Annotated in this window: 54 protein-coding genes (1 of these 54 running past the window's edge); 29 read left to right on the top strand and 25 right to left on the bottom strand. The window is 58.0% G+C overall.

Going from position 1 to position 57671, the window contains the following annotated elements:
* The 8 genes from BFV97_RS06720 to bcoG all read right to left on the bottom strand — a co-directional run.
* Window positions 1-675, bottom strand: partial view of an ABC transporter permease gene (locus BFV97_RS06720; RefSeq protein ID WP_069299588.1) — the 5' portion only. The gene continues 138 nt to the left of window position 1, outside the view; the window shows 675 of its 813 coding nt (coding positions 1-675); its start codon is at window positions 673-675; its stop codon lies beyond the left edge, outside the window.
* Window positions 672-1628 carry an ABC transporter permease gene (locus BFV97_RS06715; RefSeq protein WP_069299587.1) on the bottom strand — a complete coding sequence of 319 codons (957 nt, stop codon included), beginning with the start codon at window positions 1626-1628 and terminating at the stop codon, window positions 672-674. Before BFV97_RS06715 ends, BFV97_RS06720 begins: the two co-directional genes overlap by 4 nt.
* A gap of 17 nt (window positions 1629-1645) precedes the next feature.
* A complete protein-coding gene (locus tag BFV97_RS06710) occupies window positions 1646-3232 on the bottom strand; it encodes an ABC transporter substrate-binding protein (RefSeq protein ID WP_069299901.1) in 1587 nt (528 codons plus the stop codon).
* 271 nt (window positions 3233-3503) lie between these two features.
* Window positions 3504-5486: a CocE/NonD family hydrolase gene (locus BFV97_RS06705; protein ID WP_216635951.1), complete on the bottom strand. Its 1983-nt coding sequence runs from the start codon at window positions 5484-5486 to the stop codon at window positions 3504-3506.
* A gap of 98 nt (window positions 5487-5584) precedes the next feature.
* Window positions 5585-7042 (bottom strand): carnitine 3-dehydrogenase, encoded by a 1458-nt coding sequence (locus BFV97_RS06700; RefSeq protein ID WP_069299585.1) that lies wholly within the window; start codon window positions 7040-7042, stop codon window positions 5585-5587.
* Window positions 7043-7153: 111 nt separating this feature from the next.
* Complete coding sequence (locus tag BFV97_RS06695) at window positions 7154-7351, bottom strand: hypothetical protein (protein WP_069299584.1); 198 nt, start codon at window positions 7349-7351, stop codon at window positions 7154-7156.
* A 60-nt stretch (window positions 7352-7411) separates the two neighbouring features.
* Window positions 7412-7909 (bottom strand): hypothetical protein, encoded by a 498-nt coding sequence (locus BFV97_RS06690; protein ID WP_157888278.1) that lies wholly within the window; start codon window positions 7907-7909, stop codon window positions 7412-7414.
* Window positions 7910-7917: 8 nt separating this feature from the next.
* Window positions 7918-8829 (bottom strand): 3-dehydrocarnitine:acetyl-CoA trimethylamine transferase BcoG, encoded by a 912-nt coding sequence (bcoG, locus tag BFV97_RS06685; protein ID WP_069299582.1) that lies wholly within the window; start codon window positions 8827-8829, stop codon window positions 7918-7920.
* A gap of 77 nt (window positions 8830-8906) precedes the next feature.
* Between bcoG and BFV97_RS06680 the strand changes: the two genes are divergently transcribed.
* Together BFV97_RS06680 and BFV97_RS06675 are read left to right on the top strand one after the other, a co-directional pair.
* Window positions 8907-9899, top strand: a complete 993-nt coding sequence (locus BFV97_RS06680; protein WP_083225545.1) for a GlxA family transcriptional regulator — start codon at window positions 8907-8909, stop codon at window positions 9897-9899.
* Between the two features lie 119 nt (window positions 9900-10018).
* Window positions 10019-10903, top strand: coding sequence for a DMT family transporter (locus tag BFV97_RS06675; RefSeq protein ID WP_069299581.1), 885 nt, complete (start codon window positions 10019-10021; stop codon window positions 10901-10903).
* 31 nt (window positions 10904-10934) lie between these two features.
* Here the strand turns inward: BFV97_RS06675 and BFV97_RS06670 are convergent, their stop codons facing one another.
* Window positions 10935-11981 carry an aldo/keto reductase gene (locus tag BFV97_RS06670; protein ID WP_069299580.1) on the bottom strand — a complete coding sequence of 349 codons (1047 nt, stop codon included), beginning with the start codon at window positions 11979-11981 and terminating at the stop codon, window positions 10935-10937.
* Between the two features lie 106 nt (window positions 11982-12087).
* On the opposite strand from BFV97_RS06670, the gene BFV97_RS06665 reads away from it, so the two are divergent.
* The 8 genes from BFV97_RS06665 (at window position 12088) to BFV97_RS06630 (ending at window position 19454) form a co-directional block, all read left to right on the top strand.
* Window positions 12088-12714 carry an ImuA family protein gene (locus BFV97_RS06665; RefSeq protein WP_069299579.1) on the top strand — a complete coding sequence of 209 codons (627 nt, stop codon included), beginning with the start codon at window positions 12088-12090 and terminating at the stop codon, window positions 12712-12714.
* 56 nt (window positions 12715-12770) lie between these two features.
* A complete protein-coding gene (locus BFV97_RS06660; RefSeq protein WP_108721648.1) occupies window positions 12771-13259 on the top strand; it encodes a GNAT family N-acetyltransferase in 489 nt (162 codons plus the stop codon).
* A 34-nt stretch (window positions 13260-13293) separates the two neighbouring features.
* Window positions 13294-13977 carry a molecular chaperone DjiA gene (locus BFV97_RS06655; protein WP_069299578.1) on the top strand — a complete coding sequence of 228 codons (684 nt, stop codon included), beginning with the start codon at window positions 13294-13296 and terminating at the stop codon, window positions 13975-13977.
* A 16-nt stretch (window positions 13978-13993) separates the two neighbouring features.
* Window positions 13994-15037 (top strand): endonuclease/exonuclease/phosphatase family protein, encoded by a 1044-nt coding sequence (locus BFV97_RS06650; protein WP_069299577.1) that lies wholly within the window; start codon window positions 13994-13996, stop codon window positions 15035-15037.
* 31 nt (window positions 15038-15068) lie between these two features.
* Entirely contained in the window at window positions 15069-15419 is a 351-nt protein-coding gene (locus tag BFV97_RS06645) for a hypothetical protein (RefSeq protein WP_069299576.1), read from the top strand.
* Window positions 15420-15443: 24 nt separating this feature from the next.
* Window positions 15444-15950 (top strand): YkgJ family cysteine cluster protein, encoded by a 507-nt coding sequence (locus BFV97_RS06640; RefSeq protein ID WP_069299575.1) that lies wholly within the window; start codon window positions 15444-15446, stop codon window positions 15948-15950.
* A gap of 87 nt (window positions 15951-16037) precedes the next feature.
* Window positions 16038-17867: a M3 family oligoendopeptidase gene (locus tag BFV97_RS06635; RefSeq protein ID WP_069299574.1), complete on the top strand. Its 1830-nt coding sequence runs from the start codon at window positions 16038-16040 to the stop codon at window positions 17865-17867.
* 417 nt (window positions 17868-18284) lie between these two features.
* Window positions 18285-19454, top strand: coding sequence for a calcium-binding protein (locus BFV97_RS06630; RefSeq protein WP_069299573.1), 1170 nt, complete (start codon window positions 18285-18287; stop codon window positions 19452-19454).
* Window positions 19455-19581: 127 nt separating this feature from the next.
* Here BFV97_RS06630 and rpoH read toward each other — a convergent pair whose 3' ends face one another.
* Together rpoH and BFV97_RS06620 are read right to left on the bottom strand one after the other, a co-directional pair.
* Window positions 19582-20481, bottom strand: a complete 900-nt coding sequence (rpoH, locus tag BFV97_RS06625) for an RNA polymerase sigma factor RpoH (protein ID WP_069299572.1) — start codon at window positions 20479-20481, stop codon at window positions 19582-19584.
* 159 nt (window positions 20482-20640) lie between these two features.
* Entirely contained in the window at window positions 20641-21678 is a 1038-nt protein-coding gene (locus tag BFV97_RS06620; RefSeq protein WP_069299571.1) for an RluA family pseudouridine synthase, read from the bottom strand.
* On the opposite strand from BFV97_RS06620, the gene BFV97_RS06615 reads away from it, so the two are divergent.
* The 3 genes from BFV97_RS06615 to rpoD all read left to right on the top strand — a co-directional run bounded on the left by BFV97_RS06615 (window position 21677) and on the right by rpoD (window position 26154).
* The gene (locus tag BFV97_RS06615) at window positions 21677-21985 is read left to right on the top strand and encodes a DUF6476 family protein (protein WP_069299570.1); all 309 of its coding nucleotides are present in this window, start codon (window positions 21677-21679) and stop codon (window positions 21983-21985) included. The two genes, BFV97_RS06620 and BFV97_RS06615, sit on opposite strands and share 2 nt — an antisense overlap.
* A gap of 70 nt (window positions 21986-22055) precedes the next feature.
* A complete protein-coding gene (dnaG, locus tag BFV97_RS06610; protein WP_069299569.1) occupies window positions 22056-24035 on the top strand; it encodes a DNA primase in 1980 nt (659 codons plus the stop codon).
* A gap of 124 nt (window positions 24036-24159) precedes the next feature.
* Window positions 24160-26154 carry an RNA polymerase sigma factor RpoD gene (gene rpoD, locus BFV97_RS06605; protein ID WP_069299568.1) on the top strand — a complete coding sequence of 665 codons (1995 nt, stop codon included), beginning with the start codon at window positions 24160-24162 and terminating at the stop codon, window positions 26152-26154.
* A gap of 341 nt (window positions 26155-26495) precedes the next feature.
* On the opposite strand, the gene BFV97_RS06600 is transcribed toward rpoD, so the two are convergent.
* The 3 genes from BFV97_RS06600 to BFV97_RS06590 all read right to left on the bottom strand — a co-directional run bounded on the left by BFV97_RS06600 (window position 26496) and on the right by BFV97_RS06590 (window position 28649).
* Window positions 26496-27113 carry a DUF4157 domain-containing protein gene (locus BFV97_RS06600; RefSeq protein ID WP_245667642.1) on the bottom strand — a complete coding sequence of 206 codons (618 nt, stop codon included), beginning with the start codon at window positions 27111-27113 and terminating at the stop codon, window positions 26496-26498.
* A gap of 94 nt (window positions 27114-27207) precedes the next feature.
* The gene (locus BFV97_RS06595; RefSeq protein WP_069299566.1) at window positions 27208-28104 is read right to left on the bottom strand and encodes a hypothetical protein; all 897 of its coding nucleotides are present in this window, start codon (window positions 28102-28104) and stop codon (window positions 27208-27210) included.
* Window positions 28101-28649 carry a hypothetical protein gene (locus tag BFV97_RS06590; protein ID WP_069299565.1) on the bottom strand — a complete coding sequence of 183 codons (549 nt, stop codon included), beginning with the start codon at window positions 28647-28649 and terminating at the stop codon, window positions 28101-28103. The genes BFV97_RS06595 and BFV97_RS06590 overlap by 4 nt, the downstream gene beginning before the upstream one ends.
* A gap of 171 nt (window positions 28650-28820) precedes the next feature.
* Between BFV97_RS06590 and nrdR the strand changes: the two genes are divergently transcribed.
* Together nrdR and ribD are read left to right on the top strand one after the other, a co-directional pair.
* Window positions 28821-29294, top strand: coding sequence for a transcriptional regulator NrdR (gene nrdR / locus BFV97_RS06585; protein WP_069299564.1), 474 nt, complete (start codon window positions 28821-28823; stop codon window positions 29292-29294).
* Between the two features lie 26 nt (window positions 29295-29320).
* Entirely contained in the window at window positions 29321-30397 is a 1077-nt protein-coding gene (ribD, locus tag BFV97_RS06580) for a bifunctional diaminohydroxyphosphoribosylaminopyrimidine deaminase/5-amino-6-(5-phosphoribosylamino)uracil reductase RibD (RefSeq protein ID WP_069299563.1), read from the top strand.
* A 13-nt stretch (window positions 30398-30410) separates the two neighbouring features.
* Here ribD and BFV97_RS06575 read toward each other — a convergent pair whose 3' ends face one another.
* From BFV97_RS06575 to BFV97_RS06565, 3 genes are all read right to left on the bottom strand, one after another.
* Window positions 30411-32468 carry a capsular polysaccharide biosynthesis protein gene (locus BFV97_RS06575; protein ID WP_245667640.1) on the bottom strand — a complete coding sequence of 686 codons (2058 nt, stop codon included), beginning with the start codon at window positions 32466-32468 and terminating at the stop codon, window positions 30411-30413.
* 42 nt (window positions 32469-32510) lie between these two features.
* Window positions 32511-33605, bottom strand: a complete 1095-nt coding sequence (locus BFV97_RS06570; RefSeq protein WP_069299561.1) for a polysaccharide biosynthesis/export family protein — start codon at window positions 33603-33605, stop codon at window positions 32511-32513.
* 123 nt (window positions 33606-33728) lie between these two features.
* The gene (locus BFV97_RS06565) at window positions 33729-34985 is read right to left on the bottom strand and encodes a capsule biosynthesis protein (RefSeq protein ID WP_245667638.1); all 1257 of its coding nucleotides are present in this window, start codon (window positions 34983-34985) and stop codon (window positions 33729-33731) included.
* Window positions 34986-35269: 284 nt separating this feature from the next.
* On the opposite strand from BFV97_RS06565, the gene BFV97_RS06560 reads away from it, so the two are divergent.
* From BFV97_RS06560 to BFV97_RS06510, 11 genes are all read left to right on the top strand, one after another.
* On the top strand, window positions 35270-35875 hold the full coding sequence (locus BFV97_RS06560) for a riboflavin synthase (RefSeq protein ID WP_069299898.1): 606 nt from the start codon (window positions 35270-35272) through the stop codon (window positions 35873-35875).
* Between the two features lie 9 nt (window positions 35876-35884).
* Window positions 35885-36982, top strand: a complete 1098-nt coding sequence (gene ribB, locus BFV97_RS06555; protein WP_069299559.1) for a 3,4-dihydroxy-2-butanone-4-phosphate synthase — start codon at window positions 35885-35887, stop codon at window positions 36980-36982.
* Window positions 36983-36985: 3 nt separating this feature from the next.
* Window positions 36986-37540 (top strand): 6,7-dimethyl-8-ribityllumazine synthase, encoded by a 555-nt coding sequence (locus tag BFV97_RS06550; protein ID WP_069299558.1) that lies wholly within the window; start codon window positions 36986-36988, stop codon window positions 37538-37540.
* Window positions 37537-37998, top strand: a complete 462-nt coding sequence (gene nusB / locus BFV97_RS06545; RefSeq protein ID WP_069299557.1) for a transcription antitermination factor NusB — start codon at window positions 37537-37539, stop codon at window positions 37996-37998. Before BFV97_RS06550 ends, nusB begins: the two co-directional genes overlap by 4 nt.
* Window positions 37999-38102: 104 nt before the next feature.
* Window positions 38103-39317 carry an MFS transporter gene (locus tag BFV97_RS06540; protein ID WP_069299556.1) on the top strand — a complete coding sequence of 405 codons (1215 nt, stop codon included), beginning with the start codon at window positions 38103-38105 and terminating at the stop codon, window positions 39315-39317.
* Window positions 39318-39434: 117 nt separating this feature from the next.
* The gene (locus BFV97_RS06535; protein ID WP_069299555.1) at window positions 39435-40598 is read left to right on the top strand and encodes an alpha-hydroxy acid oxidase; all 1164 of its coding nucleotides are present in this window, start codon (window positions 39435-39437) and stop codon (window positions 40596-40598) included.
* A 498-nt stretch (window positions 40599-41096) separates the two neighbouring features.
* Entirely contained in the window at window positions 41097-41735 is a 639-nt protein-coding gene (locus BFV97_RS06530; protein WP_069299554.1) for a 50S ribosomal protein L25/general stress protein Ctc, read from the top strand.
* Between the two features lie 133 nt (window positions 41736-41868).
* Window positions 41869-42579, top strand: a complete 711-nt coding sequence (pth, locus tag BFV97_RS06525; protein ID WP_069299553.1) for an aminoacyl-tRNA hydrolase — start codon at window positions 41869-41871, stop codon at window positions 42577-42579.
* A gap of 122 nt (window positions 42580-42701) precedes the next feature.
* Window positions 42702-43262, top strand: a complete 561-nt coding sequence (locus BFV97_RS06520; protein ID WP_069299552.1) for a NifU family protein — start codon at window positions 42702-42704, stop codon at window positions 43260-43262.
* Entirely contained in the window at window positions 43252-43884 is a 633-nt protein-coding gene (tsaB, locus tag BFV97_RS06515; protein ID WP_069299551.1) for a tRNA (adenosine(37)-N6)-threonylcarbamoyltransferase complex dimerization subunit type 1 TsaB, read from the top strand. Before BFV97_RS06520 ends, tsaB begins: the two co-directional genes overlap by 11 nt.
* Window positions 43885-43895: 11 nt before the next feature.
* Complete coding sequence (locus BFV97_RS06510; protein WP_069299550.1) at window positions 43896-44291, top strand: GNAT family N-acetyltransferase; 396 nt, start codon at window positions 43896-43898, stop codon at window positions 44289-44291.
* On the opposite strand, the gene BFV97_RS06505 is transcribed toward BFV97_RS06510, so the two are convergent.
* Entirely contained in the window at window positions 44288-45025 is a 738-nt protein-coding gene (locus BFV97_RS06505; RefSeq protein WP_069299549.1) for an SDR family oxidoreductase, read from the bottom strand. The two genes, BFV97_RS06510 and BFV97_RS06505, sit on opposite strands and share 4 nt — an antisense overlap.
* Window positions 45026-45241: 216 nt before the next feature.
* On the opposite strand from BFV97_RS06505, the gene BFV97_RS06500 reads away from it, so the two are divergent.
* Window positions 45242-47125 carry an SLC13 family permease gene (locus BFV97_RS06500; RefSeq protein ID WP_069299548.1) on the top strand — a complete coding sequence of 628 codons (1884 nt, stop codon included), beginning with the start codon at window positions 45242-45244 and terminating at the stop codon, window positions 47123-47125.
* A 93-nt stretch (window positions 47126-47218) separates the two neighbouring features.
* Here the strand turns inward: BFV97_RS06500 and BFV97_RS06495 are convergent, their stop codons facing one another.
* From BFV97_RS06495 to BFV97_RS06470, 7 genes are all read right to left on the bottom strand, one after another.
* Window positions 47219-48775 (bottom strand): ATP-dependent DNA helicase, encoded by a 1557-nt coding sequence (locus BFV97_RS06495; protein ID WP_245667634.1) that lies wholly within the window; start codon window positions 48773-48775, stop codon window positions 47219-47221.
* A 31-nt stretch (window positions 48776-48806) separates the two neighbouring features.
* Entirely contained in the window at window positions 48807-49475 is a 669-nt protein-coding gene (locus BFV97_RS06490; protein ID WP_069299546.1) for an acyl-homoserine-lactone synthase, read from the bottom strand.
* 171 nt (window positions 49476-49646) lie between these two features.
* Window positions 49647-50360 carry a helix-turn-helix transcriptional regulator gene (locus BFV97_RS06485; protein ID WP_069299545.1) on the bottom strand — a complete coding sequence of 238 codons (714 nt, stop codon included), beginning with the start codon at window positions 50358-50360 and terminating at the stop codon, window positions 49647-49649.
* The gene (locus BFV97_RS18700; RefSeq protein WP_157888277.1) at window positions 50314-50517 is read right to left on the bottom strand and encodes a hypothetical protein; all 204 of its coding nucleotides are present in this window, start codon (window positions 50515-50517) and stop codon (window positions 50314-50316) included. Before BFV97_RS18700 ends, BFV97_RS06485 begins: the two co-directional genes overlap by 47 nt.
* Window positions 50518-50737: 220 nt before the next feature.
* Window positions 50738-52021, bottom strand: coding sequence for a crotonyl-CoA carboxylase/reductase (gene ccrA, locus BFV97_RS06480; protein ID WP_069299544.1), 1284 nt, complete (start codon window positions 52019-52021; stop codon window positions 50738-50740).
* Between the two features lie 230 nt (window positions 52022-52251).
* A complete protein-coding gene (locus BFV97_RS06475; RefSeq protein WP_069299543.1) occupies window positions 52252-53169 on the bottom strand; it encodes a manganese-dependent inorganic pyrophosphatase in 918 nt (305 codons plus the stop codon).
* Between the two features lie 94 nt (window positions 53170-53263).
* Window positions 53264-54643 carry a 1-acyl-sn-glycerol-3-phosphate acyltransferase gene (locus BFV97_RS06470; protein ID WP_069299542.1) on the bottom strand — a complete coding sequence of 460 codons (1380 nt, stop codon included), beginning with the start codon at window positions 54641-54643 and terminating at the stop codon, window positions 53264-53266.
* 208 nt (window positions 54644-54851) lie between these two features.
* On the opposite strand from BFV97_RS06470, the gene BFV97_RS06465 reads away from it, so the two are divergent.
* Window positions 54852-56816, top strand: a complete 1965-nt coding sequence (locus tag BFV97_RS06465; RefSeq protein WP_069299541.1) for a protein meaA — start codon at window positions 54852-54854, stop codon at window positions 56814-56816.
* Between the two features lie 265 nt (window positions 56817-57081).
* On the top strand, window positions 57082-57671 hold a 590-nt coding region (locus tag BFV97_RS18620), incomplete at its 3' end, for a tyrosine-type recombinase/integrase (protein ID WP_245667633.1).

The following is a 57671-nucleotide window of genomic DNA, read 5'->3' as shown; positions in this document are numbered from 1 at the left end:
CTCCTTCACGATACCGCCCCAGTCAGCCGCCGGAGGTTGCACCCCAAGACCAAGGAACGACAGAGTCGAAACAAACAGAACCATAAAGATGAACCGCAGACCCATTTCCGCCACCAGAGGCGACAGGGCGTTGGGCAGGATTTCACGGAAGATGATCCACGAACGTCCCTCGCCGCGCAGTTTCGCAGCCTCTACATAGTCCATCACATTGATGTCCACAGCTACGGCGCGGGCCAGTCGATAAACCCGCGTGCTGTCCAGCAATCCCATAACGAGGATCAGCACAGTCACAGTCACCGGCATGACCGACAGAACCACCAAAGCGAAGATCAACGAGGGGATCGACATCAGCAAATCCACCAGACGGGACAAAAGCTGGTCCACCCAGCCCCCGATCACCGCCGCCAACAGGCCAAGCACAGAGCCGGTGGTAAAAGACAGGATCGTGGCTGCGGTTGCAATCCAGATCGTCGTCCGCCCGCCATAGATCATCCGTGTCAGCAGGTCACGGCCGATACTGTCCGTTCCCAGCCAATGGGTTGAACTCGCCGGTTCCCAAACGTCCCCGACAGCCTCGGTCATGCCATAAGGGGCAAGCCACGGCGCAAAAATTGCGATGAAAAAGTATAGACCGGTGAAAAACAGACCGATCATGGCACTGATAGGAATTCTCATTTCGGATGCCTCAGTCTTGGATTTGCCAAAATGGAAACGATGTCAGCGATCATGTTCAGACCGATATAGACAGCGGCAAAGATCAGACCGCAGGCCTGTACCACTGGCACATCCCGTTTGGCCACGTGATCCACCAGATACTGCCCCATGCCGGGATAGACAAAGACCACTTCCACAACCACAACGCCCACCACCAGATAGGCAAGGTTCAGCATGACCACATTCACAATCGGCGCAATCGCATTGGGAAACGCGTGTTTGCGGATGATGTTGAACATGGACAGGCCCTTCAGCTCTGCTGTTTCGATGTATGCAGATTGCATCACGTTCAGGATCGCCGCCCGTGTCATCCGCATCATATGGGCCAGCACCACAAGGGTCAGCACAGTCACCGGCAGGGCAATTGCGCTCAGCTTTTCGCCAAGGGACATGCTGTCATAGATGGTCGAAACCGATGTAAACCAGCCGAGCTTCACCGAGATGAAATACATCAGAACGTAACCGATCAGGAACTCGGGGATGGAAATAGAGGTCAGTGTGACTGCCGAAATGAACTTGTCCGGCCAGCGGTTCTGATACCGCACAGCCAGCAGACCCAGAAAGATCGCCAGCGGCACAGAGATCAAAGCCGCCCAAAACGCCAGAAACAAGGTGTTTTTCAAACGCGCCCCAAGGCTTTCGGCGATATCCCTGCCATTGGTCAGAGCCGTTCCGAGATCCCCCTGTAGCGCACCGAACAACCAGTCAAAGTAACGGGTCAACGGCGGTTCGTTCAAACCCAGCTCTGCGCGCAGGTTTGCAAGGGATTCAGGCGTTGCGGATTGTCCCAGAATGGATTGTGCCACGTCGCCGGGCAAAATCTGGGTACCGATGAAGATCATTGCCGACGCTGCGAGCAATAAAAGGAGGCTCAGCGCGATGCGCTGAACCAGAAGTTTCAAAATGGGGTGCATGAGCTGTTCAAACCTGCTTATGCAAACCAGGTACGAACAGGTGCAAAGCCGTTGGACAGCTCTGCGTTCGGATCAAGCACGTAACCCGCAACCTTGTCGCTGACCGCATCAACAAAATCGTTGAACATCGGGCAGATCAGGCCGCCATTGTCCCGCAGGATATTGGCCATCTGGCTGTAGATTGCCTTGCGCTTGCCTTCGTCCAGCTCTGCTTTGGCTTTGTTCAGCAGGGCATCGAACTCGGGGTTCTTGAAGCGTGTGTCATTCCAGTCCGCTGTAGACAGATAGGCTGTGGAATACATCTGGTCCTGCACCGGACGGCCACCCCAGTAGGATGCACAGAACGGCTGTTTGTTCCAGACCTCGGACCAGTAACCGTCGTTCGGCTCACGCTTGATTTCCAGCGGAATACCCGCCGCACGTGCGCTTTCCTGAAACAAGGCACCCGCGTCAACTGCACCCGGGAAGGCACCATCTGCAACCCGCAGAACAATCGGAGACCCGTCATGGCCGGATTTGGCGTAATGCTCTTTGGCTTTTTCGATGTTATGCTTGCGCTGCGGGATCGTTTCGTCAAACAGCGGATAGGCCGCGTTGATCGGCAGGTCGTTCCCGATTGTGCCATAGCCGCGCAGGATCTTGTCCACCATCTCTTCGCGGTTGATCGCATATTTCAGCGCCATACGCAGTTCGTTATTGTCAAACGGCGCTGTATCGCAGTGCATGATGAACACATAGTGGCCACGGCCCGCAACGTTCTTGATGGACACACCGGGGGCGCGGTCGATCAGCTTGGCGACTTTGGGCTCTACCTTGTTGATCAGATGCACCTGACCGGATTGCAGCGCCGCTGTCCGTGCTGTCGCATCGTTGATCACAAGGATTTCGGAACTGTCATAGTTCACCACATCCCCGCCCCAGTAGTTCGGGTTCTTTTTGAACACATGGCGCACGCCCGGTTCGTCAACTTCCACGATGTAAGGACCCGTGCCTACACCATTGCCGGGGTTTTCAAACCCGCCGTCCGGCTGGATCACAAGGTGATAATCCGCCAGCAGGTAAGGCAAATCCGCATTCGGGCTGTTCAGGGTGATGGCAAAATTGTCGCCGTCCACTTTCATGGACTCGATACCCTTCATAATCCCCAGCGCACCGGATTTGGACTCTTCGTTAGAGTGCCGCTCCATTGTGCGCATCACGTCATTGGCGTCCATTGTCTTGCCGTTGTGAAATTCAACATCCTTACGGATCTTGAAGGTCCAGACCTTTGCGTCGTCGCTGGCTTCGATGTTTTCGGCCAGACGCGGTGTCAGTTCGCCGTTCTCGGACACACCGACCAGTGTTTCACCGAAATGGCGCAGGTTGCCGAACGGCACTTGCGATGCGGTAGAGGCCGGATCAAGCGTGTTGGTGCTTTCACCACCGCCCATCCCCTGAACCAGATGGCCACCCTTGTTCGGGCCGGCCGCCTTTACGGCATCCGCCAGCAAAGAGTTCGCTGCAACAGCGGACACACCCAAGGCGCCTGCCCGTCCGAGAAAATCCCGGCGAGACACTGTTTTGCGCGCAACCCGTGCTGCAAGATGCTTGAGTTCATTGTTCATCATATTTTCTCCCTAAGTAGCAGATTCTTCATTTTTGTAACTTATGACACAGAGCGTGCGGTGGATCACCCCCCGAACGCAAGCTTTTCTTTACTTTAACCCCTTGTCACCGCTCACTTTTGCACCATAACGACCGATGCGCTCGCTACACCCGACCGTTTGAATGCGTTTCGCGACAATTTGCACGCTCTCGCGGGTTCTGACGATGCGGATTGATAAAGGATGCGATTACCTTGCGCCGCAACGCAGGCTGGGGTCCAATCAAATTCCTTTACATCCGCGGCACCATCACACGCCAGTCTTTCCGGAAAACCTCCGTTTCAACCTCCTGCGCCTCTTCAAAGGCCCGCAATTCTGCCGTCAGAAGGAAACCCGCGTCCACCGTTTCCATTTGCAAAACCGAATGGACCGAAACCCGCCAGTCGCCCCGCCCGTAACTGCGTTCCCACGCAAAACGGGCAGAGGCCGTGGACGGATCAAACCGTGCGACCGAAAAAACTTCATGCACCTTCTCACGGGTTTCAAGTCCGGTCTCGGGATTACGGACAAGCCCGTTTTCCCCGAGGATTTCATGCAGGACGCGCTGATCCTCGATCCGGATGTCCTTATGTTCCGCGCGGGGCGTCACCTGCTCCAGCGGCAGCGGCGTGGCGGATTTCGGTCCATCAAAAGCAATCGGGACACCCTCGCCCGCCAGATGGGGCAGTTCAACACAGCCCCCCGAGACACCCAGCGTCACAGCTTCTGCTTCCGGCCAGACAAATGGAAAATACGATGGCGAAAGGGCAATCCGCAAACGGTGGCCTTCGGGCAGGTGATAGGCTGCCTGATCCAGCAGCACCTGCACCTCAACGGTTTCATCCCGTGGCATATCCACCATCACAGCCGCCCCGTCCCGCTGACGCAGGTTCAAAAAGCCGTGGGCGATCAGCGCAGAGCTGCCGTCCGGGCGCAAATCGTTCAACCGCACCGCAATCTGCGCACGGGGACGATCACTTGACAGCGCCAGCTTGACCCTGGCGCGCCCGACAATATCCATTCCATGCTCCAGCGGATCACTGTCAAAACACATGGACAAAGCGTCATCCCCGCTCTGGTCATCGGGCAACTCCCCCGGCCCGAAGCCGAAGGGAAAATACTCGCCCGTGCCACGCCCGCAGGCCAGATCAGTGGCCACCGTGCGGGATACAGGCCCGTCTGCACCGGCAAGGCGGGTGCCGTTCAGATAAAACCGCGTCATCCCCGCGCCGCGCGGTTGCTCCAGCCCGACCCAACGGCCCGCGCGATGGGTAAACGACGTTTGCGGCGCAACACTATCCATCACATAACAGCGATAGGCAGGATCCGCCTCAACGCCACGGTCAATCCCTTTAAGCCAGTGATCCCACCAGCGCAGCATCTCGTCAAGAAAGTCGATCTGCGGGCCGGGCACCGCAAAATGGGGGTATTTGTGGTTCCAAGGGCCAGCGATCCCTTTTACCGGCGCTGTCAGATTGTCCACCAGATGCCCCATCGTGTTGCGATAGCCGTCATGCCAGCCGCCCACCGTCAGAACCGCCGCCTTAATGGCGCTGTAATCCTCGCAGACCGACCCGTGCGCCCAATAGTCCGAGCGCACCTGCTCTGTTACCCAGCGCTCTGCCGGAAACGGCGTATGCTCCAGACGGTTTAGCCATATATCGCGCCAGTCCTCGCCCACAAGTTCGGGATCGGGCGGAGTGGAAAACCACGACAGAACCGTCGCCGCCCAGCCGGGATTTTCCCCCAGCATGATGCCGCCTTTGTAATGGATGTCATCCGCAAACCGGTCGGTTGTGGAACACAGCGTCACCACAGCCTTCAACGGCTCCGGCGCCCGTGCTGCAATCTGCAACCCGTTGAAACCACCCCAGGAAATACCCATCATGCCAACCGCACCGGAACACCAGTCCTGCGCCGCCAGCCAGTTCACAACCTCTACCCCGTCCGAAAGCTCCTGCTCGGAATACTCATCATCAAACAGCCCGTCACTCTCACCGCAGCCCCGCGTGTCGACACGCACGCAAACATAACCCCGCGCGGCCATGTAAGGATGGGTCAGCGCATCCCGCGCCGCCGTGCCGTCCCGTTTGCGATAGGGCAGATACTCCAGAATAACCGGCACCGGCCCGCAGCCTACAGGCCGCCAGACACGCGCCGATAGGGTCATCCCGTTCGACAGAGGTATCCGCAAATTGGCCTCTTCCTCAACTCTGTAGATCGTCTCGCTAGGCACGAATGCTCCTGTTTCCATTTTCTAAAAAATATCCCGCCGGGGGTCAGGGGGATGCGGAATCCCCCTGCTCTGTCCTTTTCAATCTGTCGCAAAGGCCGTCAGCGGCCCTGCCCGACAAACCGCCCCATACCTTCGGGAACCGGCAGGGCTTCATGCGCCTTGGCAATCGCCACCAACTTTTCCTCGATATGGGGTGCAGGTGGTGCGGCCTTGCGGGTTTCAAGGGAGACATGGATCAGCATATGCTCCCCCGTCGCCAGCAAACGTCCGTCGCTTGCCCGCATAAAGTGGAACAGGTGCATCTTTTTGCCCGCACCTAACACCACTTGCGTATCCACGGTGATCTCGGCACCCGCGCTCACCTCGTCGATGTGGCGGATGTGGGTTTCTGCCGTGAAATAACTCCCGCCCGAGGCAATGTATTCCGCGTCACAACCGACAATTTCCATCATCCGGTCGGTGGCATCCCCGAACGCCTGCAAATACCGCGCTTCGTTCATGTGGCCGTTGTAATCCAGCCAGTCGAGCGGCACCGTCCGCGACACGGTCCGCACCAGCCCCGACAGGTCCGGCTCTCCCAGCGCGGCTTTCTTTTCCGCATCGTAATTCGCCAGCACAGCGCCCGCACCCCAGTTCTGCGCCTTAAGCGCCCGCATCATCGACACAAGGTTGGTGTCGCGGATACGCTCCAGCTCGCGGATGGAATACATCCCCGACTGCGCATCCGATTGATCGGCAATCTTTTTAACAAGCGTCTCATCCAGTTCCGGCGTGTCCATCAAATGGGACAGCGGCCAGTCCATCGTTGGCCCGAACTGGCCGATAAAATGCAACATTCCTGCTTCCCCACCGGCAATGCGGTAGGTTTCAAACAGCCCCATCTGCGCCCAGCGCAGGCCGAAACCGTAACGGATCGCATCATCCAGTACCTCCGTCGTGCACACCCCGTCATTGACCAGCCAAAGCCCCTCGCGCCAGACGGATTCCAACAGACGGTCCGCAATATGGCCAAGGATTTCCTTTTCGATCTTCAGCGGCTTCATCCCGATAGAGCTTAAGATCTCCATACAGGTTTCAACAGCTTCGGGCGCTGCGGTTGAACCACCAACCACTTCGACCAGCGGCAGCAGGTAGACCGGATTGAACGGGTGACACACCATGATCCGGCTTTTGTCCTGCTGCTCGCCCGACAGTTCTGTAGGGGTAAAGCTGGACGTGGACGACCCGATGATGGCCTCCTTGTCACAGGCCGCCGTGATGGCAGTGAACGTCTGGTGCTTGATGTCCATCCGCTCCGGCACGCTTTCCTGAATGTAGCGCGCCCCTGCTACGGCCTCCGCGATGGTGCTGTGAAAACTGATGGTGCCTTCCGCTGGCATGGTGTGATCCGACAGGCTTGGCAGGGCGCGACGGGCGTTGTCCATAACCTCACCAATCTTGCGTTCCGCTTCGGGATCGGGATCGAACACTTGCACATCCCACCCGTTCAGCAGGAACCGCGCGGCCCAAGCCCCGCCAATGACACCGCCACCAATAATTGCCGCTACATTCGTCATGTTTTACCTATATCGTTACTTGTTCAGCTTCGCCTGCCCTGCGGGTTTGCCCCGCAAAGCCGTATTCTTGATGACAGGTTCCCGTAGCGGCGCATCCGGCTGACAGCGCGCTTAAGGAAGCTCGATCGTTTCGCCATTGGGCATATAGCCCGGGCAAAGATTGTAGTTCAGATTGCCGGCCCGCGCGGTTTCCTCTGCGATTTCGCGGCAATATTCAAAGTCGAGCGACTGGTGGTTGCTCTGGTCCGACACAGGACCGTTACAAGCAGCGGTTAATCCCGCAAGGGCAATAAGAAGCGGCGTTTTCATGGGTAATCCTCGGATTTTGAAAGGTTTCTCTTTCCCCGCATCATACGCTGCTCCCCGCTGTCATTCCACCCGCAACCGCGCCACGTCAAAGCCGTTATGCTCTAGCGCGGACACGGCTGCTGCGATCCGGTCGCTGCCACCCGTGGCCTTGCGATCCACGATAAACGCTGCACTGCCGTCCCGCGTTGACAGGGCCGCCGTGCGAAATCCTTCATCCACCCAAAGCACGACCATCTGCCGCACAGAGCCGGAAAACCCACCGTAATTAAGCGTGAAGACAGCCGGTTGATCCGCGCTTACCTGTGCAACGCGGGGACCACCCCCGGCGGCATCCTCTTCGATCCAGCGCCCTGCGTCGAACCGGAAACCGGAAATGCGCCAGTCCCCGCCGAAATCGGCCCGCGTGACCCAATCCCCTGCAAACCGTCCCGCGTCATAACGGGAGGTCGCGGACATCATCACACGGTCATCACGGATCGCCCCGCCCTCTGGCGGGGCCCCCCGATCACAGGAGGCCAGCACCCCGAGCAGTGCCGCACAAAGTGCAAGCCGCCGCACCCGCAAGATTACGCCGGATCCCGTTTGGTCAGGCCGAGCTTCTCGCGCACGGCCTCTGGTCCCATGACCTTGGCACCCATCCGCTCGATGATGCCAACCGCGTTTTCCACAAGCATTTCATTGGTAGCAAGGTTGCCGCGCCCCAACATCAGGTTGTCTTCCAGACCGACCCGCACATTGCCGCCCGCCAGCACTGCGGCGGCGACGAAAGGCTGCTGGTGACGGCCCAGCGCAAAGGCGGACCAGTTCCAGTCATCCGGCACGTTGTTCACCATCGCCATGAATGTGTTCAGATCGTCCGGCGCGCCCCAAGGCACCCCCATGCACAGTTGCACCAGCGCAGGGCTGTCCAACACGCCTTCTTTCACCAGTTGTTTGGCAAACCACAGGTGGCCGGTGTCAAAGGCCTCGATTTCCGGCTTCACGCCGCAATCCGTCATCATCTGCCCCATCGCACGCAGCATGCCCGGCGTATTGGTCATCACGTAATCGGCTTCGGCAAAGTTCATCGTGCCGCAATCCAGCGTGCAGATTTCGGGGCGGCAGTCCAGAATATGGGCCATACGCTCGGTCGCACCGACCATATCGGTGCCTGCCTCATTGATTTGCATCGGGTTTTCCACATCGCCAAAAACGATGTCGCCGCCCATGCCAGCGGTCAGGTTCAGAACCACGTCTACATCTGCGGCGCGGATACGCTCTGTCAGTTCGCGGTAAAGATGCCCGTCACGGCGCGGCGCGCCGGTTTCGGGGTCGCGCACATGACAGTGCACCACCGCAGCGCCAGCTTTGGCCGCCGCAATCGCACTATTGGCGATCTGTTCGGGAGAACGGGGCACATGGGGACTGCGATCCTGTGTTCCGCCGCCACCCGTGACAGCACAGGTGATAAAGACGTCGGTGTTCATTTCCAAAGGCATGGCGCTCTCCAAATTCAGGACTTTTTTGCAGTCTCCCACCCCTTGCGAGGGGCCGCTTCACAATTTACGAAACAAACTTGACCAAAAGCGCAAAAATTCCGGACCTGTCCCAGATGCCAAAACAACCGATCAAGCGACCGTTTCATTGCCGTGCATTGGTGATGCCCCATAGCAATATGCTCTGCCTTGCGGCGGTGCTCGACCCGTTGCGCGCGGCCAATCGCGCGGCGGGGGCACAGGTTTATACCTGGGACATTGCTACCCCCTTTGATGCGCCGGTAGAGCTGACAACCGGCCTGACGGTGCCAGCCAATCCCGCAGCATCCCTGCCAGCACCTGATATGCTGGCACTGATTGCAGGGTTCAATATCGCCAGCCAGAGCACAGCCGAAATGCAGCGCAGGCTCTTGCCCGCGATCCACCATGCTCCGCTGGCCTGTGGCATTGACGGGGGCGGAGAAATCCTCGCCCGTTGTGGAGTGTTACATGGACATCGCGCCACAACCCATTGGGAGGACTTGGAAAAACTGGAAACAAACTTTCCGGACATTACCGTTGTGCGCGACCGTTTTGTGCAATCGGGCAAGTTCATCACCACCGGCGGCGCCAGCCCGTGCATCGACATGATGCTACATCTGATCCAGCGGCATCACGGGCGCAGTCTGGCAGAAAGCGTGATGCGCACCTTTCTTTACGATCCGGTATACGCAGGATCGGACCCCCAATCGCTGGTCTCTGTGTCGCGCTTGCAACGGCGCTCTCCGCCTGTGGCCCGCGCCCTGCATCTGATGGAGGACCACCTCGAAGACCCGATCCCCGTCAGCGAGATCGCGCGGCGCTGCGGTCTGTCGGTGCGCCGTCTGGAAATGCTGTTTCAGGCGGAAACCGGCAGCGGACCGGGGCAGACGTTTCGCGCCCTGCGGCTGGCCGAAGCCCGCCGTCTGGTGGTGGATACGCCGGACCCGCTGCAAAACATCGCCGTGCGCTGCGGGTTCAACTCTCTCCCCGCCTTTTCCCGTGCCTTCAGGGATGCTTTCGGCATGGCGCCCAGCTCCTTGCGAAAGCGATGATTGCCACGCCGCCTGATTGACAACTCCGCACAGAGTCGCCACCACAGCCCCATCACCGACGCCACCTCTGCCGTCACCGCGACGCCTGCCGCTATGGGCGGTTTGTTTTAGGAAATCCAATGACTTCACGCCCCCTGAACCTGTCTGCCAATGTTATCGGGGCGCTGTTCATGACCGCCGCAATGGGCGTATTCGCGGTTGAGGATGCATTGATCAAGGCCGCAGGCGCGATGATGCCTCTTGGACAGGTGATGATCCTGTTCGGCCTTGGTGGGGCGCTGGTCTTTGCCACGCTGACACGGATCCGCCGCGAGCCGCTGTTTACCGCTGACGTGGTCTCGCTGCCCATGCGTATTCGGGTCGGCTTTGAAATCACCGGACGGCTGTTCTACTTTCTTGCGATCACCCTGACGCCGCTGTCTGCTGCAACCGTGATCCTGCAAGCCACGCCGCTGGTGGTTGTGGCCAGTGCAGCGCTGGTGTTCGGGGAAACCGTGGGCTGGCGGCGCTGGGCGGCCATCATCATCGGGCTTGTGGGCGTGATCATCATCATTCGGCCCGGCAGTGACAGCTTTTCGGCCCTCTCCCTGCTGGCGGTAATCGGAATGCTGGGCTTTGCAGGCCGCGATCTGGCCAGCCGCGCCGCCCCTGCCAGCATCAGCACGGCACTGCTCGGGCTTTACGGGTTTCTCTCAGTCGTGGTGGCGGGCAGCCTGTTTGCACTTTGGGACGGAACGCCCTTTGTGTGGCTGGACCTGTGGGGTTGGCTGGTACTGTGCGCTGCGGTTATCGCCGGCGTTTTTGCTTACAGCTTCCTGATGAAAGCCATGCGCACCGGCGAGATTTCCGCCGTGACTCCGTTCCGCTATGCCCGCCTTTTGTTCGGTGTCGCCCTTGGCGTGATCCTGTTTGGAGAGAGCCTCAGCCCGACAATACTGCTAGGCTCCGGCCTGATTGTCTGTTCCGGCCTGTTTATCGTCTGGCGGGCAAAACAAGCGGCCTGAGCGTTCCCGCCCCAGCCGCCTGCGCTTTCATTCAATAGGGCATGGGGTTGGCCTTATGCACCGCATCAAGGTCTTGCAGAACCTCGTCTGACAGGTCCACATCCGCCGCACCAAGGGCAATATCAAGCTGCTCCATGCTGGTCGCCCCGAAGATGGCCGATCCCATAAAGGGCCGCGTGCGGCACCACGCCAGCGCCATTTGCACTGGATTCAGCCCGTGTTTCTGCGCCACCGCCAGATATTCCGCCACCGTGGGCAAAGTGCGCGGCGTCATCCGCCCGCCCAGATCGTTCACATAACTGCGGCGGGATTTTTCCGGCACCACATCGCCCTGATATTTTCCCGTCAGCAATCCCGCGGCCAGCGGCGAGAAAGACAGCAGGTCCACCTGCTCCTGATGGGCCATTTCGGCCATATCCGTATCAAACAGACGGCACATCAGGGAATATTCGTTCTGCACGGACACCACCCGCGGCAGGCCCATATCCTCGGCCATGCGCACCCAGCGCGCACAGCCCCATGCGCTCTCGTTGGATAAACCAAAGTGGCGGATTTTGCCCTGCTCTACCAGCTCTGCGATGGTCTCCAATACCTCTTGCATGTGGCGCAGGGTCTCGGCGCGGTCCTGTCCGCTCGGGTCATAGCTCCAGTTCTGGCGGAACATGTAAGACCCGCGATTGGGCCAGTGCAGCTGGTAAATGTCCACATAATCCGTTTGCAGACTGCGCAGGGAGTTTTCCAGCGCGGTGTGGATCGTCTTACGGCTGATCGGCGCCCCGTCGCGGACGTTTTTATAGCCGCTGCCCGATACTTTGGTGGCCAGCACAAAATCCCCGCGCCGCGCCTTGTTCGCCGCTATCCAGCTTCCGATGACACGCTCTGTGTCGCCTTGGGTCTCTTTGGACAGCGGGTTGGTGGGATACATCTCGGCGGTGTCGATGATGTTCACACCCCGCTCCAATGCGCGTTCAATCTGGGCGTGGCCTTCGGCTTCGCTGTTCTGGGTGCCCCATGTCATCGACCCGAGGGCCAGTTCGCTGAGTTTCAGGTCGGTCGTGCTAAGTTGGCGGTAACGCATTTCGGGCTGTCCTTTGTTCGGTTGCGCAGAAACATGGAGGGATTTTCTGTCTTGTCAACGCGGAAAGGGATTGAGAACAAATCAGGAACATAGTAATCTGCAGGCTATGAACGCTCTGACTCGCAAACCTTTGAAACCCGCCAGCACCCACCAGATCGCACAGGGCATCACCCTGCCCTATGACCGTGCCCATGAACTTTGCGGTCCGTCACGGCGCAGCCTTGCGCTGATGATCGCTAGCCGCAGTGACGCCCCTATCCTGTGGATCAAACCCGACTGGCATCCCGATGATCTGAACCCCCAAGGGGTTGTGCGGTTTCTTGATCCCGGACGTATTACCTTTGTCCGTCCCAAACGGGCCGAAGACATCCTGTGGTGTATGGAGGAAACCCTGCGGGCAGGTTGCGTTCCGCTGGTGGTCGCGGAATGTGACAGCCCTCCGGCCCTGACCCCGATCCGCCGCCTGCATCTGGCTGCCCAAAGCGGCGCGGAACTGGGCAAGATCAAAATCCTGCCGCTGCTGCTGACACCCGGCGATGGCGGCGCACAAGGCATCGAAACCCGCTGGCATATGGCCCCCCGCCACACCAAGGGCCAAAGCCGCTGGCTGCTGCAACGTCGCCGCGCCCGCATGGCGCCCCCTGCGGCTTGGGCGCTGGGCTGGGAAGAAAAGCAGGCGCAGGTCTATCCGGAAACCGCGCCGGATCTCGGGTCTGACATTGCCGCCGAATAAGCCCCTCTGAACCTGATCCCGCTTGACAGCCCCTCAAAGCCGCGCAACCGTTCTGCATGATTATTCGCCCTGCCACCGCGACCGACGCCGATGGGATTTGCGCCATCTGGAACCCGATTATCCGCGACACGCTGATCACCTTTACCACCGATGAGAAAACCCCCGAAGGCATTACCGCACTGCTGGACACCAACCGGCAGAACAACTGGCCGTTTCTGGTGGCAGAGCACGGGGCAGACCTGCTCGGATTTGCCAGTTACGGCCCGTTCCGCAGCGGTCCGGGATATGCCTATACGATGGAACATTCCATCAACCTCACCCCTGCCGCCCGTGGCAAGGGGACAGGACGCAAGCTGATGACAGCGCTTGAGGATCACGCGAAAGCCGCGCAAATCCACTCTCTCTTTGCCGGTGTCAGTGCTGCCAATCCTGCTGCAATCCGCTTTCACAGCGCCTGCGGCTTTGTAGCGGTCGCAACCCTGCCCGAGGCAGGGTATAAGTTCGGCAAATGGCTTGATCTGGTCCTGCTGCAAAAGCTGCTGTGACCGGATCAGGCAAACGCAGGAATAAGGACGGCCCATGTCAATCTGGACCCGCATCGCAGAGGCCCTTTCAGCCCTGACCAAAGGCGAAAGCCTTGCACAGGTGCTGGAAAAACTGCGCACCCCGCCCGACCGTTCGGTCGCCTTTACCATCGCTGTCATTGCGCTCGGGGCGAAGATGGCCAAAGCAGACGGTCTGGTCACAAAAGACGAGGTCGCCGCTTTCCGGCAGGTGTTCCAGATCTCCAAAACGGACGAACCCCAAGCCGCACGCGTCTTCAACCTCGCAAGGCAGGATGTGGCCGGATACGAAGCCTACGCCGGCACCATCGCCAGAATGTTCCGCAATGATCAGGACGTGCTGGAAAATCTGGTGGAGGGTCTGTTCTACATCGCTATGGCGGACGGCGAATACCACCCCGCCGAAAGCGAATTCATCCACGAGGTCGCCCGCATCTTCGGGCTAAGCGAGCGTTGTTTTGACAGCCTGCACAAACGCTTTGTCCCTGACGCCGCCCCTGACGCCTATGACGTGCTGGGTGTGACCCCCGAAACCCCGCTCGACGATATCCGCAAGGCATGGCGGGCCAAGGTGCGTGACACCCATCCCGACCGTCTGATGGCCCGCGGCCTGCCCGAAGAGGCCATAACCCTTGCCACCAAACACATGATCGCGGTGAATACGGCTTGGGAAACCCTGTCGGAACGGCACGCATCATGACGGGGCGGTCCCACTGATGCGCATTGCGACCTATAACGTCGAATGGTTCGCCAGTCTGTTTGACCAGAACAACCTTCTGATCAACGATGACAGTTGGTCCGGCCGCTATGATGTGACCAAGGCCCGACAGATCGCCGCTCTGGGCGAGGTGTTTCAACGGCTTGATGCAGACGGGATCATGGTGATCGAAGCGCCGAATACCGGCAACACCCAATCCACCACAGTTGCGCTGGAAAACTTTGCCGCCCATTTCAACCTGCGCCAGAACAAGGCGATCATCGGCTTTGCAAATGACACCCAACAGGAAATCGCCTTTCTCTATGATCCGCAAAAAATGCAGGTCGTCCACGACCCCCACGGCGAGGAAAGCAGCGCCGCAGGCTCTGACATGGCGCCCCGTTTTGACAGCGTGTTCAAAATTGATCTGGATGTGGACAGCCATCCCGACACGGTGACGTTTTCCAAACCGCCACTGGAACTGCTGGTCTCGCCAGAAGGTGCCCCGCCCCTGCGGTTGATCGGGGTCCACGCCAAATCCAAAGCCCCCCACGGCGCCAGAAACCACCAGCAGGAGGTGCGCATTTCCATTGCCAACCGGCGCAAGCAACTGGCCCAGTGCATCTGGTTGCGCCAGAGGGTGGAATACCACCTTGCCGCCGGAGACGATCTGCTGGTGCTGGGGGATTTCAACGACGGTCCGGGGCTGGACGAATACGAACGTCTGTTTGGCCAGTCCGGTGTAGAGGTGGTGCTGGGGGTGAACAAACCGTCCGACCAAACCCTGTTTGATCCCCATGCGCTGGCCAAACTGTCACCGCGCAGCCCCGCCCCCACCACAGCGCGGTTTTTCAACCACGTCACAAAAACCTATCTGAACGCCTTGCTGGATTATATCATGGTTTCACCGGATCTGCGCCGCAGGACGGCCCCCCGCTGGAAAATATGGCACCCGTTCGACACCCCCGAGTGTTTCCGCGACCGCGCGTTTTGTGATGCCCTGCTGACCGCCTCGGATCACTTTCCGGTGACGGTCGATCTGGATATTGCAGCCAAGGGCTGAACTTTCCGTTAAACTGTACTATATTGGGGGTATGAAACGTTTTGCCCCGCTTATTCTTGCCATCGCATTGGCCACACCTGTCATCGCACAGGAGGAAGAAGACTCGTCCGAACTGTTCAAACGGTTTGAGCAACTTTCCGATGATGCGCAGTCCATGCTGAAAGGCTGGGTAGAAGATCTCGGCCCGAAACTCGACGAACTTGGCCCCGCAATGGAAGACCTTGCAGATCGGCTGGGCGAGATGAGCACCTATCACGCGCCCGAGGTGCTGGAAAACGGCGACATCCTGATCCGCCGCAAAACCCCGCTCCCCCCGAAGGAGGTGCCTGTCGAGCCTCGCGAAATACCTTTGCCCAACCCGCAAAACTCCATAGAACTGTAACCACGGTTCAAATCGGGGGCAGTCATGGCCGAGGCGGAAATCTGGGATGAAGACCTGTGCAAAGCCTGCGGCGCCTGTTGTGACGGCAGCCTGTTTGTTCAGGCAAAACTGGCTGAAGGCGAGGAAATCCTGCCCGACATGGCCGAAGGCTTTGCCCGCAACGAACGGGGTTTCAGCCTGCCCTGCCCCTATTTCTGCGAGACCTGCACCGTCTATGACATCCGCCCGAAAATCTGCCGCACCTACGGCTGTGACCTGCTGGCAGCGGTGAAGGACGGCACAACCCCATACGCCGAAGCCCTGCAAGCCGTGGCGCGATTACGCGCAGCCCGCGCCGCCCTTGCCGTTCATCTGCCTTTGGCCGCCAGCAGCGTACCAGAGGCCGAACAGCAATTCGCCGCAGGGTATCGCACCTATCCCGATCTGGCGGCGTTTCAGGCGGATAACGCGCAAACCATCGCTGCAATCAAGGAAATGCAGGACGCCACACGTCCCTTCACCCACGGCAAAGACACCGCAATTTCCATGTAGGTGGTCACGGCTTTATCATCGCCCCTTTCACTTCGCCCCGTGACACCCTAAGTCTTTTGCAACGAAATCTTTACCGGAGCCTATTATATGTTCAGACCCACTGCCCCCGACCTGCCCAAAGACCACCGCGACGCTGCTGGCGGCGCTACACTCGGGGATTTGCCGGAATGGGATCTGACCCATCTTTACCCCAGCGAGGATAGCCCCGAACTGGCCAAAGATCTGGAGTTTCTGACACAGGAATGTGCAGCCTTTGCTGCCGATTACGAAGGCAAGCTCGCGGGGCTAAGTGCCGCTGAAATGCTGGAGTGCATCCAGCGCTACGAAAAAATTCAGTCCGTTTCAGGCCGGATCATGTCCTTTGCAGGGCTGCGCTATTATCAGGTCACAACCGATCCGGACCGCGCCAAATTTATCTCGGACATGCAGGGCAAGATCACTGATTTGTCCACCCCGCTGGTGTTCTTCTCGCTGGAAATGAATCGCATCCCTGATGAGGTTCTGGACGGCATGTTATCTGAAAACGCCGACCTGGCCCGTTACAAGCCGGTTCTGGACCGGATGCGGGCGATGAAACCCTATCAACTGTCTGACGAGCTGGAAAAATTCCTTCACGACCAGTCTGTTGTCGGTGCAACGGCTTGGAACCGTCTGTTTGACGAGACCTGCGCCGCGCTGGAATTTGATGTGGACGGTGAGAAGCTGAACCTCGAAGCCACCGCAAATCTCCTGTCGGACAGTGACCGCGCCACCCGTCAAAAAGCGGCGGAGGCTTTTGCAAAGACGCTGGGCGAGAATATCACCCTGTTTGCACGGATCACCAACACGCTCGCCAAGGAAAAAGAGGTAGAGGACCGCTGGCGCAATCTGCCAACCCCGCAAGCCTCGCGCCATCTGGCCAATGACGTGGAACCCGAAGTGGTTCAGGCCCTGCGCGATGCGGTCGTAGCCGCCTATCCGAAACTCTCGCACCGTTACTATGCGCTCAAGGCGAAATGGATGGGGCTGGAAAAGCTGGAAATGTGGGACCGCAACGCGCCCCTGCCCGGCTCGGACGAGGCCACGATCCACTGGGACGAAGCCCGCAAAACCGTCACCGAAGCCTACAGCGCCTTTTCCCCGAAAATGGCAGAACTGGCCGAACCGTTCTTTACACAGGGCTGGATCGACGCGGCCGTGAAACCCGGCAAGGCACCGGGCGCATTTGCCCATCCCACCGTGACGGACGCCCATCCTTACGTGATGCTGAATTACCTTGGCAAGCAACGCGATGTGATGACGCTGGCCCATGAGCTCGGCCATGGGGTGCATCAGGTTCTCGCCGCAGATCAGGGGGAAATGCTGTCCTCCACCCCGCTGACGCTGGCCGAAACCGCTTCTGTTTTCGGCGAAATGCTCACCTTCCGCAAACTGCTGGACGCGGCCCCCGATCAGGCCGCACGCAAACGTCTGCTTGCTGGCAAGGTGGAGGATATGATCAACACCGTGGTGCGCCAGATCGCGTTTTATGATTTTGAATGCAAACTCCACGCCGCCCGTGCCGAAGGCGAACTGACACCGGACCAAATCAACGAAATCTGGATGTCTGTTCAGGGCGAAAGCCTTGGTCCCGTGTTTAACTTCATGGACGGCTATGAGACCTTCTGGTCCTATATCCCCCATTTCATCCACTCCCCCTTCTATGTCTATGCCTATGCCTTTGGCGACGGTCTGGTGAACGCGCTTTATGCGGTCTACGAGGAAGGCGAGCCCGGCTTTGAGGATAAATACTTTGAGATGCTGCGCGCCGGTGGGTCCAAACACCACAAAGAGCTTCTGGCCCCCTTCGGGCTGGATGCCAGCGACCCGAAATTCTGGGACAAGGGTCTGTCGCTGATCAGTTCCATGATCGACGAACTGGAAGCGATGGAGGACTAAGTCCGCCCAAATTCCTCCCGAACAGATTGAATCCGGCGCCCGTTCCCGACAGGCGCCGGATTTTTTGCATTTCGCACAGGGCGGTGCGACCTAGTTCCCCGCAAAAAAGAGAATCAAAATGTTTCTACCATAGGTTTTGCAAATTCCGTCTCTCCGCGACCCGCCATATTCGCGCCGCAATCCCGGAACACGCCCCGAATTTCCGTTGCATTTCTGCCAAACCTTCGCCCCAAACCTGCCTGCAATCCTCCGACTGAGACCAAAAAGCCGCGTCAGGAGCGGCAAATGAGGCCATTTGGAGGCATCTCAATTTCACCACAAATTGCTTGTTAATCTCTTCTCAATTCGGTCGATGTGAATCAGTGATCAGGGCCGAAGGAAACACTTTTTGTGGAAACTAGGACGAGGAACACACAAATGACTATTTCAGGAACAGGCGGCGCAGACACCCTTGCTGGAACAAGCGGCGACGACATTATTGAAGGCCTGGGTGGCGCGGATAGCATTGAAGGTTTGGATGGTAACGATTCCATCTACGGCGGAGACGGCGCAGACGTGATCGACGCCGGCCTTGGTGCCGATTACATCGAAGGCGGCGCAGGCGCGGACGAGATTTCCGGCGACAATGGTGCTGACGAAGCTTACGGCGGCGGCGGTGACGACTTTATTGAGGGCGGTTCGGGCGCTGATGCGCTTTACGGCGGTGCCAATGCGGATATTCTTTACGGCGAAGACGGCAATGATTTGCTGGACGGTGGTGCCGGCGACGATAGCCTCTATGGCGGTCTGGACGACGATACGTTTTCAGGCAGCGCAGGGGACGATCATTACGAAGGCGGCGATGGAGACGACACATTCTTCTTTGGCACCGGTGTAGATTTCCATGATGGCGGCGATGGCTATGACACCATGTCATACGCAAATGCGACAGCCAGCGTGACGCTCAGCATGTTCTCCTCGTCCGGTTCTTCATCCGGCGTTGGCAAGGGCGACACATTCGCCAGTATTGAGGCCGTGATCGGCACCGAATTCGGTGACAACATCCGGGGATCTCAGGGTGCCGAGACTATCTACGGTGAAGATGGCAACGATGACATCGCTGGCATTGGTGGTGACGACGTTATCTACGGCGGCGGCGGCAGAGACGTTCTGAACGGCGACTTGGGTGATGACGTTCTTTATGGTGGCGCCGGCCGCGATAGGTTCCAGGATGACTGGGGTGACGATTTCTACTACGGTGGCGGTGGCAACGACAAAATCCAATTGCGCCGCGGGTCCGATACGGCTGATGGTGGCAACGGCAAGGATAAGTTCGACATCCTTGCAGGGACGCACAATTTAACCGGCGGGAACGGCAAGGATAAATTCAACTTCCACACCGATACGTTCGACATCACGATCACGGATTTCGAACATCGCACAGACAAGCTGAAGTTCTACAAAGTGTTTGAGGACTTCGCTGAAGCTAAAGACGCAATGACAGAAATCGGCAGCGACGTTCAAATCGAACTGGATGCCGCATTGGTCCTGATCGAAAACACCACGATCGACGATTTCGGTGCAAAAGACTTCAAATTCTTCGGCTAAGGCCAAGAAACTGTCGGGCGGTGCAAACCGCCCGGCACACTCATTTAAGATTTACGAGACAGCTAAACAAAGCTCCGCCCTGCCCTGAGCAGGGTTTTTTCTTGCCTGCCGGAAACACACTGTGGCGCTAATTCGCCTCCGCCATCATGCCTTTTTCTGCCGCCAGATCGCGCATTTTCTCCTGCAATTTTTCAAAAGCACGGACCTCAATCTGGCGGATACGTTCGCGGCTGACGCCGTATTCCACACTCAGATCTTCCAGCGTGGTCGGATTGTCCTGCAACTTGCGCTGCATCAGAATGTCTTTCTCACGGTCGTTCAGCACATCCATTGCTTCAACCATCAGCGCACGACGGGCCTTCAGTTCGTCGCTTTCCGCATAGCTGTCTGCCTGATCCGCAGTCTCATCCTGCAACCAGTCCTGCCATTCGGCCGCGCTGTCGCCTTCTTCCCCGCCAACCCGCGCGTTAAGCGAGGCATCGCCCCCCGACATGCGCCGGTTCATAGAGATCACTTCATCCTCGGTCACATTCAGGTCATTTGCGATCCGCTTGACGTTCTCAGGCCGCAAATCGCCCTCTTCCAGAGCACCAATCCGGTTCTTGGCCTTGCGCAGGTTGAAAAACAGCTTCTTTTGCGCGCTCGTCGTGCCCATCTTCACCAAGGACCAACTGCGCAGGATGTATTCCTGAATACTGGCGCGGATCCACCACATGGCATAGGTGGCCAAGCGAAAACCCTTGTCCGGCTCGAACCGTTTCACCGCCTGCATCAAACCCACATTCGCCTCGGAAATCACCTCTGCCGTGGGCAGCCCGTAACCCCGATAGCCCATCGCGATCTTCGCAGCGAGCCGCAGGTGGCTTGTCACCAGTTTATGGGCTGCCTCTGTGTCCTCATGGTCGATCCAGGCTTTGCCCAGCATGTATTCCTCATCCGGTTCCAACATCGGGAACTTGCGGATTTCCTGCATGTAACGGCTTAGACCCTGTTCGGGACTTGGTGCTGGAAGATTGGAATAACTCATGAATTCGGCTCCTTTTTTGGCCCAGACGGTAAAGGCCACAAATAAGCTAGGCACCGCCGGGACCGTTTTCAAGACAATGATCCGACAAACCTGACTGCATTAGTAGGATATTCGCGCCTCTTCAAGTAAAAGTGAAGAAGACGGGGCAGTCCAACCCGTTCAGCCGAGCTGGCGCAGCGCCTGATCTAGGGCTTGCAGGTCCGCAGGCAGCTCTGCTTCAAACTCAACGTAGCTCTCTGTCACCGGATGGACAAACCCCAGTTTTGCCGCATGGAGCGCCTGACGCGGAAACCCGCTGATCAAAGCTGCATCCTCGGAACCGAGCCCCGCCGTCTTCACCTTACGCCTTGTGCCATAAACCGGATCACCGATCAGCCCGTGACCGATATGGGATAGATGCACGCGGATCTGGTGGGTCCGGCCGGTTTCCAGCCAGCATTCGACCCGCGCCGCACGATCTGCGAAACTCTCGATCACAGAGGCACGGGTGATCGCATGCCGCCCCGAATTGGCAGCAACAGCCATCCGCTTGCGGTCGGTTTTGTGCCGCTCGATGTTGGTGGCCACCCGCAAAACGCCGCCCTGCTCGAAACTGACACCCGGCAACCCGCGCAACCGCGGGTCCGCCGCCGAGGGCACACCGATGCAAAAAGCCGTGTAGCGCCGGTTGATCGAATGGTCGGCAAATTGCGCCGCCAGCCCCTGATGGGCCACATCGCTCTTTGCGACCACCAGAATACCGCTGGTGTCTTTGTCGATCCGGTGCACGATACCGGGCCGCTTGGCCCCGCCGATCCCTGACAGGCTCTCCGCACAATGGTGCAGCAGCGCGTTCACCAGCGTGCCGTCTTCGGACCCCGGCGCCGGATGCACCACCATACCCGCAGGTTTGTTGACCACGATCAGATGATCATCCTCATAAACCACATCAATCGGAATATCCTGCGCCACGGTTTCCAGCGTCTCTGCCGCCGGAATCACAATCTGCCATTCCTCCTGCGGCTGACCTTGCGTCTTGAGCACCGTCACCGGCATACCGTCTGCCACACGGGACACAGCCCCCGCTTCGATCAATTTACTGATCCGCGAGCGGCTAAGGCTCTCTCCCTCTGGAACAACGCCAGCCAGTGCCTTATCAAGACGGGCAGGCGGCGTGTCGCCAAGGATCAGAACAAGGGTTTGCAACGTGTCAGACATGGATCAAAACGATTCCCAAATAGAGGAACCTGCAAATCTGCGGTTCCTGCGAAGACTGGTTACGATCCTGACCGCAACCATGATCCTCGGGCTTCTAGCCATCTTCGCGGTGCTTGTCATGCGTTTCTCGACAGACAGCCGCCCCGCCCTGCCCGACAGCATCGCCCTGCCCGACGGCACAAAAGCCACCGCCTTCACCCAAGCGGGCGACTGGTACGCGATTGTTACAGCGCAGGACACAATTCTGATCTATGATCGCACAACCGGAGACTTGCGCCAGACCGTTCGGATCGAATCCCGACCATGAGCCTCTTTTTGGTGCAAATATCCAAATTCCGCGCCTTGCCGCGCCCCCCTAACGACAGCATATTACAGCCATGAGCCTGCCAGACGGTTTCCTTGACGAATTGCGCACCCGATTGTCCATCGCACATGTGGTGGGCCGCAAAGTCACTTGGGACACGCGTAAATCCAATATCGGCAAAGGTGACTATTGGTCCCCCTGCCCCTTTCACCAGGAAAAAACCGCGTCTTTTCATGTGGATGACCGGAAGGGCTTTTACTATTGCTTTGGCTGTCATGCCAAGGGCGATGCGCTGACCTTTGTGCGCGAAACAGAAAACGTCGGCTTTATGGAGGCTGTGGAAATCCTCGCCCGTGAAGCGGGTATGCCGGTTCCAAAGCGCGATCCGGTCGCCCAGAAAGAAGCGGACCGCCGCACGGTTCTGGCCGACATTATGGAACAGGCGCTGCAATTCTACCGGATGCAGCTTAACACCGGACAGGCCACCGCCGCGCGGGAGTATCTGGAAAATCGCGGCATGCCACTGGCGATTCAGGAACGGTTCGAGATCGGCTTTGCCAGTGACACGCGCGCCGCCCTTTTCCAGCATCTGACCGGCAAGGGAATCAGCCCCGCCGATCTGGACGAGGCCGGGCTTTGCGTCAAACCGGATGACGGCGGCACCCCTTTTGACCGTTTTCGCGGCCGCATCATCTTTCCGATCCGCGATGCGCGGGGCCGCTGCATTGCCTTTGGCGGCCGTGCAATGGACCCGAACGCGCGGGCGAAATACCTCAACAGTCCCGAAACCCCGCTGTTTGACAAGGGTCGCAGCCTGTATAACCACGGTCCCGCCCGCGAAGCCGCAGGCAAAACCCAAAGCCTGATCGTCGCCGAGGGCTATATGGACGTGATTGCGCTGGCACAGGCAGGGTTCGATCACGCCGTTGCCCCCCTAGGCACCGCCATCACCGAACCGCAGTTGCAACTGATGTGGCGCATGTGCCCCGAGCCGATCATCGCCCTTGACGGTGACACCGCCGGCATCCGCGCCGCACGCCGCCTGATTGATCTGGCCCTGCCGCTTCTGGAGGCGGGAAAATCCCTGCGCTTTGTGGTGCTGCCCGAAGGTCAGGACCCTGACGATCTGCTCAAAGCAAGCGGACCCGCCGCGATGCAGGCCCTGCTCGACAAGGCGCAACCTATGGTCACGCTGCTTTGGGAGCGGGAAATAGAGGGTAAGGTCTTTGACAGCCCCGAACGCCGCGCAGCGCTGGATGCCAGCCTGCGCACCGCGCTCTATGCCATCAAAGACGCCTCCCTGCGAACCCATTACACCGCCGCTATCAAGGAACTGCGGGCCGATTTGTTCGCGCCGAAAAACCGCCCCGAGACGCCTTGGCAGCCCTCTTTTAACAAAGGTGGCAGGGGAAAGGGCAAATTCGGCTACCGCCCGCCCCAGACCGCTACGGCAGGCACCAAAACCTCGCTTCTGGCGCAGCAGGATTCCCCGTTTGAACCCTCCCGCCTGCGCGAATCCCTGATTCTCGCCGCTGCGATTCGCAATCCGGACGCGGCGCTGGAACGGGAAACCGCGCTGGAAAAATGCCCCATCGCCGCCCCCGATCTAATTAAAATTCAATCGGCACTCTTGGCATCGCTGCATTTGGACCTATCTGGGGAGGATGCATCGGGGACTCTGATCTCGGCAATGACAGGGCGGCTCGGCTTTGACCCGATGGCCCATCTGCTCTCGCTGCCCCCCGTGCGCATACACCCGCATCTGAAACCTGACACGGACCCCGAATTGATTGCACTGACCTTAAGCGAAGAACTCGCGAAACACGCTGCCAACAAGGGCGCTGAAGCAGAACTGCTGGAGGCTGAAAGGGATCTTGAAGGACTGGCCGACGAAGGGCTGACCTGGCGCATCCAGCAAGCCTCTGAAGCCCGCGCCGAAGCTGTAAAGGCCAGTGTGAACCCCGGTGCCGGACAGTCTGAGGATCGGGAGAATTTGTCACAACAGCTACAAAAACTGATCGATGATCAGGTTTGGGTAAAGAAAAAGCAGTAGAACCATTGCGAATCATTGATTCGTTCTATTGATTCGAAACCAGCAAAGCGATTCGCCGTATTCGGTTGATCACTCAGCCGAAATAGGCCAAAGGCCAACGGCACATGATATTTTGGAGGCTAACATGGCAGCGAAAGACAACGACGCGGCGAAAACCGACGATCCTGAAAACGCAGGCCCGATGAATGACATGAGCCAAGCCGCGGTCAAAAAGATGATCTCGGGTGCCCGTGCACGCGGTTACATTACCTACGACGAATTGAATCAGGTGCTGCCACCGGATCAGGTTTCCTCCGAACAAATCGAAGACGTGATGTCCATGCTGTCCGAAATGGGCATCAACATCATCGAAGAGGAAGAACTCGAAGACGACAGTTCCAAAGAAGTGGCCGTCGTTGACACCTCTGCCAAAGAGGTCGCTCTGGCGGAAACCGGCAAGGAAACACTGGACCGCACCGATGACCCTGTCCGCATGTATTTGCGGGAAATGGGCTCTGTCGAACTGCTGAGCCGCGAAGGTGAGATCGCCATCGCCAAGCGGATCGAAGCCGGCCGCAACACAATGATTGCCGGTCTGTGCGAAAGCCCCCTGACCTTTCAGGCCATTACCATCTGGCGCGAGGAACTTCTTGAAGAAGACATCCTGCTGCGCGATGTGATCGACCTTGAAACCACCTTTGGCAACACGATGGAAGAAGACGGCGAAGAAAGCGTCGTTGCCGGACTGAAACCGGCTGCCCCCGGCGCACCGGCCGCCCCCGCCGCTGCGGAGAAGACACCCGAAGTGGACGCGGACGGCAATCCGATCCACTCCGATGATGACGACGACGACGAGGACGAAGCCGCCAATATGTCGTTGGCAGCGATGGAAGCCGCGTTGAAGCCGCAAGTTCTGGAAACGCTTGAAAAGATCGCCCACGACTATGAGGCGCTGGCCGCGATGCAAGACGTGCGTATCTCTGCAACGCTGAACGAAGGCGAAAGCTATTCTGCCACCGAAGAGAGCGCCTATCAAAAGCTGCGTTCTTCTCTTGTTGAACAGGTCAACGCAATGCACCTGCACAACAACCGTATCGAAGCCCTGATCGACCAGCTTTACGGGATTAACCGTAAAATCATGTCGCTCGACTCGGGCATGGTCAAACTGGCCGACCAGTCCCGCATCAACCGCCGCGAATTTATCGACGCTTACCGCGGTCAGGAACTGGACCCGATGTGGCTCGACAATATTGCGGAACGGGACGGACGCGGCTGGAGCCAGTTCATCGAACGCTTCCGCGACAAGGCCGAAGACATCCGCAACGAAATGGCGCAAGTGGGCCAATACGTGGGTGTGGATATCACCGAATTCCGCCGGATCGTGAATCAGGTGCAAAAGGGTGAAAAAGAAGCCCGCCTTGCCAAGAAGGAAATGGTCGAGGCAAACCTGCGTCTGGTGATCTCGATCGCCAAGAAATACACCAACCGTGGCCTGCAATTCCTTGATCTTATTCAGGAAGGTAACATCGGTCTGATGAAGGCGGTGGATAAATTCGAATACCGTCGCGGCTATAAATTCTCCACCTACGCAACATGGTGGATCCGTCAGGCCATCACCCGTTCCATCGCGGATCAGGCGCGCACCATCCGTATTCCGGTCCATATGATCGAGACGATCAACAAACTGGTTCGCACCGGACGCCAGATGCTGCATGAGATCGGTCGCGAACCGACACCGGAAGAACTGGCTGAAAAGCTGCAAATGCCGCTTGAGAAAGTGCGCAAGGTGATGAAAATCGCCAAAGAACCGATCTCGCTGGAAACCCCGATCGGGGATGAGGAAGACAGCCAGCTTGGTGACTTTATTGAGGATAAGAACGCGATCCTGCCACTGGATTCCGCAATTCAAGGCAACCTGAAGGAAACCACGACACGGGTTCTCGCCTCCCTGACTCCGCGGGAAGAGCGGGTTCTGCGGATGCGGTTTGGTATCGGGATGAACACGGACCATACTCTCGAAGAAGTCGGCCAGCAGTTCAGCGTGACACGGGAACGGATTCGCCAGATCGAAGCCAAAGCCCTGCGCAAACTGAAACACCCAAGCCGCAGCCGCAAGTTGCGGAGTTTCTTGGATCAGTAAATACATGTTCAGGAACTGGCCGGATGATCCGGCCAGTTCCGCACAAAACGGTTATCCGTTATCAGTCAATTTAGGTTGAAAGCGGCAAAAGGCTTAGGCCTTTGGCAAGCGATCATCTTTCCAACAGTCCGTGTTGTCCAAAGATCTACACAGGCTTAGGTATTCTCCCGACAGGGCCGTGCACCGCTGCAATAGACAGCACCCGCTCCCTGTTGGCCGAGGTCTGTTCCCACGCACAAACCGAGGGAGAGATCACGCACCCTCCCCTTGACTGAGTTAAGCGTACGTCACACGCGTTCGGCGGCGTAGTTCCGACCCGTCAGCACCTGTACCAGACGCCCCTATCGGCAAATCCCCTTAATCTGCACATCTTTCCACCCCACGATAACCTCCCGCATGGGCAGTTTGTGCAGGGGGAAATGGGGGGCCAGCATATCGCGCAACCGGCTTGTGCGCGGCGCCTTTGAGTCCAGCACCGAGCAGCAGAGATATTCCTCAACAATACGGCCCTGTTGTTCATAGCCATAGGACAAAAAGTCCCCGCCGCTCTCCGGATCAATCAGATAGGGATCAGCCTTGGTCTGATGCTCTTGTGCGGCTTTCAACGGGTGATAACCTGTTTTCCTCCTGTTTTGCCATTGCCAGACATGGGTCAGCTCATGGGCCAGAAACATTGCCTGATAGAGATGCAGACGATCTGGATAGGCCGGCGTGTAGGACTTAAGATAATAATCCGGATTTACAAAGATTCGGTTAAAGAGGGTCACAGCCGAGGGCGCACCGGTGACAATTTCGGTTTTTGGCGGCGGATAGACCCGCTCTGTGCAGGTCAGTCTCGGGCGTTTGGGCGCGCGCAATGTGTAGGACCGGACCGGCGCGTTATCAATCAGACGCACCCGGTTCACATTCAGATCAGGGCCGTGAAACCGCGCTGCAAACGCCTTTTCACTGTCGGTCATGGGGCGCCCGCAGGCCGCCAGTAACAATAGGATCACAAGAAAGCGCATGGCCAGAGCATGGGGAGTTTGTCCAGCTAAAGCAACGGCTTTTCGGTTAACCGAAGATACCGGGGCGCAATCCCATCATTTCCATAATCAGCAGATAGGCAATTCCGATCACATACCACAGCCGCGCTTTTTTGGTCTGCGCATCCGTCATCGCATAGCCCAGAATAAGGTTCATCGACAGAAAAACATTTTCATTCCGCGTAGAGTAGATGATCAGCACAAACAGCAGCACCGCATAATGGGTCCAGATACCCAGCCGGGCCCGCAGCAGCACAAAAGCCTCAATAGCCACCTGCGAAAACAATGCCGCATAGGTCAAAACGATCGCCAAAAGCTGCACAAACGGCGGCACGGTCAGGGGCACAACGCTCCCCTCTCCGGGCGGCGTTGACAGCAACAGCTTTTGCCCCGTCAGGTTCTGTTGCACCACCTCCGGCCAGTTGGAATAAAACAGCGAAATCAGCGTTTTAAATATATACCCGTTGGCCAGATACCCGCCCACGAGAGCCCCGGTCATATAGTGGGGGGAGACAAGTTTCTGGATCAACGCCAATCCCATCAGGATGCTGATCAACAAAACCGCGGCCCGCGCCATAACCGCCGATGCCTGCGCCCCCGCTGCACAAGCGATCATCAGCGCGATGCCGATGTAGGTGATCATAAAGCCGTGGTTGGCAATGACGTAATAATTGGCCCAGACATTCAGGCCCAAGCCAAGCACAACGCAGAATAACAAGACCACACGCTGCTTCATCTGTCCCGTTGTCATCAACAGGATCAGCAGAAATGGAACCACCAGACGCGCCGCAAAAGGAATGTACTCCTTAGTGGTAAAGAAAACGAAAACGATGGCAGAAAAAAGGATCAGCAGCGTGCGAATATGCTCTTCGCTTACGAACCTTGCGACCGGCTGGATGATCAAACGCTCTCTGAACGGGGTCATTGGCCAGCCTCCCCGCCGCTGCGCTTGTAGACCAGATTGCGCGATACTGTCGCCTCTGTCTGGTTGAACCGATTTTCATAAACTTCCAGAGAAATCGTGGCCGGATTGAAAACCGTCCCGTCACTGGGGATCACCTCTTGGATCAGGGTTTCGGGCCAGCGCACACGGGCCAGTCGGGCAATCAACGGATCGCTGACACTGTCGCGCGGGTAAAAGCGCAGCCGCTCGGCACTGCGGGTCAGCCCTGCAAGATAGGCACCGCCCCGCACACCCGCCATGTCCCGCCATGTGGAAAACGCAGCCGTTTCCGGCCAAAGCTGGACCAGCGCCTCGCCCCCCTCTGCGCCGCGCAAACGCACCCAAACCCCACGATCTTCGGCGTGGGGTTCGGTATACATGCCAAAACCGCCCCCTTTCCACGCCAGAAGCGGCGTGGTTTTATGCAGATAAATCTGCCAGAGCACATTTCCCCCGACAACAAACGCCAGTATCGTCACCAGCCCGAAAGCCCGCTTCCCGATCCAGTCAACCAATCCATCCAGCATATAAAGTCCCTACCGTTTACAGGCGCGAAACTACCCGCATTCGATCAGCACGGTCAACCAAAGCAACACTAGATAGCGAAAGCAGCACAGTATCTTGGGGATGCGGATTTTTCCTACCCAAACCATTGAAGATTGCTATAGTCTGAGAAAACAAGATTGAGGTACAGGTTTATGAGATGTCCCTTTTGCGGCAATACCGACACACAGGTGAAGGACAGCCGTCCTGCCGAAGACCATGTGGCCATCCGGCGCCGGCGTTTCTGCCCGTCTTGCGGAGGGCGATTCACCACCTATGAACGGGTCCAGTTGCGCGATCTTGTGGTGGTCAAGAAAAATGGCAAACGCGAGGATTTTGATCGGGACAAGCTGGAACGCTCGATCCGGATGGCGATGCAAAAGCGTCCCGTGGATCCCGAACGGGTTGACCAGATGATTTCCGGCATTGTGCGCCGACTGGAAAGCATGGGCGAAAGCGATGTGGCTTCCGACCGGATCGGTGAGATCGTGATGGATACGCTGGCACGGATTGATACGGTTGCCTATGTGCGTTTCGCCAGTGTTTACAAGAACTTCCAAGCCGCGGACGACTTTGAAGATTTTGTCCAGCAGTTGCGCCCCCCGACCGCCCCGGACGAGGTAAAGTGACGCCAGCCCCAATGGATGCACGGTTTATGCAGATGGCCCTGACAATGGGCCAGCGGGGGTTGGGCAATGTCTGGCCGAACCCCGCCGTGGGCTGTGTTCTGGTCAAGGACAACCGCATCATTGCACGGGGCTGGACGCAACCCGGCGGCCGCCCCCATGCAGAGGTTCACGCCCTGACCCAAGCAGGCGATCTGGCGCAGGGCGCAACGGCCTACGTCACATTGGAACCCTGCGCCCATCACGGAAAAACCGGCCCCTGTGCAGAGGCGTTGGTTAAGGCGGGGATACGCCGCGTGGTCTGCGCAACGCAAGATCCTGACACCCGTGTATCGGGTAAAGGTTTCAAAATTCTTAAACAGGCTGGCATTGAGGTAACGTGTGACGTGCTCAAGGCGCAGGCGGATGCGGACCATATCGGATTTTTCAGTCGGATCACCAAGGATCGCCCCAGCATAACACTAAAGCTCGCCAGCAGTCTGGACGGGCGGATCGCAACGCGAACAGGTGACAGCAGGTGGATCACCGGACCGATGGCACGGCGGGCGGTGCATCTGATGCGGGCGCGCCATGATGCCATACTGGTGGGGCGGAACACTGTGGAACAGGATGATCCGGACCTGTCGGTTCGGGATCTCGGGCTGGCCCATCGCTCTCCCGTGCGGGTGGTGCTTGATAGTCGGCTTTCCCTGCCAGCTACGGGCCGGCTTGCCAGTACGGCGCGGGATATTCCGCTTTGGATTTGCCATACGAACGGGGCGGGCTCCACGCAAAAATGGACGGAGGCCGGCGCGGTTCCCCTTGCGTGTGCTGCCGCGCCCGATGGTCGGCTCGATCTGGCAGCGGTTCTTGAAACGCTTGCAAACCAAGGCATTACCCGCCTGTTTGTCGAAGGTGGCGGACAGGTCGCGGCCTCTTTGTTGCGGATTGGCGCAGTGGATGAACTGGCGCTGTTTTCCGCAGGTGTGGCGATCGGGGCGGACGGGCTGCCAAATCTGGGCGCGTTCGGGGTAGATGCGCTGAAGGATGCGCCGCGGTTCACCCGCACATCAGTTACAACGCTTGGCCCGGATGTGCTGACGCTTTGGGCGCCGCAACGGGACTGATCCGGACGCGCCGCTATCGCCACAAATGGGCGTAACTGGCAAACACGCCCTGCAGCTTTGCCAACAGCCTGATCCCGCCAGCCCCCCGCGTATTGACCCGTCCGTGAGTAAAACGCGACAGGATGGTTTCCACAGAGCAGACACCGCAACCTGCCCGCCCCCTGCCCGCAGGGTCCCAGTAGGTCGGGTAGTCGATCAGCGCCGCGTGAACCAGCCCTTCCAGCGGAACGGTCACAGTCCGGCGGGCCGGAACCTGCCCGAGATCTTCGGTCAGTCCCCAGCCTGCATAAAACGGCGCCCCAAAGCACACCACCTGTTTACCCCGCAAAAGCGCCTCAAACCCCGTCAGAGAGGTCATGGTCGCCACGCAATCCACCTGCCCCAACAATCGGGCAATATCCGCCTGTTCCACCAGCAGATCCGCCACATCGGCAAAACTGTCAATCGCCGCGCCGCCGTTGCGCAGTCCCGCCATTACATCAGGATGAGGTTTATAAAGGATGAAGCTGTCGGGAAATCTTTCGCGGGTCGCCCTGAGCAGATCAAGGTTGGTTCTGATATCGGTACAGCCTGTCAGGATTGACTGGTCGTCCTCTACCTGACCGGGCACCAGCACCAGATGACGGTCTTGCGACAACGCCGGCAGATCGCCCCCCGAAAGGTTGTATTTAGACAAGCCCAAAGCGTTAATACGCTCCACCAAATCCTGCGCCCGTTTACGCTTTTCCGCTGTTAAAGCAGCACTCTGCGCAATTAACCTTTCCAAGCGGCTCTCTCTGGTCGGATCGTAGTAAATCCCCAAATCGTCCAAGGCGAGTGAGACCGGCTCAACCAGTGCCGCGCCAAGCCCGCTGGAGCGTAGGAACCCGTCCTCCACCCTGATCAGGGGCACGCCTGATGTGTCACAGGCCGCCGACAATGCCTCGGTTTCCTTGCCAGACCAGACATAAACCGCGCCGGATTTTTCCTTGGCAAGACGGGCTGCCTTGGCCGGATCGTCTTCAAAAACCGGCGCGGGTCCGTCCTGTTGAAAGTATCGTCGCAAGAACCCGCGCTTCCACAGCCGCATGCCGACAAAGACTTTGAAACCGCTCGTTCGCCGCCGGAAATCTGCCGCCGCAGACAGGTGACGGGCCGTTGACACAAAATCGCTTGGCGCTCCGGTGACGGGGTCAACCCAATGGCAATACATCTGGTAAACGCCGTGAAACACCTGCGCCGCACTGCGATGGCCGCGCGGTTTAACCTGTGGGTGGCGATCTTCGCTCAGGTCCAGACCGCAGTAAAAGGCGTTGCCGAAGACCACCGGACGATGACCTGCAAAAATCGCCTCCATCCCCATCTGCGAGGACACACAATAGACCGCGCGCGCCTGTTCCATCAGGTGCCACGGGGATACGGCCGCGTCCAACAGGATCACCCTGTCGGAAGCATCCTGTGCACCAAAATACCCCCGCCGTTGGCCTGCGCTGGTTTCAGGGTGGGTTTTTATCACAATCAACGCGTCGGGGTGCTCTGTCAGTGCGGATTGCAGCATCTGTGCAAAGGTTTCGCTGCCCGCTCCCGCCCCGGCAACAGAGGCATCCCCGTAGGTCTGATCCACAACCAGAACGAATGGGTCAGGCAAAGCAGGCGGGTCCAGCGCAAAATCATTGTATTTGGACAAATGGCAGTCGCGGAGGAAAGCGATGCCTTCCAATGCGGCATGTCTTTGCGCGTCTGACAACACCGGACCCGCGCGGAAAATATCCTGCAAATCATTCGGGGCGGCAGTCTCAAAGTAGATGCCCTTGTGGTCCAGAACCAGCGATCGGGGCGGTTCCCCCTGTCGACCCGTGCGTAGCGAACGCAAGAAACCGTCTTCTGCTGTGATCACTTGGGCACTTGTGGCACTGGCGATGGCCCGTCCACGGCGCGATACCGGTTTGCGCCCCCAGACCAGAACACGGTCGCCCTTGCGCGGCCAACCAAGACGCGGGTCCATCCCCGCCGCACGCAAGGCCCGCCGCAAGGGTTTGTTCAGGAGAAAACTTGCAGAAAAGCCAAAGGCCCGCGTGCTCTTTTCAGGCATAATCGCGGGCCTTTTCTGTCTCATACCAGTGTCGGAGTGGCCTTAGCCACCCGCCGCCGCTGTCAGCGAATTGGCGGCACCCGCGCTGGAGGTCAGCACAGAGAGTGTTTTGGTCCACTGCACATAAGGCGCCTCGGTGACGTAAATCGTGTCGCCGTCGCGGATCTCAAAATCCCGTCCCAGAAAGACGCCTGTCGGCTCTGTCAGGTCCAGCACATAGGCGAAACGTTTGGGCGTGGTGAAATCGTTCCGCCCCAGCACCCGGTTCGCATATTCCGGAGATTCATCGCGGAAGATGAAAATCCCCGTGGGATCGGCCAGACTGCTGTTCAGACCGCCCATAAAGGCGATGGCTTCGATTGCATTCATGTTTGGCTGGGGAAATTCCACCAGTGACTGCGAGCCGGTTGCGCCCAGCGCGGTAAAGCGGCGGGTGTCTTCCTGAATAAGGATACGGTCGCCCGGACGCAGGGCAATATCCTGCCTGTTGCTCGAGAACAGATCTTCCAGCCAGACAGTGCCCTTATGTTCGCCGCGGATCACAGTGACACGGGTGTTTTCCGGATTGGTGGTAATCCCGCCAGCCGCGGCAATCATGGTTGAAAGCGTGCTGGTGGAGGCTTCAATCGGGTAAACACCCTGCCCGCCGGCCCCGACAATGGACACGGTCGAGCCGTCGCCTGCGGCGCGGGTCACGATAAACTGCGGATCAGGTGTTTGGGCGTCCAGCTTGCGCGTGATGATCTGGCGGAGCGCCTCTGGCGTGTTGCCAGCGGCACGGATGCGGCCCGCGTAGGGTATAAAGATGTGGCCGGTCTGGTCCACTTGCAGTTCGGTCAGGGTAGAGGGTGCGCCGGCGGTGCCGAACAGCCCTTCTTCCACGTTTTCATAAACCGTCAGAAGAAGCCTGTCGCCGCGCCGGATGGTGTCCGCGCCGATCCGCCCTGCATTCAGAAATGCGGCATCAAATCCCGCGTTCGGCGCATCGGCTGTTGCCTGCACCACCCTGTCATTCACGGAGACGATATAGGCGTTGCCTTTTTGCTGGACACTGCCTGCAAAAATCTCGCGTTTGTTAGGACCAGGACGTGGCAACCCGCAGGCTGACACGGCAAACGCCACAACGAAAAGGGCCATTAACCCGGCCTTAGGTTTTGTAACTTTTGACAAAGTTTCTGCCCCTTTTGTCAAAACTGCCTCGTTTTTTTCTTTTACCGTGACACAAAGGCCAACAAAAACAAAGTCCTTAACGAAGCAGCCTTATTTGACAACCTGAAACTGTTGCACGGGGGCCGCGCTTGAGGTTTCCAGCGCATCATAGGGATCCTGCTCTGACAGGACCATATCAACCACCTGCCGCACCAGCCGCACACGGCCGCGGCGGGAATAATACCCCCCCGTAATCTGCGAGGTCATCAGCAAAAACTGCCGGTAGTCGCGATAGGCGGTCAGGTCGGGTTTACGGGGCGCTGCAAAGAACTCGTCGAGCGGCTGGTCAGAGGTGAACTCCGGTTTGCAGAACACCCCTGCCCCCAGCGCCTTTACCGGCAGACCCCGCCAGAGCGCCTGTTGCGCAGCAGTTGAATTGATCGTCACCACGGAACGGGCGTAGTCCAGCAACTCTGCCAGCTTACCGCCGCGCACAAAATGGATGCGCCCCGTCAGACCGAATTCCCGCGCAAGCTGGTCTGCCACTTTGGACAGGGGCTGACGGTCATCCTCAAGCGGGTGGGACTTGAACACCAGATGGTGATGCTTGGGCGCTTTTCTGGCGAATGCCTCGGCACAGATGCGCATGAATTCCGCCATGCCTGTAAATTCAGAGTGGCTGCGGATCGAGGAGTCATGGCTCAGCTGTAGCAGGCTGAGATGGTAGACAAAGCCGTTGCGTTTGATGGATTGCGTCGCCCGCCAACGCCGGAAAGCATGGGCCGGACGGGTGATCAACCGTTTGAAGTGCAGCCAGAATTCATGGCTCACCGGACTGTCGCGGTGGGTTTTATAATTGGCAAAGCGGCGGTTCCGGAACAGGATATGCCAGTGATAGACCGCCCCGAGCAAAATATGCTGGCGCATATCGCCCCAACGGGCGGGGGCTTCGGGCTGGTCATTGTCCACATGGCTCAGCGCCTCGCGCATGGTGTCCACGCTCATATCCATAAGGCGGGAATAGCCGTTCACACCGCCCCGTTCATATGTCACCCAATAGGGCCGCAGATAACCTTCTTCAAAGCAATGCACGCGAATACCTAGGGTGTTGGCTGCCTCTACCGCAGCTTTGTGCAGCGGGCGGGTGTCGCCATAGATCACCAGATCGGTAATCCCGTCTTTCAGAAAATCTTCGACAAATTGCGGCCATTGTTCGTATGGTTTTGTAAAAGCCACAAAGGTAGAACGGTTGCGCCAGAAGAAGCGGTCGCCTTCGTTAAAGCCGATCTTGGTCACATCCGCGCCGGACTGCGAAATCGCCTTGCTCAGGTCGTAGAAGAACGGGCCATGGGGACCCTGTAAAAACAAAAAGGATTTCTTTTCTTGCTGCAACGTTAACTTACCGCGAGCCAACTGGCCCCCTGCCCTCTGGTCGTTCTAATATTGTGCTTCCGGTTTCAAAGTCACGAAGAAAAATCCAATGCGTCTGTTGGCGTGGCAATCGCGCGGTGCAAATGCCACAATTTACCTGCCTGAAATCACTGGTGCGTCTTCTTGCGGGCCTCCCGTTCGACCCTTGAAAAGTCATACTTGGACTTGCTCAATTTGTACACAAGAGCTAGGTGCAAAGGAGCATAAAACAGGTGAAAAACATGTTCACAGGTATCATCACGGACATCGGCACGGTTGCCGAACTCGAACAGCGGGGCGATCTGCGCGCCCGTATTACGACAAATTACGACCCTGCCACGATTGATCTGGGCGCCTCTATTGCGTGTGAAGGCGTCTGCCTGACCGTGATCGAGATGGGGAAATCCGCGCAAGGCAACTGGTTTGACGTGGAAATCTCTGCCGAAACCGTCTCCAAAACAAACCTTGGCGACTGGGCCGAAGGACGGCGGATCAATCTGGAACGCGCCCTGAAGGTGGGCGACGAGTTGGGCGGACATATCGTATCGGGCCATGTGGACGGGCTGGCCGAGGTGATCGAGCTTCACGACGAAGGCGACAGCACCCGTGTCACCCTGCGGGCCCCGCATGATCTGGCACGTTTTATTGCCCCCAAAGGCTCGGTCGCACTGAACGGGACATCGCTGACCGTGAACGGTGTGAACGATACAGAGTTTGACATCAACTTCATCCCCCATACCAAACAGCACACTACATGGGGGGATGTTGCGCTCGGGGACCGGATCAATCTGGAAATCGACACACTGGCCCGCTATGTGGCGCGGCTTGCCGAAATGACACAGACCTGAGGTGACAACATGACAGAAGAGACCTTCCACGACATGATCTCTCCGATTGAGGACATCATCGCAGATGCCAAAGCGGGCAAGATGTTTATTCTTGTGGACCATGAGGACCGCGAGAATGAAGGCGATCTGGTGATCCCGGCACAAATGGCCACCCCCGAAGCGGTGAACTTCATGGCCACCCACGGGCGCGGGCTGATTTGTTTGTCTCTTGAATCCAAGCGGCTGAACGCGCTTGGGCTGCCAATGATGGCCACCGCCAATTCCTCGCGCCATGAAACCGCTTTTACCGTGTCGATTGAAGCCCGCGAAGGGGTGACAACCGGCATTTCCGCCCAAGACCGCGCAAAAACCATTGCCGTGGCGATTGATGAAAACACCGGCGCGCAGGACATTGCCACACCCGGCCATGTATTTCCGCTGCGCGCCCGCGAAGGCGGCGTTCTGGTGCGCGCCGGTCATACCGAGGCTGCCGTGGACGTGTCCCGTCTGGCAGGGCTGAACCCGTCAGGGGTGATCTGCGAGATCATGAATGACGATGGCACAATGGCCCGCCTGCCCGATCTGGTGGCCTACGCCCAATTGCACGGTCTTAAAATCGGTACGATTTCCGATCTGATCGCCTATCGCCTGCGCTATGACAATCTGGTCAGTGAAACCGCCAACCGCAATGTCACCTCCAGTTATGGAGGCGACTGGAACCTGCGGATTTTCACGGATAAGACCAACAACACCGAACATGTGGTCCTTGTAAAAGGGGACATCACCACCCCTGAACCTGTTCTGGTGCGCACCCATGCGATGAACCCGCTAGAGGACTTGCTGGGTCTTGGCCCTGCCCCTGCCGGAGAGCTGGCCCGCGCGATGGAGACCATCGCAGAGGAAGGGCGCGGCGTGGTCATGCTGTTCCGCGACCTTGAGGCCAAATTGCAACTGGACGAGGACTCGACACCGCGCCAATTGCGCTATACTGGGCTTGGCTCGCAGATCCTCTCCTCTCTGGGATTGCGGGATTTTATCCTGCTGACCAATTCTCCCATGCCCAAAGTGATAGGTCTGGAAGCCTATGACCTGAACATTGTGGGCACACGCCCTATTAAGAAAGCTTGATCCATGGCCGGTTCCGAAACCCATTACGTGCTGCCCAGTCCGCAATTCGACGGTGATGCGCCCCATCTGCTGATCGTGGTGTCGCCGTATTACAAGGACATCGCGGACAATCTGGTGACGGGTGCCAAAGCCGCGATCAAAGCGGCCGGCGCAACCTGCGATCTGGTAGAGGTTCCCGGCGCATTGGAAATTCCAACGGCCATCCGTCTGGCGGGCCGCTCCAACGATTTCGACGGGTTTGTCGCACTTGGCTGCGTCATTCGCGGGGAAACCACCCATTACGACACGGTATGCAACGATTCCAGCCGTGCGATCAGCCTGCTTGGGCTGGACGGTTACTGCATCGGCAACGGCATTCTGACGGTTGAAAACCGCACCCAAGCCGAAGTCCGCGCCGACAGCGAAGGCCAGAACAAAGGCGGCGGCGCAGCCGAGGCAGCGCTGCATCTGATCGCCCTGTCGCGGCGCTTTTTGAACAAAACTAAAGGTATCGGGTTCAAACCCGCGTCCGAGAACATCTTGATGGCGGGCGAAAACAAGGACACAAAAACGGTATGAAACCCGCTGACAAACGACAAATAAAATCCGCGACGCGGATGTATCTGGTACAGGCCCTGTTCCAGATGGAAGCCTCTGATACGGATGCGGAAACTGTGCGTGAACAGTTCGTGAACCACCGTTTCGGGGCGCAGGAAGAAGAGCATGAATGGATGGAAGGCAACGCCGGTTTCTTTGAACGGGTTTTGCTGGCAGCTGTTAATAATCAGGCCAAGATTGACCAGCACACCGATCAGGCACTGGTAGAGAAATGGCCACTGAAACGGATCGACCCCACTTTGCGCGCCCTGTTCCGCGCTGCGGGTGCCGAACTGGTTGCCGAAGCCACCCCGCCCAAAGTGGTTATTTCGGAATATGTGGACGTGACCAAAGCCTTCTTCCCCGAGGGGCGCGAATCCAAATTCGTGAATGCGGTGCTGGATCACATGGCCCGCGCCCTACAGCCCGGCAAATTCTAAAGCGGGCGAGAAACCGGCAAAAACGGCAGTTCCCTGTCGGGAACACAACAGGTTTTACGACAGGAACAGGCCAAGCTGCGCTGAATAGAGGTTAATAACTTCCCATGCGTTTGCTCATTTCTTTTGCGGCCCTGTTTTTGTCGATCACCTTTTTACAATTGTCCTCCGGCGCAATCGGGCCGCTGGACGCGCTGTCGGGACACAAGCTCGGTTTTAGCAAGAATGAAATCGGCATTCTTGGCTCGGCCCATTTTCTGGGGTTCTTTGTGGGATGCTGGTGGTCGCCGCGCCTTATGGGAACCGTGGGTCACACCCGCGCTTTTGCCGCTTTTGCAGCCTTTGGCGCGATCGGGGCCATTGCCCACCCCCTGATGCCGGACCCCACCGCCTGGGCTATCATGCGGATCATGACGGGCCTCTGCGTGGCGGGCTGTTACACGGTGATCGAGGCATGGATGCAGGCCAAGCTGACCAACCAGACGCGCGGGCGGGTGATGGGCAGCTACCGTGTGGTTGATATTGGTGCGTCCTCGCTGGCGCAGTTAATGATCGGCGTGCTGGAGCCTGCGTCCTATGTCTCTTACAATCTGCTCGCGATCCTGTGCTGTGCCTGCCTGTTCCCGTTAACCCTGTCGCGGATCGAACAGCCCAAAGTTCCCGCAGCCCCCCGGCTGCATCCAATCCGCACCGCGATCCTATCGCCCCTTGGCGCGGCGGGTGTTATGGTGGCGGGCACCACTTCTGCCGCATTCCGGATGGTATCCCCGATTTACGGTCAGGAAATCGGCCTGACCGCCCAGCAGATCGGTTCATTTCTGGCAACAGTGCTGATTGGCGGCGCCGTGGCGCAGTTTCCGGTTGGCTATCTGGCGGATAAATTCGACCGGCGCCATGTGCTGATCGGACTGTCCCTTGCCTCGGTGGTGGTCTGCGTCGGCTTTTCCTTTGTGGATCCCACATCCTACTGGTTGGTTTTCGTCATGGCCGCCCTGTTCGGCATCATGACCTTTCCGATATTTTCGGTCTCTGCGGCCCACGCAAACGATTTTGCCAAACCCGAAAACGTTGTAGAGGTGAACGCCTCCTTGATGTTCATCTACGCGGTTGGTGCGATCCTTAGCCCTGTGGTGGCAACAGCGCTGATAACCGGTTTCGGACCTTCCGCCCTGTTCCTGTTCATCTCTGCCGCCCATGTGTTTCTGGTGGTCTTTGGGCTGGCACGGATGGGCGCACGCCCCACAAGTGGTAAGAAAACGCGATATAAATACGTCCCGCGCACCTCTTATCTGGTGGGCCGATTGCTGCGCAAGAAACGCTAACCGCCGGCAAAATCGCACATTCTGGTCAATCCGTTTGACCAGTTTCCCGCGATCCCCACTTGAGCCTCTCGCCGCCTTGATCCTATTCTACCGCAAATATTCGAAGAGAGGTCGGCTATGGCACCCATTACCAACATTTACGATTTGAAAGCCCTGCACCAGCAGCGCACGCCGCGTATGTTTTACGACTATGCCGAAAGCGGCAGCTGGAGCGAGCAGACCTTTCGGGACAATGTAGACGATTTCTCGCGCCTGCGCCTGCGGCAGAAAGTGGCCGTGGATATGACCAACCGCAACACGCGGATGTCCATGCTCGGTCAGGACTATGCCATGCCGGTCTCGCTCGCGCCGATCGGAATGCTCGGGATGCAGCACCCTGACGGAGAAATCCACGCCGCGAAAGCCGCTGAGGATTTCGGGGTGCCCTTCACACTGTCCACCATGTCGATTTGTTCGATCGAGGATGTGGCCGAACACACAACAAAACCGTTCTGGTTCCAGCTTTACGTGATGCGGGACCGGGATTTTATCAACCGCCTGATTGACCGCGCCAAGGCGGCGAAATGCTCCGCGCTGGTGCTGACTTATGATCTGCAAATTCTCGGGCAGCGGCATAAAGACATCAAAAACGGGCTCTCTGCCCCGCCGCGCCTGACCCTGCCCAACATCCTGAACATCGCGACCAAGCCGCGCTGGGCCTATAACATGCTCAACACCAAGCGGCGCAGCTTTCGCAATATTATCGGGCATGTTCAAGGGGTTGAAGATATGTCCGACCTCGGCGCATGGACCGCCGAGCAGTTCGACCCGACGCTTGACTGGAACGATGTGGCCTGGATCAAGGAACGCTGGGGCGGGCCGCTGATCCTTAAGGGTATTCTGGACGTTGAGGATGCGAAAAAAGCGGTCGAAGTCGGTGCAGATGCGCTGATCGTGTCGAACCACGGCGGACGGCAGTTGGACGGGGCGATGTCCTCTATCCGGATGCTGCCGGATATTGTGGATGCTGTGGGGGACCAGATCGAGGTGCATATGGACGGGGGCATCCGCTCCGGTCAGGACGTGCTGAAGGCCATTTCGCTGGGCGCAAAGGGGACAATGATCGGGCGGTCATTCGTCCACGGACTTGGCGCGATGGGGCGTGAAGGGGTGACAGCCGCACTTGAGGTGATTCACAAAGAGCTCGACATCACGATGGCCCTGTGCGGAGAGCGGGATCTGAACAATATGGGGCGGGATAACCTTCTGATCCCGAAAGATTTTCGGGGTGAGTGGGAATAGCTTTTCGTACGATTAATTCGATTTGAAACCACCCGATTGCACCGCATCGGGTGGTTTTGTTTTGGGCGATTAGCGGCGATGCGGCCTCTCACGCCGCACCTGACATCCCATGACTGATATAACCGTGCCGTGGGTCGCGCCCAACGATCGCCGCCCGCCGATCACCCTGCAAATATGAAGCGTCATACAAGACGCGTCATATATGAAGCTTCATTTAAGAAGCTTCATATAAGCAGTATGTTGACGCCATTTCCTTAGTAATCTCAGCCCCTTACGTACGCGAAGCTCCCGTCTGCGCCGCGTTAACCTTTCAAACCAATTGCGCTCCCCACAAATCGCCACCATATCAGGCCGTTAATGACGCGCGGCGCAACACCCCTCCCCCGCGCGCGATCCAGATTCAGTCTTGCCTTTTTGCCATTTCCCCCCTAATGGAGCGGCTTCACGCGGCACTTACACCCTTGGAGGATTGCCGCCTTTACATATTGGAGAATTATCATGGCCGAGATGCCAAACATCATCGCCACACCACGTACGGGGACCGGCAAGGGGGCCGCCCGTCAAGCCCGTCGCGACGGACTTGTCCCAGGTGTTGTCTACGGCGGCGGCGAAGAGCCGATCGCGATCAACGTAAAATTCAACGAACTGCTGAAACAGCTCAAAGCCGGTCGTTTCCTTTCCACCCTCTTCAACCTCAAAGTTGAAGGTCAGGAAGATGTTCGCGTGATCTGCCGTAACGTGCAGCGCGATGTTGTAAAAGACCTGCCCGTTCACCTCGACCTGATGCGTCTGCGCCGGACCTCCCGCGTAAACCTGTTTGTTCCGGTTGAATTCATCAACGAAGAAACCTCCGTTGGCCTGAAACGCGGCGGTGTTCTGACAGTTGTGCGCAACGAGATCGAACTGAAAGTGACAGCGGGCAACATCCCTGACGCGATCGAAATCGATCTGGCCGATCTGGATGTGGGCGACATCGTTCACATTTCCGACGTGACCCTGCCAGAAGGCTCGCGCCCGATGATTACAGACCGTGATTTCGTGATTGCGAACATCTCTGCACCGTCCAGCCTGAAATCTGCGGATGACGAAGCTGAAGACGAAGCAGCAGCACCGGCAGAAGACGCCGCTGAAGAATAAGCCTTACCGGCGATTTTTCCCGAACCCCGCGTGTTCCCTTGAACGCGCGGGGTTTTTCTTTGCGCTTTTGGCATCCCGCAGCGATACCCGTTATAAAGCCAGCGAATCGACGTCGCGCCAGAGGACACCCCACATGCAAATATTTGTCGGCCTTGGAAATCCCGGCCCGAAATACGCCAAGAACCGGCATAACATCGGTTTTATGGCGCTCGACCGGATTGCTTCGGATCACGGCTTCGCCCCGTGGCGCAACAAGTTTCAGGGCAAGGTCTCTGAAGGGCGGCTTGGCAGCGAAAAGGTGATTCTGCTTAAACCCGAAACCTTCATGAACCTCTCCGGCCAATCCGTGGGCGAGGCTTTGCGTTTTTATAAAGCCACCATAGAGGATCTGACGGTTTTTCACGACGAACTGGACCTTGCACCGGGCAAATGCCGCGTGAAACAGGGCGGCGGTCATGCGGGTCACAACGGCCTGCGCTCCATCCACCAACACGTGGGCGAGGCCTATGCCCGTGTGCGCATCGGCATCGGTCATCCGGGTCGCAAAGAGGCCGTGGCAGGCTATGTCCTGCACGATTTTCCCAAAGCGGATGAAAACTGGATCGACGATCTGCTGCGCGGCATGTCGGACGGCGCGGCGGACCTTGCCGCAGGAGACAGCGGCCGGTTCATGAACGCCGTCGCCCTACGCGTCGCCCCGCCCCGATCCTCCGCCACTTCCCCCAAGCCTGCCCGTGCCGCAGCAAAGCCGGAACAACCGGATGCAAAGAAACCGGAACCAACGCCGGAACCGCAAAAAGACACCCGCAGCCCGCTGCAACGCCTGAAGGACAAATTCTCTTAGCCGGCACAGCCCCACCCCGCTGCACAGCACCCATCACCGCCTCTTTAGAATAATTCTAAATCTTGACAGTGCGCCGATGGAAGCGCATATCTAAGGCAACCTTCCAAAAGGATGTAAATGACATGTTTATCCAAACCGAAAGCACCCCGAACCCGGCCACGTTGAAATTCCTGCCCGGTCAGGCGGTTCTGTCCACCGGCACAGCCGATTTCCCCACCGAAGAGGCGGCACAAGCCTCTCCTCTGGCGCAGCGCATCTTTGGTGTGCAGGGCGTAACAGGGGTCTTTTTCGGGCCGGATTTTGTCACCGTCACAAAGAACGAACAGACCGAATGGAACCACGTCAAACCCGCAATTCTGGGCGTGATCATGGAACATTACCAATCCGGCCAGCCGGTCATGGGCGCGGATGCGGAAAACTCCGGTCACAAGGAACACACCGGCGAAGACGGCGAGATCGTGCAACAGATCAAGGACCTGCTGGACACCCGCGTGCGTCCGGCTGTGGCGCAAGATGGTGGCGACATCACCTTTCACGGCTTTGATCGCGGCGTGGTCTACCTGCACATGCAAGGCGCCTGCGCTGGCTGCCCGTCTTCGACCATTACCCTGAAAATGGGCATCGAAAACCTGCTGCGCCACTATATCCCCGAAGTGACCGAGGTACGCCCTGTTGCCGCCTGAACCGCTTACTCTGGCGTTTGATACAGCAGCCGCGCATTGCGCGGCTGTCCTGTTTCAAGGGCCGAACATGCTGGCACGAACCGTCGATCCCATGTCCAAAGGACAGGCGGAACACCTGTTGCCTATGCTTGAAACCCTTTTGCAGTCTGCAGGGTGCAGCTGGGCCGATCTTGACACGCTGGGTGTCGGCATCGGACCGGGTAATTTTACCGGCATTCGCATCTCTGTCGCAGCGGCGCGCGGTCTGTCGCTGTCGCTGAACCGGCCCTGCATCGGTATCTCGCGGCTCGACGCTATTGCCTATGGCAGTGCCGGACCGCAGACGGTGGTGGTCGATGCCCGCCAGAACCGCGTCTATCACCAAAGCTTTGACAACGGCGTTGCCCTTTCGGATGTGGCGCTTGTTGCGCTCGACAGCCTCGCGGGGGATCAAAGCTTTCTCTCTGACGGCCCGCTTGATCTCGGCTCGCTAAGCCTTATCAGCGCCGAAGACATGATCCGCAACACCGGCGCGTTGGTGCAGTTGCGCAGGAATGACGAACACCCCCGCCCCGCACCGCTATACGTCCGCGCACCGGATGCGGCGCTGCCGTCCGAACAACCACCGCGCATTCTGCCGTGACACCGAGCCGAATGGCAGAGATTCACGGCGCCTGTTTCACACAGCCCCGCCCGTGGTCCGCGACAGAGCTTGCAGCCCTCTGTGCTTCGCCGCTCTGTCTGGTGAAATCCTGTGATCAGGGCTTTGCAATTGCCCGCCGCGCCGGACCGGAGGCTGAATTGCTAACCATCGCAGTTCATCCCGATGCCCGCCGCAAAGGAAAGGCACGCACGCTCCTGTCTGCGCTGCTGCAAGAGCTGCGAGCCACCGGCTGTGAAGAGATCTTTCTTGAGGTGGTCGAACACAACACAGCAGCGATTGCGCTGTATGAGGCTGCGGGCTTTGGCAAACTCTCCTATCGGAAAGACTACTACAGAGGGCCGGAGGGCGGAACCGCTGCCGCCCTCGTCATGCACAAAACGCTCTAACCTCGACCGACAAATGGCATATCCCGCGCCATTACATTCATAAACAGAACATTCGCCTCCAGCGGCAATCCGGCCATATGCAGCACCGCATCCGCCACATGCTGTACGTTCATCGTCGGCTCTGGCTTTACAGATCCATCCGCCTGAAGGATCCCCTCCACCATCTGTGAAACCATCTCTGTGTGGGCATTTCCGATGTCGATCTGGCCGCAGGCGATGTTTACCGCCCGCCCGTCCAGCGCCAGCGTTTTGGTCAACCCGCTGATCGCATGCTTCGTGGCCGTATAGGGTGCCGATCCAGGACGGGGTGTTGTCGCAGAAATCGACCCGTTGTTGATGATCCGACCCCCTTGGGGAGACTGCCCGCGCATGATCCGCCAGGCGGCACGGGCGCAGAGGAAACTGCCGGTCAGGTTGATCTCCACACAGTTGCGCCAGTCCGCCACGTCCATTTCATCAATCATCGCCCCCGCCACCCCGGTGCCGGCATTGTTGAACAGCGTGTCAATTCGACCAAAGCGGGCGGCAATCCGGTCGAACGCCGCCTCTACCTGCGATTCCTCCGTGACATCGCAGGGCACAGCAAACCCCGCTTCCTGCCCCTGCGCCACTTCCTCTAGGGCGCTGGCCCGCCGGCCAATCAATCCCACGTTCCAACCAGCCGCCAGAAAAGCCTGCGCCGTTGCCTTGCCGATTCCACTGCCCGCACCGGTGATTACAATCGTCTGTGCCATGTCGCTTTTGTCCTTCTGCTGCCTGACCTGCCAGAGTTCTGGCCCAGCCCGGCGGCTTTGTCTAGGCAATCCGCGCGGTTCCCACCCAAGCATTCCGCATGAAAAACTGCCGTTAAGTCCAGAGCATACCTTGGAAACCTGCCAACTGGCCGGTTGCCCGAAGCGCCCTGCGCGCGTATACCGTTAAGGACCTGAACGATAAGAGGTTACACGCCCGTGGACGCGATCACCCTGACCCCCGACATGATAGTTGTGCTGGCTTTGCTCGGCTTTACCGTCCTGCTGTTTGTAACCGAAATTGTCCGCGTTGACGTGGCAGCGGTGATCGTGATGGTGCTGCTTGGCGGGCTGAGTTACCTGCCGGGCCTTGGCGGTCTGATAGAGATCAATCACCTGTTCGACGGCTTTGCCTCTAACGCGGTGATCTCGATTATTGCGGTGATGATCCTTGGCGCAGGGCTCGACAAGACGGGGCTGATGTCCACTGTGGCCGCGACGATCCTGAAATACGGCGGCACAAGCGAGCGGCGAATCATCCCGATTATTTCCGCCACTGTCGGCTTTATCTCCAGCTTTATGCAGAATGTCGGCGCCGCTGCGCTGTTCCTGCCGGTGGTTTCGCGGATTTCCTCGCGCACCAATATTTCCATGTCCCGTCTGCTGATGCCAATGGGCTTTTGTGCGATCCTTGGCGGCACAATGACATTGGTTGGCTCCTCCCCGCTGATCCTTTTGAACGACCTGATCGACACGGCGAACCTCGACCTGCCCGCCGATGCCCAGATGGAACATTTCACCCTGTTCGCTGTCACCCCGATCGGTCTTGCACTGGTGCTGACAGGGATCGCCTATTTCGTTCTGTTCGGACGTTGGGTGCTGCCGGGGTCTACCCAGAAAGACGATGCAACCTCCGGTCAGACCATGAATGCCTATCTCAAACGGCTTTACGGGCTGAAGGCCGACATTGTTGAGGTTGAGATCCCAGAGGGCAACATCCTGCTCGGGGAAACCTTTGCCGATCTGATGGAAGTACACCACTGCTATATCATCGGCAGCTACTTTCAGGGGCACCGTTGGGTTGCCCCCTTGGTGACGACCGAAATCACCACACCCTGCCGGCTTGCCATTCTGGGTCGTCGCAAGGTGATAGAGGAAATGGCAGATATTTACGGGCTGGAGATCAAACCCAACCTCGATATTTTTGCCGAAGAATTTGCCCCGACCAAAAGCGGCGTGGCAGAAATCGTGGTGCCGCCGGACAGTCAGGTGATCGGCAAGACCGCTCAGGAACTGGCCCTGCGCAAGACCTATGGCATGTCGATGCTGGCGATCCACCGCGGCGAAGACACCATGAGCCATGTGGAAGACGAAGACCATGAGGCCACCCGCATCGGGCTGGTCCCGTTCCGTGCCGGTGATACGCTCGTGGTGCATGTGCTTTGGGAAAATCTGGTGCGCATCAAAAAAGGCCGCGACTTTGTCGTTGTCACAACCGACTTCCCCCAAGAAGAACTGCGCCCGCAAAAGGTCGGCTGGGCGATCCTGTTCTTCATCCTCGCGCTTGGCCTGATCCTCTTTACCGATATGCGCCTGTCTTTGTGCCTGCTGACAGGGGCTGTGGGCATGATTGTCACCCGCGTGATCAATATGGACGAAGCCTATAACGCGGTCGGCTGGAATACGGTCTTCCTGCTCGCCTCGCTGATCCCGCTTGGACAGGCGGTGCAGATGACGGGCACGGCGGAATGGATCGCACAGGGCGTGCTCGCAGTGTTGGACGGCTGGCCGATCTGGTCCTTGCAAGCGGGCGTGGCCATCCTTGCCACCATCTTCACCCTGATCATGTCCAATGTCGGCGCGACAGTCCTTCTGGTCCCGCTTGCGGTTTCCATCGCAATCGCATCGGGCGGCGATCCGGCGATTTTTGCCATGACCGTCGCAATTTCCACTTCGAACTCTTTCCTGATCCCCACCCATCAGGTCAACGCCTTGATCATGGGTCCCGCTGGCTACCGCGTGGTGGATTTCATGCGCACGGGCGGCATTATGACCGTGCTGTTCCTGATTGTATCACTGGTGATGATGAATATCGTTTTCTAACGTGCAGGCCGGCTTCTTCTGGCAAAAATATCCCGGGGTCTTAGGGGCAGCGCCCCTAAAATCACTTCGCCAGCCCGTCCCTACGCAGTCTGCTCACTCCGGCGTGGCAGGCTGCTCTTCCAGCTCCAGAACAGGGGCCGCCACACGGCGCAGATCGTCAACGCCAAGGGGCGCTGTCGGTTTTGCCAGCATATAGCGCGTGACCCAATGCAGACGGTGTTCCGCCCGTGTGATCGCGACATAGGCCAGACGTTTCCACAGTGCGATGCCCGCCTCGGTGCGTCCGGCGCGACTGGCCGCGTAAATATCCGGCGCAAACACCTGCACATCCCCCCATTGCGACCCCTGCGCCTTGTGGATCGTACAAGCGGCCCCGTGCACAAAGGCCGCCCCCATCCGCGCGGCAGAGGGGATGAAGGGTTCTTCCTGATCGGGCAGTTCAATCTTGATGATCGTCGCAGCCGAAACCTGCGGGTCCTCTGCGCCAATCACATGCAACCGCGAGAAACCGGGCTTGCGTCCCTCTCCCAGATACACCGCCTGCGCGCCTTTGATCAGACCACGGGCCTCCAGATCAATCCGTTTTTTGCGGTGTTTCATCGGCAGTTCCAGACCGTCACAGATCAGCGGCTCGCCGGGCAGCAGCATCTCGGGTGGCGCACCAAAGGCGTTGCGAAAGGCATGGATCAGGCGGATGCGGGTGGCATTGCGCCAGACCAGAACCGGCGCCCGCGCCATAGCAGAGGCATCCACACGGGGCGAAACGATCACCCGGTCATCCCTGCGCGCGGCCTCTTCGATCATCCGCTCGAACTGGGAAAATTCCAGTGCCGGATCGCTCAGCGCATGGGCCAGATCCAAGATCGGGTTGTCATCCGCCTGACGGTGCACACGGTTAAGGTACAGCTTGCGCGGTTCGGGCAGATCGTCAAACGCCATACTGCCCGATTGCCCCACCGGAGCAAGCTGTGCAGGATCACCAAACAGGATCAACGTTGAAAAGATTTCTTGCAAATCTCCAAGCTGCTTGTCGTCCAGCATCGAGGCTTCATCCACAAACCCCACATCCAGCGGATCTTCGCGGCGTTTCCAGCCGACGATAAAATCAGATCCGCGCAGCCCCGCCACCGCCAAAGCACCGGGAATGGACTTATTGGTTTCGTAAAACTGCGCCGCCCGATCAAGCGCGAGATCACTTAGCCCTTCGATCTCGGGCTTCTCGGCATTTCCTGCCAGCCATTCGGCAATCTTTTCATACTCCGGATCGTACATTGGTGTGTAAAGGATCCGGTGAATGGTCGTCGCCGCAACGCCACGGTTGCGCAGAACGCTCGCCGCTTTGTTGGTGGGCGCAAGGATTGCGAGTGTGCGTCTTTCCTTGCGGGCGCGCCCTTCGTAATCGCCACTGATCGTATCCACACCCGCCTCGGTCAGCGCATCGGCAATCCGGGCCAGCAGCATCGTCTTGCCCGACCCCGCCTTACCCAAGAGCGCCAGTGTTTGCTGTTTGCCAGTGGTTTCGGGAATCAGCATCCCGTTTTCCAAATCCACACCCGAGGCTTTCAGCACCTCGGCCACAGCATCATAGGCGCTGGCTTGATCTTCGGAAAACTGCATGGCCTCGGGTCCGGTCTTGTTTCGCGCCAACATAGCGCAACACCCCGCCGGACTGAACGGCTTTTTATGATTGGCGCAGGGAAACTTGTGCCTGCAAGTCCGCTTGCCGCACGCCGCTCTCGGGAGCAAAGGCCGCGGTAAACCATTCTGCAGATTGCGCCACAGAGACTCCGGCCGCCAAGGCCAGCCTCTCACGAACCGAGCCGGAAAATTCCCACAGCCCGACCGCAACCCGCTGGCGTCCCTGCCCCTGCGCCCCGAGGATTTCCGGCGCCCATCCCAATCGACGGTAAATCCGCACCATTCGCGCATCAAACACCCCGATAGCGTGACGCAGATGAAAGCCCAAACCGACTTCACAGCCCGCAAGCATTATTGCCGCTGAAATGCGCCCTGCCTGACCGCCCGCGTGTGGGGTCAGGCAGAACCGCGTGCTTTCCCAGATCAACGGGCTGGTTATGGCCCCACCAGTCACATCACAGAAATGATCGTTAACCATACACGGCCCCGTGGTGGGCAGCACCCGCATAGAGCCACCGTGACGGCCATCGGGCTGCTGCCAGATCGCATAAAGCGGGTTCATCCGGTCATAGGCGTCCTGCTCCCAGCCGCGCCGGTCAATGCTCAGATCCCAGCCAAGCCGGTCGTAGAACTGGGATTTGCGGTCACGGAACATCGTGTCCTGTAACAGGGGAAAGCGGTCAATTTCATCGGCGTAAAGGTAACGCAGCATGGGAAACCTCCGGAGGCGGACCGCCGGCGGAATGCATGACAGGCAATGCGCAGGCGATCCTGATTTCAAGATCAACTGCGTCCAGACTTCGATAATTTTGGTTAACAACTCATCACCGCGCGCAACGGTAAGGATTCATTAACATCAGGTTAACACCCTAAAACACTGTTCCTAAATGCTAATCAATCCGCGCGCCATTGCTTTGGCGACAGCATGGGTGGTGTTGGACGCGTTCAGCTTGGAACGCGCGGATTCAATATAGACCCGCAGGGTATGTTCAGAGATCTTCAGCCGTTCCGCCGCACGCCCCCTGTTCAACCCCGCCCCAAGCAAGCGCAGCGCATCGGTTTCCCGTGGTGACAACACAATATAGTTGCCGTCAACTTCGGGAAATTCCAGCGCCCGAATGCTGGCATGAATATAGTGACCGATCAGCAAAAGGTTCGGCATATGGGTGTCAAGAAAACGGGCCCAAACCTCGTCCGAACAGGTATGACTGATAGAGAACAGTGCAAATTCACCGTGGGGACCGCGCACCGGAACCGATACCCCCTGATTGCCAACCCCACCGTCCTGAGCTTCCTGAAAAAACCGTCGTGCCGGCTTCTTTTCCCAATCCAGCGATTTCCAGTTGTAGGGATGGAACCGCTGGAACGCCCCGAGAACAACGGGATCCACGCGGTATAATTCTTCGCATTCGTAATACTCGGCCCAATCCTGACCATATGTCGCGAGGGCGTAAGGATCCCCCTGACTGTTCACTGAATGATAAACAACGTGGTCAACCTGAAAGATATGTCTCAGCTCTGCGACCACTGTGTTCAATTCGACCAGAGATTCACATTGCTCCACGCGTTCGAGAAACGCTGCTATTTGATTTTGCATCACCCTCCGCCACCGCCAGATTGCGGGCCTTTGTTGTTGTCTCTGCCACAGCAACATGGATGGTATCGTCCAACTGCTCTGCCAACCGTCCCAACTGGTTCTGGTTCGCAAAATTCTTGAGGTCTTTAAGGACTGAGATGATCCATTCTTGTGACATAATTAGTCTCGTTTACAAAGGTTAACAGGAAGTTAATACAACTATACCACGAGTAGTTTTATACAGAAAATCGCCGTAGTAAACTCACCGGAAATAGCGAGTGTGGTTTATTTATCTTCCCAAAGGTAAACAGGAATCCGTCCGGCAGCCGCCCGCTTCGCACAAAAAAGGCCCGCAATCCGGCGCTGGATTGCGGGCCATTTGGTCAGGGTTTAACGGCTCAGAATCTGGCCTGGCTCGCCTCAAGGGTATCCTCAAAGGTGCGCAGGCCGGTTTGCGTAGCGCTCACCAGAACCGCCATATTGCCCGGCTTGTGCTCGTTCTTGCGCATCTTGATATGCGCGTCCGGAATCTGGTCCCAAGAGAACACTTCGGACATGCAAGGATCAAGACGGCGTTCCATCATCAGTTTGTTCGCCGCAGCAGCCTGTTTCAGGTGGGCAAAGTGGGACCCCTGAACACGTTTCTGGTGCATCCAGACATATCGCGCGTCCATCGTCAGGTTATAGCCGGTCGTCCCCGCACAGATCACAACCATACCGCCCTTTTTACAAACGAAGGTCGAAACAGGGAAGGTAGACTCGCCGGGGTGTTCAAACACCATATCAACGTTATTGCCCTTGCCGGTAATGTCCCAGATGGCCTTACCGAACTTGCGCACCTCACCGAACCATTCTTTATAAGCATCGGTGTTCACCTCGGGCAATTGGCCCCAGCAGTTGAAATCCTTGCGGTTGATCACGCCTTTGGCGCCAAGGGACATCACAAACTCGCGCTTGTCTTCGTCCGAGATCACGCCGATGGCGTTGGCCCCTGCGGTGTTGATCAACTGGATCGCAAAACTGCCCAAACCGCCAGACGCGCCCCAGACCAGAACGTTCTGACCGGGTTTCAGTGTATGAGGACGATGACCGAACAACATGCGGTATGCGGTGGCCAGCGTCAGGGTGTAACAGGCGCTTTCTTCCCATGTCAGGTGCTGCGGACGGGGCATCAGTTGTTGTGCCTGAACCCGCGTGAACTGGCCAAACGACCCGTCCGGCGTTTCATAGCCCCAGATGCGCTGACTGTCGGAATACATCGGATCGCCGCCGTTACATTCTTCGTCGTCGCCATCGTCCTGATTACAGTGGATGACAACCTCATCGCCCACTTTCCAGCGTTTAACCTTTTCACCCACAGCCCAGATGATACCCGAGGCATCCGAACCTGCGATGTGGTAATCTTCCTTGTGCACATCGAACGGGCTGATTGGAATGCCAAGTCCGGCCCAGACCCCGTTGTAGTTCACACCGGCCGCCATGACGAAGACCAGTACTTCGTTGCTGTCGAGCTTGGGGGTCTCGACCACTTCCACCTTAAAGGATTTGTCCGGCTCGCCGTGGCGTTCACGGCGGATCGTCCAGGCGTACATTTCTTTGGGCACGTGACCCAAAGGAGGAATTTCCCCGACTTCGTAGAGGTCTTTTTCGGGGGCTTCATATCCGGCGTCGAGTGGGGCCATGATTTAATCTCCTGCGTTAGGCAATTCCGGTAACGAGTCACTGTATCGCTACGTTGACACGATCAATGCCGCGATGCAGCAAAAATCGCAAGAGCAATAATCATAAAAAAATGATTATTTTGGCGAAATTTAATTGCGCGGCGGATTTTGGCGGGAATTTGGCCTGGGACTGCCCATGAAAAAAGGGGGGCCAAGCCCCCCTTCCCGTAGCGTCAACGCTGTAACCGGCTTCAGACAGCCAGTTGCGGAATGATTTGTTTCTTGCGGCTGACCACGCCGGGCAGGACAACCGTGTCGCCCGCCACTGTCGCACCGAACGATTTCTCAGCAACAGTTTTCACCAGATCGTTGGACACAAGCAGCGTGGATTCTTCTTTCAGAATATCCACAACGAACAGCAGAACCTGATCGACACCATCTTCACTGGCCACTGCGGTCATGCTGTCCATCAGGCTTGCCTTGCGGTCCAGAACGATTGCAGGGGTTGTGGTTTCCAGAACGGACACACGGAACGCCTTGCCGCCCACTTCGTATTTTTTGGAGTCCATACGCAGCAGTTCCGCATCGGAAAACGCCGAGACATCGGATTTCGCCGCAAACATTTCCGCTGCATATTCGGCAATATCCACACCCAGTTCCGCTGCCAAAGATTTCGCCCGCGTAACATCCACATCCGTTGTGGTCGGAGAGCGGAACTCCAGCGTGTCAGAGATAATGCAGGACAGCATAACGCCTTTGATCGCATCCGGCGCTTTGGCCAGATCGTCGCCCATCAGATCGGCCATGATGGTTGCAGTACAGGCCAGCGGGCGCACGGTGATGTTGATCGGGCCTTTGGTCTTGATCCCGCCCACCAGCAGGTGATGGTCGATGATTTCAAGGATGTTTGCGTCATTGATGGAAGCGGGCAGTTCGGCAGGGTTGTTGGTGTCAACGATCACCACATCATCGCCTTCAGCCACATCAGAGATAATTTCCGGCTGCTCGAACCCCCAACGTTTCAGAACAAATGCAGCTTCGGTGTTTGGCGTGCCCAGCAATTTGGCAGCCGCGCTTTGACCTTTGATCTCGTTCAGGTACCAGGCCCATACGATTGCGGAACCGGTTGCGTCTGTATCGGGGGCCATATGGCCAAAAACTTGGATCATTTCATCTTTTCCATGCAAAATTGGGGTGTTCGCGGCGCTTATAGCCGCGCCGGTCCAAGCTGTCACTACTCTGTGATGCAATGCACCCCTGCGCTCAGCGCAAATGGGCAATAGCGTTGGCGTAATAGCGCACCACCTCTAACTGATCGGGCTGCAACACAAAGCGCCCCTCCCGTTCCACCAGCGCACGGCGCAGCACCAACATCCGCAATCCGACCTCTACCGCATAATCCAGACGTTTGCGCGGGATGTGCATATGCGCCCCGTTAGAGAGCAACCGCTCCAGTTCTGCCTCGGCAAGCTGCTGAACCTCTGCCGAAGTCAGCGGAGTGTCCCCCTGATCGAGCAAGACAGTAGACACCAGTGACACCGGCAGCACCGGAATCACCCGCCCCACCTGATACATAAGGGCCTTCCCCAGATCGGCAGTCATTCTTTCGTGACTGACAGTCTCCTTTCCCGCCAAAAACGACTTGAGCGAGATCGGCACGCCGAAACTGACGCTGGCATAGCCGAATTTATAGAACCGCCCCGTCAGCCGCAGCCACAGATGACGCACCACAAAATGCACAAAAGTCCAGAGCTTGAAGAAAACGCCGGTCTTTTCCCCACGGTTCGCCGCCAGCAGTACGCGGTCCTCAAGCACGCGGTCATAGTTCACGCCCACCGGCACAAACACCACATCCCGTTCCTGTTCGGGGTTAAAATCAGAGACAATATAATTCAACAGCCCCAGCTTTGCCGGTCGCAGGCTGCCATCCCGAGACAAGCTGCCCTCTGGAAAAACGGCCTGCGTCACCCCTGCGGCTGTGGCCATCTGCACATAGCGGGACAAAACCCGCCGGTAGAGCAGATTGCGCGATTTGCGCCGGATGAAATAGGCGCCGGTGGAGCGAATCAACTGTTTTAACGGCCAGACCCGCGCCCACTCCCCCACCGCATAGGACAGCGCAGAACGGGAGGCTGCAAGAAAAGTGACGATCACGTAATCCATATTGGAGCGGTGATTCATCACAAACACCACCGTCGCATTCGGGTCCATCTTTTGCAGCGCCCCTTCGTCCACATAGCCCAGCCGCACCCGATAGAGCGCACGGCTTAACCAACGGGCAAAGCGGATGCCAAAGCCGAAATAGGCAAAAGCCGAAAAGGAGGGAACGATCTCGCGGGCGTAGCGCATCGCCATGTCAGCGGCCACATGATAGGGAATGCCTTCGTCATTGGAATGCTCAAGCACCGCTTCCATCACCTGAGGGTCATGGGCCAGACGGTCCACCATCACCTGCCGTTGTGTCAGCTTGAAGGGCTGGATCTGCAATTGCAGTTTGGTGTTCAACTGCTCTATTGCGCGGTTGAAACGGCGGCGCAGATACCAGCGCACCGACGGCATGAGGATGCGATCCAGCAATCCCGCCAGCGCCAGCAATCCCGCGACCCAGACGACCCAGACCTGTATTTCAACCGTTTCAAACATTCCGCACAGATGTAGCCTGAATCCCGCGTCCCGCCAATTCTTTACTTGCGCTATGTAACAGGACCAGAAACAGGCCACGGCGCCCGCGCCCTAGCCTATCGCCACGTCGCGGCTTGAAATTTTCTGCGCACGAATATTATACAGACGGTTGCAATCGGGTAATTTTATAACTTATGCTGCGGCGCAGCACAGATCGGAGTCGCAACACATGACACAAACACCTGACCGCCCCTGGCTCTTCCGCACATATGCGGGCCATTCCACCGCCAAAGACAGCAACGCGCTGTATCGTGGCAACCTTGCCAAAGGCCAAACCGGCCTTTCTGTGGCCTTCGATTTGCCAACCCAGACAGGCTATGACAGCGATCACGAACTGGCCCGTGGTGAAGTGGGCAAGGTCGGCGTTCCAGTGGCCCATCTCGGCGACATGCGGGCTCTGTTCGACGATATTCCCCTTGAAAAGATGAACACCTCCATGACGATCAACGCCACCGCGCCGTGGCTGCTGGCGCTTTATATCGCTGTGGCCGAAGAACAGGGCGCGGATGTGAAAAAACTCCAAGGCACGGTTCAGAACGACATTATCAAGGAATACCTCTCACGGGGCACCTATGTCTGTCCGCCCAAACCCTCCCTGCGGATGATCACCGATGTGGCGGCTTACTGCTATACAAATGTGCCGAAATGGAACCCGATGAACGTCTGCTCCTACCATTTGCAAGAAGCAGGCGCGACACCGGAACAGGAACTCGCCTTTGCGCTCGCCACCGCCACAGCCGTGCTGGATGACGTGCGCGGCAAGGTCCCTGCCGAAGATTTCGCCACCGTGGTGGGACGCATTTCCTTTTTCGTAAATGCCGGCATCCGGTTCGTCACCGAAATGTGCAAAATGCGTGCTTTCGTCGATCTCTGGGATGAAATCTGCGAACAGCGCTACGGCGTCACAGACCCCAAAATGCGCCGCTTCCGCTATGGCGTGCAGGTCAACTCCCTTGGCCTGACCGAACAACAACCCGAAAACAACGTCTACCGCATCCTGATCGAAATGCTGGCCGTGACCCTGTCGAAAAACGCCCGCGCCCGTGCGGTGCAACTGCCCGCATGGAACGAAGCGCTCGGCCTGCCCCGCCCATGGGACCAGCAATGGTCCCTGCGGATGCAACAAATCCTCGCCTTTGAAACCGACCTGCTGGAGTATGACGACCTGTTTGACGGCAACCCTGCCGTAGATCGCAAGGTGGAGGCGCTGAAACAGGGCGCACGGGACGAGCTGGCCCAGATCGACGGCATGGGCGGCGCAGTTGCAGCCATCGAATATATGAAGGGCCGTCTGGTGGACTCCAACTCTGCACGGCTGGGCCGGATCGAATCCGGCGACACAACTGTTATTGGCGTGAACAAATACACCGAAGGCGCAGACAGCCCGCTGACTGCGGGTGACGGTGCGATCATGGTGGTGGATAAAGCCGCCGAAGCGGACCAGATTTCCCGTCTGGAACAATGGCGGGCGGATCGGGACGATGGCGCGGTCAAAGCCGCGCTGGACGATCTGCGCCGCGCCGCCCAAGACGGCAGCAACATCATGCCCGCCTCTATCGCCGCCGCCAAAGCAGGCGTGACCACAGGCGAATGGGGCAGCGCCATCCGCGCCGTCTTTGGCGAATACCGCGCCCCCACCGGCGTTGGCAAATCCGTCTCGAACCAGACCGAAGGGCTGGACCAGATCCGCGAGGCGGTGGACGCCGTCTCCGACAAACTCGGCCGTCGCTTGAAATTTGTTGTCGGTAAACCGGGACTGGACGGCCATTCCAACGGCGCCGAACAAATCGCCGTGCGCGCACGGGATTGCGGCATGGACATCACCTATGAAGGCATCCGCCTGACACCGGAACAAATCGTCAATGCCGCGCTAGAGGAACAAGCCCATGTGATCGGCCTGTCGATCCTCTCCGGCTCTCACGTGCCGCTAATAGAAGATGTCCTCAAACGCATGAAACTGGCCGGCCTCTCTGACGTACCGCTGATTGTCGGCGGCATCATCCCCGAAGACGACGCCAACCACCTGCGCGCGCTCGGCGTGGCCAAAGTCTACACCCCGAAAGACTTTGAACTGAACACAATCATGATGGACATCGTCGCCCTTCTGGACAGCAAAGCAGTGGCCGCAGAATAACTCCGCCCCGCTTCAATGTTCCAAAAATACTCCCGCCGGAGGGGTATATCCTTCGTATCAAGCGCTTTCACAAACGCTCTGAGATTTAAATCGTGCTTTAATAAGAGTGCGGTAGCGTCTCATCGCGGTCCGGAAATTCCCGGGCAGTGCCATCTGCGTTTGTAGATATTTCGGAGGTACACATATGGCAAAATCCAATTTCTTTACAGTCGCACAGTTAAAGTCCCTGCCGCCTGGCAAGCATTGCGATGGACAGGGGTTATGGTTGTTTAAAAGGAAAGACGGCGGGGCACAATGGACCTTCCGGTTTTCCCTGTTCGGTCGTCAACGCGAGATGGGGCTCGGCTCCTATCCTCTCCTATCCCTCGCAGAGGCCCGCAGAGCGGCCCATGACGTGCGGCGGATTGTGGCGAACGGGGATGATCCGATCAAGATCAAGCGGCGGCAGAGAAACCATGCAAGCGCACAGGAAGGTCGGTTCCATGTTCTGGCCTATGCTGCATTTGATGCCCATCGCTCCACGCTGAAGCATGAAGGGTCGGACGGGATGTGGTTTAGCCCGATCAAGAACCATCTTCTGCCTCATCTGGGGATGATGCCGGTCGTCAAAATCGACCAACACGACATTAAACAAGCCCTTTCCCGCGGCTGGGAGACGTCTCCTGTTACAGCAAAGAAGGCCTTGTCCCGACTGAAGGTGATCCTGAGCTACGCCATCGCAGAAGGCTTTGGCGTGAACCTCGGCATCATTGACCAAGCCCGCATCCTGCTTGGTGCACCAAGACACACCGTCACCCACATTGCCGCGCTCGACTGGGCTGAGGCGCCTGCCTTTTACCAATCGCTTAGAGAGCT

It is taken from the genome of Neptunicoccus sediminis (assembly GCF_001719615.1).
GTDB classification, from domain to species: domain Bacteria; phylum Pseudomonadota; class Alphaproteobacteria; order Rhodobacterales; family Rhodobacteraceae; genus Amylibacter; species Amylibacter sediminis.
This window is presented reverse-complemented; position numbering and strand designations above follow the sequence as displayed.

Excerpts from the sequence above, each read along its gene's own strand:
- BFV97_RS06650 (WP_069299577.1), top strand. The coding sequence starts at position 13,994 with ATGCGCATTGCGACCTATAACGTCGAATGGTTCGCCAGTCTGTTTGAC.
- BFV97_RS06550 (WP_069299558.1), top strand. The coding sequence starts at position 36,986 with ATGGCCGGTTCCGAAACCCATTACGTGCTGCCCAGTCCGCAATTCGAC.
- BFV97_RS06535 (WP_069299555.1), top strand. The coding sequence starts at position 39,435 with ATGGCACCCATTACCAACATTTACGATTTGAAAGCCCTGCACCAGCAG.
- BFV97_RS06465 (WP_069299541.1), top strand. The coding sequence starts at position 54,852 with ATGACACAAACACCTGACCGCCCCTGGCTCTTCCGCACATATGCGGGC.
- BFV97_RS06715 (WP_069299587.1), bottom strand. The coding sequence starts at position 1,628 with ATGCACCCCATTTTGAAACTTCTGGTTCAGCGCATCGCGCTGAGCCTC.
- ribB (WP_069299559.1), top strand. The coding sequence starts at position 35,885 with ATGACAGAAGAGACCTTCCACGACATGATCTCTCCGATTGAGGACATC.
- BFV97_RS06520 (WP_069299552.1), top strand. The coding sequence starts at position 42,702 with ATGTTTATCCAAACCGAAAGCACCCCGAACCCGGCCACGTTGAAATTC.
- BFV97_RS06505 (WP_069299549.1), bottom strand. The coding sequence starts at position 45,025 with ATGGCACAGACGATTGTAATCACCGGTGCGGGCAGTGGAATCGGCAAG.
- BFV97_RS06630 (WP_069299573.1), top strand. The coding sequence starts at position 18,285 with ATGACTATTTCAGGAACAGGCGGCGCAGACACCCTTGCTGGAACAAGC.
- BFV97_RS06600 (WP_245667642.1), bottom strand. The coding sequence starts at position 27,113 with ATGACCGACAGTGAAAAGGCGTTTGCAGCGCGGTTTCACGGCCCTGAT.
- BFV97_RS06475 (WP_069299543.1), bottom strand. The coding sequence starts at position 53,169 with ATGATCCAAGTTTTTGGCCATATGGCCCCCGATACAGACGCAACCGGT.
- BFV97_RS06510 (WP_069299550.1), top strand. The coding sequence starts at position 43,896 with ATGGCAGAGATTCACGGCGCCTGTTTCACACAGCCCCGCCCGTGGTCC.
- BFV97_RS06640 (WP_069299575.1), top strand. The coding sequence starts at position 15,444 with ATGGCCGAGGCGGAAATCTGGGATGAAGACCTGTGCAAAGCCTGCGGC.
- nusB (WP_069299557.1), top strand. The coding sequence starts at position 37,537 with ATGAAACCCGCTGACAAACGACAAATAAAATCCGCGACGCGGATGTAT.
- BFV97_RS18700 (WP_157888277.1), bottom strand. The coding sequence starts at position 50,517 with ATGTCACAAGAATGGATCATCTCAGTCCTTAAAGACCTCAAGAATTTT.
- BFV97_RS06490 (WP_069299546.1), bottom strand. The coding sequence starts at position 49,475 with ATGCTGCGTTACCTTTACGCCGATGAAATTGACCGCTTTCCCCTGTTA.
- BFV97_RS06540 (WP_069299556.1), top strand. The coding sequence starts at position 38,103 with ATGCGTTTGCTCATTTCTTTTGCGGCCCTGTTTTTGTCGATCACCTTT.
- BFV97_RS06495 (WP_245667634.1), bottom strand. The coding sequence starts at position 48,775 with ATGTTGGCGCGAAACAAGACCGGACCCGAGGCCATGCAGTTTTCCGAA.
- BFV97_RS06570 (WP_069299561.1), bottom strand. The coding sequence starts at position 33,605 with ATGGCCCTTTTCGTTGTGGCGTTTGCCGTGTCAGCCTGCGGGTTGCCA.
- rpoH (WP_069299572.1), bottom strand. The coding sequence starts at position 20,481 with ATGAGTTATTCCAATCTTCCAGCACCAAGTCCCGAACAGGGTCTAAGC.
- BFV97_RS06530 (WP_069299554.1), top strand. The coding sequence starts at position 41,097 with ATGGCCGAGATGCCAAACATCATCGCCACACCACGTACGGGGACCGGC.
- BFV97_RS06645 (WP_069299576.1), top strand. The coding sequence starts at position 15,069 with ATGAAACGTTTTGCCCCGCTTATTCTTGCCATCGCATTGGCCACACCT.
- rpoD (WP_069299568.1), top strand. The coding sequence starts at position 24,160 with ATGGCAGCGAAAGACAACGACGCGGCGAAAACCGACGATCCTGAAAAC.
- BFV97_RS06575 (WP_245667640.1), bottom strand. The coding sequence starts at position 32,468 with ATGCCTGAAAAGAGCACGCGGGCCTTTGGCTTTTCTGCAAGTTTTCTC.
- BFV97_RS06655 (WP_069299578.1), top strand. The coding sequence starts at position 13,294 with ATGTCAATCTGGACCCGCATCGCAGAGGCCCTTTCAGCCCTGACCAAA.
- BFV97_RS06675 (WP_069299581.1), top strand. The coding sequence starts at position 10,019 with ATGACTTCACGCCCCCTGAACCTGTCTGCCAATGTTATCGGGGCGCTG.
- BFV97_RS06635 (WP_069299574.1), top strand. The coding sequence starts at position 16,038 with ATGTTCAGACCCACTGCCCCCGACCTGCCCAAAGACCACCGCGACGCT.
- BFV97_RS06665 (WP_069299579.1), top strand. The coding sequence starts at position 12,088 with ATGAACGCTCTGACTCGCAAACCTTTGAAACCCGCCAGCACCCACCAG.
- BFV97_RS06670 (WP_069299580.1), bottom strand. The coding sequence starts at position 11,981 with ATGCGTTACCGCCAACTTAGCACGACCGACCTGAAACTCAGCGAACTG.
- BFV97_RS06620 (WP_069299571.1), bottom strand. The coding sequence starts at position 21,678 with ATGTCTGACACGTTGCAAACCCTTGTTCTGATCCTTGGCGACACGCCG.
- BFV97_RS06700 (WP_069299585.1), bottom strand. The coding sequence starts at position 7,042 with ATGACGAATGTAGCGGCAATTATTGGTGGCGGTGTCATTGGCGGGGCT.
- nrdR (WP_069299564.1), top strand. The coding sequence starts at position 28,821 with ATGAGATGTCCCTTTTGCGGCAATACCGACACACAGGTGAAGGACAGC.
- ribD (WP_069299563.1), top strand. The coding sequence starts at position 29,321 with ATGCAGATGGCCCTGACAATGGGCCAGCGGGGGTTGGGCAATGTCTGG.
- BFV97_RS06660 (WP_108721648.1), top strand. The coding sequence starts at position 12,771 with ATGATTATTCGCCCTGCCACCGCGACCGACGCCGATGGGATTTGCGCC.
- BFV97_RS06595 (WP_069299566.1), bottom strand. The coding sequence starts at position 28,104 with ATGACCCCGTTCAGAGAGCGTTTGATCATCCAGCCGGTCGCAAGGTTC.
- BFV97_RS06710 (WP_069299901.1), bottom strand. The coding sequence starts at position 3,232 with ATGAACAATGAACTCAAGCATCTTGCAGCACGGGTTGCGCGCAAAACA.
- BFV97_RS06695 (WP_069299584.1), bottom strand. The coding sequence starts at position 7,351 with ATGAAAACGCCGCTTCTTATTGCCCTTGCGGGATTAACCGCTGCTTGT.
- bcoG (WP_069299582.1), bottom strand. The coding sequence starts at position 8,829 with ATGCCTTTGGAAATGAACACCGACGTCTTTATCACCTGTGCTGTCACG.
- ccrA (WP_069299544.1), bottom strand. The coding sequence starts at position 52,021 with ATGGCCCCACTCGACGCCGGATATGAAGCCCCCGAAAAAGACCTCTAC.
- dnaG (WP_069299569.1), top strand. The coding sequence starts at position 22,056 with ATGAGCCTGCCAGACGGTTTCCTTGACGAATTGCGCACCCGATTGTCC.
- pth (WP_069299553.1), top strand. The coding sequence starts at position 41,869 with ATGCAAATATTTGTCGGCCTTGGAAATCCCGGCCCGAAATACGCCAAG.
- BFV97_RS06470 (WP_069299542.1), bottom strand. The coding sequence starts at position 54,643 with ATGTTTGAAACGGTTGAAATACAGGTCTGGGTCGTCTGGGTCGCGGGA.
- BFV97_RS06485 (WP_069299545.1), bottom strand. The coding sequence starts at position 50,360 with ATGCAAAATCAAATAGCAGCGTTTCTCGAACGCGTGGAGCAATGTGAA.
- BFV97_RS06560 (WP_069299898.1), top strand. The coding sequence starts at position 35,270 with ATGTTCACAGGTATCATCACGGACATCGGCACGGTTGCCGAACTCGAA.
- BFV97_RS06590 (WP_069299565.1), bottom strand. The coding sequence starts at position 28,649 with ATGCTGGATGGATTGGTTGACTGGATCGGGAAGCGGGCTTTCGGGCTG.
- BFV97_RS06615 (WP_069299570.1), top strand. The coding sequence starts at position 21,677 with ATGGATCAAAACGATTCCCAAATAGAGGAACCTGCAAATCTGCGGTTC.